Below are 57,671 nucleotides of genomic sequence, written 5' to 3' on the forward strand. Positions count from 1 at the left end.
AAAATCAATAGTACATATAGTGTACCAATCTTGGCTCATCAATTACTGACAAAAAATTTGCTCAAATAAACTTCGAGAAATTTCTACCAATTATCAATGATAATATATATCGATCAATCAACCAGTAAAAATCCACACAAGTTGTTCTTCACAATCTCTTAATGATCTTTCTAACATCTCGTCAATGCTAGAAGCTGGACTCGAAACACTCAACAACTCTGCAAGCTGCTTCGTTCGTTTCCGTGTATCTCGTCGGTATGGGGTGCATTCTATAGATTTTTTCTTCCCTTGCAACCCCTTATTTCACTTATTTTCAACGGGTGTTGCTTTTTTCGACTAAAAAGATGAAAAACATGAATTTTCACTCGTTTTTTAATCATTATTCATATTTATTTTCATCATTCATTTAAATTTTACGAATAATTTTCATTTTTATACACACTGGAGCTCATATATTTTGATGTTTTATTTTCCAAAATGTTTTTTTAGGCTACATTGAATAAAAATTAAGTTGAATTGCTCGCATGATGCGCTCCATTATTCTGATCTTTTCCTTTTTATGCGTTGCATATTTTGCTGTACAACGTTTTATTCATCCTCAATTAAATCACAATTCAACTTTAGATCGGCTTCAACACCCCATTGATCAACGCCTAAGATATCGTATTGGGTTTATTGACCCAAGATTTCAACTTGATACAGAGGCATTACGCCAAATAACTCAAGAGGCAGCGAATATCTGGGAAAATCAAACTCAACAAAAGTATTTCGTTTACGACCCCAATGCTCGTCTTACAATTAATCTCATTTTTGATGAACGTCAAAATGAATCCAATTATAGAAAGCATACGCTAAAGCAATTTGAAAATAGCAAATCATTAGCCGACCAAATGAGATTACAGCTAGAGCAAGAATCACAACAACTTGAATTTTTAAAACAGCAAATTGAACAGCAGCAACATAACTATAGTAGTGATCTAGATCAACATAATAATTTTGTCCACCATATTAATGGCTTAAACACATCTATTACAGATTCACAATTTCAGCAGATCAATACCTCTAAGACACGACTCACACAACAAAAGCTTGAGATTGAAAGCAATATTGAACGATTTAACACCTTACGAACAGAACTCAACGATAAAGTAGAAAAATTCAATCAATCCCAACACCAACAACGTAAAGCCATTGATGAATTCAACCAAGTTTTTCAAGCCAAAATGTTCCATAAAGGCGAGTTTAATGGTCGTGAAATCAATATTTATGAATTTCAATCTATAGATGAGCTTCGAATCACATTGGCTCACGAATTTGGTCATGCATTAGGTCTTCAGCATACTAATGACCCCAATGCCTTAATGTATCCAATTCTAGAAAAGCAGAATTTCTCCAATTTTAAATTGACTGCTGCTGATCTCGAACTACTCAAAAGTCGATAAAATCAGCATCACATCTCAATCCCATAATTAAATTAAGGATTTAATTGAATAGTTTTGAATTCGTGTTAAGGTATTTTAAAATTAATCAGAGGAGAGAGACGTGAGTTATTATCATATTATTCTTGAGGTAAATGATCATATCAGCACGATCGAGGAAACTCGTGATATTGAAATATTTGATATTGTCGAGCTTCAACCTTATCTCTACTCAATTTTACTGCCATATTTCAATAAACAACTCATCGAACTCGATGATGAGAACATTAAATTCGAAGACGTCTTACATATTCAAATTAAGCAAACATTATTACCTATTCAAGATTTAATTGAAGAGGAACAACGCCAGCTTCCAAGCGATACAGATGTCACCATTACAGCTTATGAAATTTTTAACGATCGAGAATTAAGTCAAGATGTAACCTTAGTCATTTTTGACTTACTCGATGCTGTTAAAATCGATCGCTCTATTATTTAGAAACATCATCAGAAAAAAGGTCAACCTATGTTGACCTTTTTTAATCCGGGAACCTATTTATTGCATCATCAGCTGAGCCTGCTCATTTCTAAATGCACTCAATATCTGCTGTCCCGCTCGACCTGTAGGATTTAAGCCCAATCGGGTTTGCTCTTGACGAATTGCCTGTCGAGTTTTATCCCCAATTAAACCATCAATCGCACCAATATCGTAACCGCGCTGGATTAAATAGCGTTGAATTTCTCGGCGTTCTGCTCTTGATGTACCAGGATCATCAGTCGGCCAAGCTTTTGCAATTTTAGCTTTTCCTTGCAATCGATCTGATAAATGTGCGATTGCCAACGCATAACTTTCTGCTGCGTTATAACTATATATAGCATCAAAATTTTTAAATACTAGAAAGACCGGCCCAGCACTGCCAGCAGGCGCAAGCAACCCAGCTTGAGAAGATGCTGAAAGATTACCCTGAATTAAAGGGGAGCCATCCACTCTATTCAATCCTTGATTGACCCAATAAGACAATGCTTTCTTATTACGTCGCCCCTCACCTACAACTGACATTCCTGCAGGAATCTGCACTTCAAATCCCCAAGATTGACCAGTTTGCCATCCTCTTTTCTTCAAAAAATTTGCTGTTGAAGCCAAAGCATCTGGAATACTCGAGACTAGATCACGTCGTCCATCACCATCAAAATCTACAGCAAGCTCATCATAGGTTGAAGGCATAAACTGAGTATGACCAAAAGCCCCTGCCCACGATCCTCTCAATTGTTCTTCCCGAACATCACCACGCTGTAAAAGTTTCATGGTGGTAAAAAATTCACCTCTAAAATACGATTGACGGCGCCCCTCACAGCTTAAAGTTCCCAAAGCTTGAAGCAATGGATAGCGTCCAGAAATATCACCATAATTACTCTCAACTCCCCAAACTGCAACCACCATTTCAGCTGGAATGCCATAAGCCACACTTACACGGTCAAGTGTTTCTCGATGCTGTTGAAGTTTCTGTTGCCCCAATTGAACACGTTCATCATCAACTAAACCTGACAAATAATCCCAAATTGGCGTCGAAAATTCAGGCTGATAATTTAAACGTTCAATCACAGAATAGTCAGGAGTTAAATTCTGCGTGTAACGATCATACGTCGCCGAGCTAACCCCTTTAGTAATCGCTTGTGATTTTAAATTCGAGATGCATTGCTGAAAATTAGGAGCGGATGACACAGTTGCCGTCATGGATGGCGAGGCTGTCACAGACTGACCATTAATAATCAACTCAGCATGAGTTTGAGACATCGCTAAAAAAAATGAACCTATCGTGAGTGCAAGCCGTTGCATAAGACCCTGTAATTCTAAAATGTTGGAATTATGTCTTTACCTTAACAGCTCACTCTAAAAATTAAAGCATCGAATCGTAAATTTAAATTCATACTTTCTACTTTTTTAAATTTATTTTGAAAATTTAAATTTAAAAACTTATCCACAACCTAGTTTTAAATTCATTTGTTATTGAATTTAAATTTAAACCGCCACACAATATTTAAATTCAAAAAAACTTATCCACAGTCATCCAATACCACAAATTAACATAAATCATTGAAAATTATAAATATTAAAATAATTTAATTTACTCAATAGATAAGAATTTAAATATAAATCTTTAAATACATTTTTGAATTCAAACCTCAATAGTAACTTTGAATTCAAAATATCCTGCAAGCCTATTATTTTAAATTTAAAAACTGCGTATGCATTTTATTTGAATTTAAAACCGCTTTGAATTCAAAGTTAAGATGGCTCACATAAGCCATAATCAAACTTATACACAGTTCAAAATATGTGTTCTAATCAGAACTAATAGTATAATTATTATGCAATTTTTTAAAATTTCATCCGACCAATGGCCAGTGATTTTTAAAGAGGCGCAATCATGCCTTAAACAAGATAAATAAAAAAGCGACCACTCGTGTGATCGCTTTTTTTATCAGCAACTTAAAGTTTAGATGGTCATATCTTCACTTAATGCTAATGGGTTTGGTAAAATTTTCGACAACTGACGACAGAGTGTAGTCAATTCTGAGCTATTGATTGGCATTAAGGTAATATGACCAATTTTACGACCTTCACGTTCTGACTTATTATAAAGGTGCAAATGAGCACCCTCTAAAGCCAATACATCTTCAGTCTTTGGATGCTCACCAATAATGTTCACCAATACCGTTGGACGAATTATCTCAGTTGAACCCAAAGGTAAGCCTGCAACAGCACGGATATGGTTTTCAAACTGAGAGCACACAGCACCTTCAATCGACCAATGACCTGAGTTGTGTACACGTGGCGCCATCTCATTAGCATATAAGCCTTTGTCCGTCACAAATAGCTCAAGCGTCAGCACACCGACATAGTTCAAATGGTTAAGCAAGCGAGTGACGTAATCTTGTGCTACAGGTTGTAGATCTACACTGTTCGGTGCAGGGACAATCGAGTGCGATAAGATACCATTGTGATGGTGGTTCTCAGCCAATGGCCATGTTTTCACATCACCATTCTGACCACGTACTGCAATGATTGACACTTCACGCGAGAAAGTCACAAAACTTTCAGCAATCAATTCACCCGCAGGACCAAGTTCCGCCCATGCTTGATCAATTTGATCCGCAGTGCGTAAGACAAACTGACCTTTACCATCATAACCACCACGTGAAGTTTTTAGTACGATTGGAAGACCAAGTTCAGCGACCGCGTTTTGTAAACTTTCTAGTGATGTCACCGCTTTGTAAGGTGCTACTGGAATATCTAACTCATCAAATAACGCTTTTTCAGACAAGCGATGTTGAGCAATCGCTAAAGCCTGACGCGGGGGATGCAGTTGCTTAGTTTCAGTTAATACGTCTACATCTGACAATGGCGTATTTTCAAATTCTAAAGAAAAGACTTCTGCACTATTAATGAAATCCTGTAAGCCATTTTCAGCTTGAGTTGAGATCACTGGACCCAAAGCAGCAGAAGGGCAGTCTGTACTTGCTTCAAAAAAAGTACATTGAATATTTAATGGAAGTGCCGCCTGCGCCATCATTCGACCCAATTGACCGCCACCAAAAATACCGATGGTTTTATCCATAAGATTTCTCTCGAATTAAGCTTGACCAGGAATATTTTTACTCGCAACTTTTTCAGTTTGCGCTAAACGAAAATCGGCTACATTCTTTGCAATATCAGGGCGAGTTAAACCTAAAATTTGTGCCGCCATAATCGCAGCATTGGTCGCACCTGCAGGACCAATTGCCAGAGTACCGACAGCAATACCTGCTGGCATTTGTACAATTGAAAGCAATGAATCAACACCATTCAAGATCGAAGATTTAACCGGTACACCTAGAACAGGAAGATCAGTCTTCGCTGCGCACATACCCGGTAAATGCGCTGCACCACCAGCACCCGCAATAATCACTTGGATACCACGATCACGAGCTTGCTCAGCATATTCAAACAAACGATCTGGCGTACGGTGTGCTGAAACAACTTCCGCTTCAAAAGGTACACCAAGCTGATTCAACATATTGGCAGTGTGTTCGAGTGTCGCCCAGTCTGACTGAGAGCCCATGATAATTCCAACGAGAGGAGTGTCTTGTGAAGCGGCCGCATTCATTGCAATGTTTCCAGAGATTAAAGTAAGAGAGATAAATCTCGACGAGAGCCAAGCTTTAATAAGAACTCACTATTATAGACTGAAAATGAATAGGTCTAAAGTTAAGCTGATAAAATAAGGATTAAAAATATATACTTGTTAATAGACATAAAAATGAATTTTATGATTGGTCATTGTTCGGCCTTAAACGTCTAGCTCATTTAAGACAAATTGAATTTACATAAAACTGAACTAAGCCATTCAAATTAAAAAATAAAAAGGAGAATATAGCATGTGGTTTAAACTGAAACTATGGTGGAATAACCCTGCAGAAAATTTATGGTTTACACCAGCACTTGGGGCTTTATTAGCGATTTTTTTCTCTCTATTTGCAACCGCAAGTCGTTATTTTATTCCATCACACGCGGTTCCAAATATCAGTATTGAAACACTAAGTAGCCTACTGGATATCATTGCTTCGAGTATGCTGGCGGTCACTACATTTTCACTTTCGATTATGGTCGCCGCATTTGCTTCAGCTTCCTCAAGTGGTACGCCACGTGCTTATAAGCTGATGATGAATGATGATAATACTCGTCTCGCAATTACCAGTTTTATTTCCGCATTTATCTATGCCGTCATCGCAAAAATCGCTTTGGGTTTACAATATTATGGCGTTTCGGGTCGTTTTGTCTTATTTGTAAGTACCATTTTGGTTCTCATTTATTTGATTGTGACACTGATTCGTTGGGTACAAACATTGTCTCAGCTTGGCACATTAACCAATGCTATTTCTAAAATTGAAACAGCAGCATCTCAAGCTTTAAGTACATTCCGTACACACCCCAACTTTGGCGCTTCAGGACAAAAACCATTGGGCGAAAGCCAACTCAAAATACACCCAAAACAGACAGGTTATTTTACTCATTTTGATATTGAGTCCTTAAATCTTCTTGCTCAAACTCACAATGCACATATTCATCTTGCTTTTCTTCCTGGGAAATTCGTAGACCCATCACTGGTTCTGATTGAAGTCTTTACGGAAAATCCAATAGATGACGAAGAATTAAAAAATTTAGAACATCAAATTCATGAATACGTGATTATCGAAACGAACCGAAGCTTTTTACAAGACCCAAGATTTGGTTTATTGGTCATGAGCGAGGTTGGACAAAAAGCGATGTCAGCTGCAATTAATGATGTGGGTTCAGCAATTAGTGCGATCAATGCCTTAACGCGGATTATTATTGATAGTCAGCCAGATCCAGAACAGAAAACTTTTAATTTCTCGAATATCAGTGTCGATATGTTTGATATTCGTGAGTTTATTAACAGTAGCTTTGCACCGATGGCACGGGACTGTATAAGTAATATCGAATTAAATCAAAGAATGATTAAATGCTTATCCATGATTGAAAAAAATGTATCTGAACCGGAACTACGGGAAGCTGCTCATGAAATGGCACATGAAATCTTGGCACGCTGCTTAAAACATTTTGAATTTGAGCCTGATCGTCAAAGATTAATTCGGGAATATGAAAATAACTTTAGTTAATCTTTATCCTTTTGAATCATGGTGTTCTAAACACAAAATACACACAACCACATAAGCAAAGTGCAGCCCATACATAATCCAATTTGAAAGGCTGTTTAAACATGAAAATCATGAAAGGAACAAATACCAATAGCGTAACAACTTCCTGAGTGATTTTCATTTGTCCCACAGCCCAGCCATTTTGAGCCAGCATCTTGGTTGCAGGAATCATCAAACTGTATTCGAATAATGCAATGATCCAACTAAATAGAATGGCTTGCCATAAAGGGGCATCATGCGGCAAAAATTTTAAATGACCATACCACGCCAAAGTCATAAAGCAATTTGCTAAAATCAGAAGCAATAAAGGTAAATAAATCATTTAAATCTCAAGTTAAATCGTCCGCGTTATTCTACGATTAAATCATTTCGTTTCATCAGACTAGATTAAAAATATTCATATATTTTAGTTCATAAATTTAAAAATTTATTTCTGCAAAATTTTACGGAAGGCCTTCTAATAATCACTATCTTTTCACCAAGAGCCTTGTTATCGTTGACATCAAATCAAATAACACATGACAACAGCACCAAAAAGATGTTTGTGTCGAAAAGAGTAGTGGAGTAAATCATCATGCATCTGCATATTTTGGGAATCTGTGGCACCTTTATGGGATCGTTAGCACTGTTAGCTCGAGACCTAGGGCACACAGTGACAGGCTCGGACCAAAATGTGTATCCACCTATGTCGACACAACTCGAAAATGCGGGTATTACCTTAATGCAAGGTTATGACCGTAGTCATTTGCAACCACACCCAGATTTAGTGATCGTTGGTAATGCCATGAAACGTGGAATTGATGCCGTTGAATACATGCTAAATCAGGGTTTACCCTATATCTCTGGACCACAGTTCCTTGCCGACCATGTGTTACAAGGTAAACATGTATTAGGGGTTGCTGGTACGCACGGAAAAACAACCACTACCACGATGTTAGCTTGGGTATTAGATCAAGCGGGCTTGGAACCGGGCTTTTTAATTGGTGGTGTACCACTTGGATTTAAAGAAAGTGCTCGTCTAGGCGGAGGTCAATATTTCTGTGTAGAAGCAGATGAATACGACTCTGCCTTCTTTGATAAACGATCTAAATTTGTTCATTACCATCCAAAGACAGCTATTCTGAATAATCTTGAATTTGATCATGCAGATATCTTTGATGATCTCGCTGCCATTCAAAAACAATTTCATCATTTGGTTCGTACTATTCCAAGTGAAGGCCGTATCATCGCACCAATCACTGAATCAAATATTGATGAAGTTTTGGCACAAGGCTGTTGGACACCGATCGTCCGTACATCGCTTGAATCTCATGATCAATCAACTATCTCTGCAAACCAACTTTCTGCAGATGGTACTCACTTTCAAGTCTTAAAAGACGGCGAAGTAAAAGGTACAGTCCAATGGTCGATGACAGGTCAACACTCCGTTGCAAATGCTTTAGCAACCATTGCAGCTGCAGAGCATGTAGGTGTTTCCATTGAAACTGCATGCGAAGCATTATCGAATTTTGGTGGTGTAAAACGCCGTATGGAGCTCCTCGATACCATTCGAGGTATTGAAGTTTTCGATGATTTTGCTCATCACCCAACAGCAATTGACACAACACTGGATGGTGCTCGTAAACGACTAGGCGAACGTAAACTATGGGCTATTATTGAGCCGCGCTCAAATACGATGCGAATGGGAAGCCACAAAGATGGTTTAGCATATTCTGCTCGATTGGCAGATGAGGTGATTTGGTATCAACCTGAGGGTTTAGATTGGGATCTACAACCTGTTGTTGAAGCTGCTCCGAATAAAGCTATGGTAGCGCGTACTATAGAAGAGATCATTCAAACTGTCGTGAATGATGCAGGCGAGGGGGATGCCGTTGTGATCATGTCAAATGGTGGTTTTGGTGGTTTGCATCAAAAACTCATTCAAGCACTCAAAGCAAAAGAATAAATAAAAAAGCCCGCTCTGCGGGCTTTTTTATATTTAAGCGGTAACATCATGATATTCATTATGAAAACGCTTAAACATGACAACCACATAAGAGCAAGTTGGAACAATTTTTAATTTTTCTGTACGAGCAAATTCTACAAGTCGATCTAACAATAACTTTGCAGTTCCTTGTCCACGTAAACGATCATCGACCCAAGTATGATCCGCTATAATGATCTGTGGAGTTTGGTAACGATAGCTGATTTCTGCAATTCTTGATTGATCTGCGTCCGTGAGATAAAACTCACCGCCTTTCACACTATCGATATGTTCAAACTGCATATGACCGCTCACTGTATGATTTTATTTAAACAGAACATCATGGATTGCTTCATCTTTGTTGAAAACAGATTTAGCAAATGGACAAAGCGGTAGGATTTTAACATTCTTTTGACGAGCTAATTCCACCGCACGGTCAACAAGTTGACGTCCCACGTTTTGCCCTCTTAATGAATCATCAACCCAAGTATGATCAATAATAAATTTATCTTCACCTGCCCATGAATAAGTCATTTCAGCTAAATGATGGCCATCTTCACCAATAAAAAACTCACCTTTTGATCCATTTTCTTGATGTTTAATTTCTAACATTATCATTATCCTATCATTCGTTATTAAATATAGATTAGAACGACATATTTACATAACACTATGAAAAAATGGGACAAACTTGTCTATCAATTACAAATTCAAAACTTTAATTTATTTTAAAAAAAAGAAATATTATAAAAAACAAAAATATATATTGTCAGTCATAATCATTAAATGTTATTTTTTTAATATATAAATGTATTATTATTGTTAAAACATTAATGAGTAAATGAAATGGATATCTATTTAATATCAATTGTAGTATTGATCATCATTGCAATAATCTTATTAATTTCAATTTTTAAAGACAAATTTAATAACCCATTTAAATAATTTGCACACAACTTATAAGTGTGTCATCCTTTGTGCACTCGAAATCAAATGAAACGATTTCAACGTAATTTATTATCAAATTTGAACAAGGGGAGTAGCCTCCTCCAACAGTACTTAAATACTGTGTCAGAATATCGTCATTACACTTTGAAAGAAGTCGGTATCTGAGCATCATTTCGATTATCTAAAATGCATAATCAAAATGGTGTAGGCAAGACCTTGATCATGTTGTTTCAGAATTATTATCTGGCAACTGGTCGAGGTTTTTTTATGCCAAAATCAATTGCCAGTATTGGAGATCACTATGGAAACCATAGGCAATATTTGGCTTTATGTCATTTTTTTTGGCATCGTCACGATTATGCTCTTAATTGACTTTCTAGGTTTTAAACAAAAAGAAGGTCAAGAAGTTAAAGTTAAAACTGCTGCTTATTGGAGTATTGCATGGGTCACTGTCGCAACACTTTTTGGTGGTGGACTATGGCTATATCTAGAAAATACCGCTGGTATAAACGTAGCCAATACGAAAGTTATGGAATATTTTGCCGGCTATTTACTGGAAAAGTCACTCGCAATTGATAACGTCTTTGTGTGGCTAATGATTTTTGCTGCATTCGCTATACCTCCTGCACTTCAACGTCAATTACTCCTTTATGGTGTATTGGGCGCTATTATTCTCAGAACAATTTTTATTTTTATCGGTGCGTGGTTCGTTCAGGAATTTTCGTGGATCCTCTATATCTTCGGTGCTTTCCTTGTATACACTGGATTTAAATTCCTTAAAGGACAAGAGGATGATCCAAATATTGAAGATATGGCCATTCTGAAATGGCTACGTAAACACATGCGAATTACTCCACAGTTGGAAGGAAATAAGTTTTTCGTAAGGCAAAATGGCGTTCTATGGGCAACCCCATTATTTTTAGTGCTAATTTTAGTCGAGGCATCTGATGTTATTTTTGCAGTCGATTCTATTCCAGCGATTTTTGCGGTCACCACTGATCCTTTTATCGTCCTTACAGCTAACTTGATGGCTATCCTCGGTCTACGGGCTATGTTTTTCTTACTGTCTGGAGCCGCTTCAAAAATGCATTATTTGCCTTATGGACTTGGGGCTATTTTAATTTTTATCGGTTTCAAAATGCTTATGCTTGACGTATTCCATATGCCAATTTGGATCTCATTAAGTTTTATCGTGATTGCCCTTTCAATTACAGCATGGCTTTCAATTCGTTATAGTAAAAAACATCATCAAATGACCTTATAAGGTCAAACTTTGTTGGATTCAATAAAGCCTTCATCTGAAGGCTTTATTTATATCATTAGATGAGCCATCTAATTCACAATGCTTAACTTAGGCCATCGTTCCAAAAAACATTTTGACTTAACCCTATGTTCAAAGACTCCACGTGAAACCAAACGATTATTCCACCTTAATTTTAAAGTAAATAAATCTTCAAGCCCCAAAGGGGCGAGGATTTCAATATGATTATTCTCCATTAATTTGATAGCGATTGCGGTTGCCGTTTCTGGCCAAAAACTCATAGCATGATGTACTGAAGTATATGGATCAATTTGAGCACCTTCATCAGTTCTGTACCAATGATGTACCAGAGCTTGATTTGTAATGTCCCAATGAATATTAGGATATCTATGTTGAAGTGCACCCTTTAAATAATTTCGTCTCTCATCCATTTTTTCTGAAGGATCAAAATAAATGACATCAATTTCAGTTTCAAAAATGGAATAATTTTGATTATGTAAATAAGACCAGATCCAATTTCGAATCAAGCCCGCACTAAAATAGGCCGCACTATCAATCTGCCGTAAACACTGTAAAAGTTCATAGATATCTGCATTAGATCGTATTAAATGGCTTAACTTCTCATATAAGTCCATGGGTGAATTCACTTTATATATTTTGATTAGAATTTAATATTTCCACTCAGCTCTCCAATTTTAAATGTTAAGAGACGGTTGGCAAAGATCTTGCATCATCTCCAAAGAAAAAAGCTCAGTAAATTTAGCGCAGCTCTTCGGAGCTCTTTTTTAGGAAATGACGATGAATATGATTCCCGCATTAAATCCACTCAGTGCACCTTGCCAATGTAGTTTCGACTTACAAGATTGGGAAATTCTCGCGCAATATTGGTATCCAGTGGCTCGTATTCAAGATGTTTCAACCACACCACATCAGGTCACTTTACTTGATGTAAAAATGGCGATTTACCAAACTGACAATGGGGAAATTCGATTAGTGCGTGATATCTGCCCTCATCGTGGTGTACCTCTAAGTAAAGGATGGGTAGAGGGTGAAGAAATTATTTGCCGATATCACGGTCTAAGATTCGACCTTGCAGGGAAGTGTACAAAAATTCCTGCTCAACCTGATTTAACTAAGATATCTGACCGTTTTAGTTTAACCCAATTTCCAGTAATTTTGAGATATGGACTGGTCTGGACTAGCTTGCATGGACGTGATTTTCAACACAATAATATTCCCCAACTTGACACTTGGGATCATCCTGATCATCAGTCTATTTTACCTCCATATGTTGATATTGCAGGCTCAGCAGGTCGTCAACTCGAAGGATTCATTGATGTAGCTCACTTTGCATGGGTGCATCAAGAAGCTTTTGCAGATCGAAACAACCCAGTTGTACCGAAATACCATACTGAGAGAACAGACTATGGTTTAAAAACAATTTATATTAGTGGTGTCAGTAATTACCCGCATGCTTTGAAACACCTAGAGCCAGAAGGTTTTGAGTGGAAAAGAACTTTTGATATTTACCCACCATTTTCAGCGATATTAACTGTAGATTTTCCAGACAATGGGATTTTAAAAATCTTGAATGCGTGTTGTCCTGTATCGGTCAATCAAACCAGATTATTTGTTCCTTTGACGCGTAATTTTGATCAGACTGGAGATTTACAAGCAGTCTATGATTTTAATGCCCAAATTTTTGCCGAAGACCAAGATATCGTAGAATCGCAAAAACCTGAAGAATTACCACTTGATTTAATGATGGAAGCGCATTTTGAGGCTGATCGATCTTCGACTACTTATCGTCGTATTCTCGCAGAGTGGGGGCTCAGCAAACGATATACAGTTTAATTAAGATAGATCAGTTACAATCAATCGAAAAAATTAAAAGTGTAGGTTTTAAATGTCTTCTGTAGTTGCATCGACGGCGATTCGCGGTCGCTTCCTAGATATTCAGAATACGGTTGCCCAAGCGCGTGAAATTCACGACCAAGTGCGTTACGTAGAAGATGGTTTATTGATTACTCAAGCGGGTAAAATTCAATGGTTTGGTCGTTGGGAAGATGGGCAACAACAGCTCCGTCAGCTTGAATCCTCTATCCAAGTTGAGCATTACCCAGATCAACTGATTGTTCCTGGTTTTATCGATACGCATATTCACTTTCCTCAAACTGAAATGGTAGGTGCGTATGGCGAACAATTACTCGAATGGCTGAACACTTATACCTTTCCTACAGAAATCCAATTTCAAGACAAAGCTTATGCAGACCAAATTGCACACTTTTTTGTCAATGAGCTGCTGAAAAATGGCACAACGACTGCATTGGTTTTTTGTACAGTTCATAAAGAATCTGTTGATGCACTATTTGAAGCGGCAGAACAATACCAGATGCGTTTGATTGCAGGCAAAGTATTGATGGATCGTCATGCACCTGAAACACTGATAGACACCGCTGAAAATGCTTATACAGATAGCAAAGAATTGATTGAGAAATGGCATGGTAAAGGTCGAAACCTTTATGCCATTACGCCTCGCTTTGCGCCTACCTCTACACCAGAACAATTAAAAAGAGCAGGGCAGTTAAAAACTGAATATCCTGATGTATATATTCATACTCATTTGAGTGAAAACACCAATGAAATCGCTTGGGTGAAAGAGCTTTTTCCTGAGCAAAATGGCTATTTAGATGTGTATCACCACTATGGATTAACAGGCAATAAATCTGTTTTCGCTCACTGCGTTCATTTAGAAGAGCATGAATGGGATTGTATGCATCAAACAAACTCTGCAATCGCCTTCTGCCCGACTTCAAACCTCTTTCTAGGAAGTGGATTGTTTCCATTGAAAAAAACCTGGGATAAACAAGTCAAAGTCGGTCTTGGCACAGACATCGGTGCGGGGACTTCATTTAATCAGCTTCAAACGTTGAATGAAGCCTATAAAGTTCAACAACTCCAAGGCGACAAATTATCTGCATTTGAATCGCTTTATCATGCGACCCTAGGTGGAGCAAAAGCATTAGCGCTCGAGGATAAACTTGGTAACTTTAATATTGGAAAAGAAGCGGATTTTGTTGTATTAAATTTGAATGCCACTGCATTACAAACATTAAGACAACAACGCGCTAAAAATATTGAAGATGCACTTTTCGCATTGTTTACCATGGGTGATGATCGAAATATTGAGGCGACTTATATTTATGGACAAAAAGCATATCAACAATCAGCATCCTAATGCTCAGACTCAACCACAACACCCAATTAAAAAATATGTGTTGATTGGTGCTGTATTCTTAGTTTGTGCTGTCGTGCTTAAACGTGATGCGCATTAATAAACCATTAGTTTACATTTCGTTTTTTTAAAAAGGGTGCAACATTCTGGGATATGTTTTAAAATTGAAGCATATTTCAGGTGTTGCAGGTCAACACCTTTTTTAATTTTAGAATTGTTGTTTTAGGTATCTACCCATGACCATTGACATGAAAGTGTTGATTTCCGCTGAAGAAATTCAAGCGAAAGTTAATGAACTTGGTAATCAAATTAATGCTCACTATGCAAATAGTGATCGAGAATTGGTTCTTGTAGGCTTACTTCGCGGTTCAGTGATTTTCATGGCAGACCTATGCCGCACCATTGAAAAACCACACGAACTCGACTTTATGACAGTTTCAAGTTACGGCAGTGGAACGACTTCTAGTCGTGATGTTAAAATTCTAAAAGACCTTGATGGTGAAATTCGTGGTAAAGATGTTCTTGTCGTAGAGGACATCATCGATTCAGGCAATACGCTGAGTAAAGTGGTAGAAATCCTTGAAACTCGTGAGCCAAACTCTATCAAACTTTGCACGCTGATCAGTAAGCCTTCTCGAAGAGAGATCGACTTGGAAGTAGAGTTTCTAGGATTTGAAGTTGAAGATAAATTTATCGTAGGTTATGGACTAGATTACGATCAAAAATACCGTCATATTCCATTCATTGGTGAAATCGGTCTGTAATGTTTTTTTAAGAAAGTGGCATATGCCACTTTTTTTATAAACAACAAAATAACAACAACATGTAGCGTGATTCTTCTTTTCAAACATCAATACATAATCAACTATATTTGAGCGACACAATAAAAATTCATGATAAAAAGGAGAACAAGTATGTTTTCACTTATTGGAGCTATTCTTATCGGTTTTATAGCAGGTTTAATTGCTCGCGCAATTCATCCTGGTGACGATAAAGCAGGTTTCATTGTCACGACGTTATTAGGTATTGCTGGTTCATTACTTGCTACATATGGTGGACGCCTTCTTAATATTTATCCCGAAGGTTCATCGGCAGGTTTTATTGCTTCAGTCATAGGCGCAATTATCGTTCTGTTTATTTATAACCTCGTTACCAAAAAATCTTAATCAAAAAAAGCACCTTGTTAAGGTGCTTTTTCATTCCTATGACCTAGATTTTACAAGTTCAGCTCTTTCCAAATTTTTTCAATTTCTGAAGCTGGATAAGCGCCTGTTACCCTAAATCCATTTTCAAAAATAATTGCTGGCGTTCCTTGAACACCTAGACGACGTCCAAGTTCCAAATTTCGTTCAATAGGGTTTGAACAATCAGCTTGGGCTGTTGGTTGTTGATTCTTTTGTAAAAGGGCATTCCATGCAAACTCACGGTTTGCGGAGCACCAAACTTGTTTAGAGGGCTGGATCGATTGAGATTTAATTGGATACATAAACGTATAAATTGTCACATCTTTTAACTGGCTTAAATTATTTTCAAGCGTCTTACAATATGGGCAATTTGGGTCAGAAAAGATCGCGAGCTGACGCTTACCATTCCCCCTTACAGTCTTAATGGAATCTTGAAGTGGAAGTTGTTTAAAGTCGACTGAATTATGTTTCAGCACCAAATCACGTGTTAGATTTTTTTGATCTTCGATACGAATCATTGACCCAAAGAATAAATGCTTAGCTTCTTCATCAATATAAATAATCTGATTGTCTAAAGATCCGCTATAGAAACCTTTCATGTCAGTTTTTTGTAAATTTTGAATATTCAATTTTGGATGTTGCGTTTTAATTTTCTGCTGAAGCAATTCAATATTCGCAAAGCTAGAACTTGTAGACAGTGCAAGTAAAGCACTGATTAAAATTTTTTTATACATAAGTTGAGCATATGTTTGATGGATATTATTGCTTATTCTAATCTTCTACTTTCTACAAAGATCAGTTTTTATGTAATTTTAAACCTCATAAATTGTTTCACGTGAAACCAAATATGACAGTTGAATTTTAACTGATTGAAGATAATTGACTCATGCTTAACAGCCGACATAGACTAATGAATCATCGTATCAGCACTGCTGTTCTATAAGACAAATAATGAATGAAAACCAATCGTGGCGAGATTTTATTCTCGTAAGTATCGCACTCTGTATCGGCACCATTGGAACAGCGCTTGCTAGCCCACTTTATCCAATTTACCAAGAATTATGGGGGTTAAACCCGAGCGATATCACCTTTATTTTCGTTTCCTACATGCTAGGGTGCCTGACCACCTTACTGTTTTTGGGCAGAACCAGTAATACCATTGGTTATGTAAAAACTATGCAACTTGGGCTCATTTTTATCACCATTGGCTTGTTAATGTCTATCTTTGCGAGCGATGTCATGTCTCTCTCATGGGGAAGATTTATCATTGGTATCGCATCTGGATTGATGACAACATCTGCTCTTATTGGGCTTATTCAAACTGTTCCAACTTCCCATAAACAAATTGCACCACAATTAAGCTCAATCATTACTGCTGTTGGATTTGGTTTAGGTCCTTTATTTGGGGGATTTTTTGCTGAATTTTTTGCATATCCTTTGGTAATACCTTATGTACCCATTGTGATAGGTTCAATATTTTGCTTCTTTAGTCTATTTACACTCAAACCTATACCTTTTGATGTGCAAAAATTTAATTTTGCTCCCAAATTATTAACACCACAATCACATGATCGCACTCAATTTTTTATACTGAGCTTGACTGCATTTGCTGTTTTTGCAGGATTTAGTTTATACGCCTCACTATCTCCTTCATTTGTTAAAGACATTTTGCCTTGGCACGGTCCACTGATTAGTGGTTCTGCCATTACTGTCATTTTACTGATTTCAGCTGCGACACAATTTTTTTCAAGATCAATCAAACCGCAATCCAGCCTATTACTCGGTATCATGACTTGCTTCATGAGCGTGATCGCTTTATTCCTCTGTATGGAGTTTAAAATTAGCTGGTTATTTTTCCTAAGCGATGGTCTGTTTGGGATTGGACATGGCTTAGCTTTACTTGGGGCTTTCGGACTTATTCATCACATGACCACACCTCACAATCGAGCCGCCGTCATGTCTACTTATCTCTTTATCGGCTATCTCGGAACGATTCTACCCATCCTAGCAGTAGGATATTTAGCTGACCATTTTGGGCTTACAAATGCAGTGATTTGGTTCTGTATTGCAATTTCAATCTTACTGATTGTTTTATTCATAAAGCAGATGAGGGTTAAGCCAAGCAAGTTACCTTTAGCCAATTAACCAAAAAGCCCATTACTGGGCTTTTTAAACCACAGATAAAAACTCGTTTACTTCCCGATACAGAATGTAATTCCAATTATATTTTTAATATAAATTAATAACTTATAAATTTAATTAAAACATAGTGACTAATAGGTGACTGATTGTGTCATCACTAGGCACTTTTTAAGCTGCTCCCCTTATTGGTGGCTCGGGTAGGATCAGATTTAGAATCCTATCCTTTGTGAGTGACTTTGAGGTACTCACTAACCATCTTTGAGCTGGTCAGTAGAATTTTAGATTTTAAATCCGCATTTCAAATGTCGAATTAAGTTAGCCGTCCAAGTGGCTGATTAAGTAGCTCGGTCGCGTTTCAAATGTGAGCAAGTTATAAAAATCACAAAATACTTTCGATTGTAGATACGTGCATCCAGGCGCGTGTGCATTGCCGAAGTTGAGGATTTTAGATGGTGGGGGGAGATTCTATCTTCAAGACATTCATAGCCGTGAACCGCTCCAATAATCACGCTGTAATTCTATTGGGATTTTAAGCCTTAAAACCACGTTTCCGCCCATCCCTCGCGCGCGCGCGTTTTTGTTGACTGAGTTACTTTAAGTTACTCACTTGGTCACATTTCAAATGTGACCAAGTTTGGGGATATCCCCCAATGGGGTGAATGCTCCTGATCCGCTACTACACTTTAAAGGCAGTTAAGAGATGCACTCAGATTTGAGCGTATCTTTGAGCTACTCACAAAAACTCATATTCAAAATGGAGATGCCCCCAAAGTTGGGGTTATCTTTGTGAGTACCTGATAGTCACGTGCAAAACTCAATTTTGAGGTCTGCCAATATTTGGACACACCCCTCAACGCAATTTTGCGCTCAGTGAATACCGTTGCTCACTTTTGAGCATCGCTTTTATGGAGTGGTCATTTTGACCATACCCATACTGGTGACTGTACGAAAGTTTCGTAGTTCATTAACCAACGCAATTTTTCGCTGGTCTACTATGGAAAACTCAGGTTTTGGAACAACTACGCGCGCGTGTAGGTGGACGCAATTTTGCGCTGTCATACTGTTAGTAAATGTTAGTTTTGCGGACTGCTTTAAAAGAGAATAGAACCTTATAAAACCTAATATCAGGACTTCAGAAAACTTCAGTTTTAAAAATACAAAACCTGATAAAACCTGAAATCATTACGGCATGTTTTTCTGCTGCACTGTTAAGAATTGATAAGGTTTGAACCTGACAAAACCTGACATTTAAAGATGCCATGCTGTTAACAATTGTTGACATTCAAAACGCTGCACCTGTTATCAATTGTTATGGTTTGGACTACTACAAAATACTACTTTCCACTGGCTGCTCGGACTTAGGATTGAACTTGTTAAAACTTGTTATTCAGGATATGCACAGAACCGCCCTGATTGCTCGATATAGCCATGTTTTAGAAATGATGTACCTTTCATCAAGTCTTAGCCTAAACCTCACAAAACCTCACATTTAGAACGCCGTAGCTGTAAGCAATAGTAAGTAGCTTTAACTTTATTTTAACTTTTAACTCAAACAGAATTTTTTTTGCTGGTGCGGTTGGGAGTGGTCTCCACTTTGGGCCAATCCATAAGATATGAAATCCCCCCCTTGCTATATAGTCGTATATACGATATATTGAATGAATAATTTACTAAGGGGTATACAATGACGAACAAGACTAAAACTTATGATGCTGGTGATATGCACGACCTGGCTTCATTAGCTGAATCAGATATGAACTGGATGTGTACAGCTATCAGCCATATCAGAAAAGAAGTAATGAAGTTAAACAAGCTGGCAGAAAGTGGAAAAGAAGTCAGCCAGTATCATTTTTCTGAAATTGTTACTCAACTAGATATGTATGAATATTTAGCAGAAGACCGCCACCGCAACCATGCTAAAGGGGCAGAAGCATATAAGGCTGAGTGGGAAGCTGCCAAACAAAAGGCCAGTGCATGAACAAGCCTAACGACACGCCCAAAACTCGCTATGAGAAAAAGCGCAAGCAAAAGCTAGTCAGCTTCAATACTGAGAATTCACACGATGCCGATCTATTGGCCCATGCTAATAAACTGGATGATTTTAGCGGATGGGTTAAAGAACAATTGAATGAAGATATGAAGAAAAAGAAAGGCTCACAATAGTGGGCTTTTTTAATGCCTTAAATACACATAGTCTTATGCCATGCTTTACGCCCTTAATAATTATTTAAACCTGATCAATCCGACTGAGATAACTCACTAAGAATATCGACATGAAGTTATATTTTTTATTTGGCCGAAACATCGCATAGGGCATATCGTTTTGATGTGGTAACAGGAAATCAGATATACAGGTTTTGATGTGGTAACAGCATTTTTTTGATGTAGTAACATAGTCCACGTATATAAAATGATCAAAAGTACGGACATGGGGTATATGGTCATAATTTTGGTATCCATCCATAAAAATAGAAATATCAACCTGACAAAACCTGACATTTGAACCCCATAAAACCTAACGATTAAACCTGTCAAAACCTGTTATTTGAAAGTAAGTGATAGTAAGTATTTGAACCTAACAAAACTTAACCTTTGAACCTGATAAAACTTGAAATTAGAACCCTATTTTCTGATGAAAATATCAGTATAAAAACGTATAAAAATCATGTCTAATTTGTACGTAAAAACTTACATAAATTATTGAATTATTAAATGAATTTAAATAATAGCATGGTAAAATTAAGAATAAATTTTTGGTAAAAAATAGCAGTCTATTAAGGCTAATTTACTAAAAATTTTGAATAGCTAAAAGAGGCTATTAATCACTAAAAAAGTAATTTTAAAAACAGGAGAATGCTTATGCCACTCGCAGCAGCAGCAGTAGGAACAAAACTTGCAGTAGGAGTAGTGGGTGCCAGTGTGGTTGGTGGTGCTTTATCATCCAGAGCACAAAGAAAATCAGCAAATGCAGCAGCAAACGCCCAGATCGAAGCCTCTGAAATGGGGATTGAAGAACAGCGCCGACAGTTTGATGAAATTCAAAAAATTTTAAAACCTTATGTAGATGCTGGTTTGGGTGGTCTAGCAGCTCAACAGGATCTACTCGGAATCAATGGAGCAGATAAGCAACAGACTGCTATTGATGGAATTAACAATAGCGCTGAAATGCAAACCTATTTGCAGCAAGGTGAAAACGCTATTTTGCAAAATGCATCAGCTACTGGCGGATTGCGCGGTGGCAACACTCAAGCCGCATTGGCTCAATTTAGACCACAATTGCTTAATCAGCTAATCAATCAGCGTTATCAAAACTTGGCAGGTATGACATCGCTTGGTCAGAACGCGGCAGCAGGGACAGGTAATGCTGGCATGCAAACAGCTAGCAATATTTCTAACCTGTATCAACAGTCTGGTGCAGCACAAGCGGGTGCGGCTTTAGCAAAAGGTCAGGCAAGTACCGATATGTGGAATGGTGTATCACAGGCAATCGGTCAAGTTAGCGGTATGAAGATGATGGGCCTATTTTGATTAAAGAGAGATGCCAATAAACCCCACTGTTGCCAAATACATGTGGGGTTCTTCTATACATCAGGAAAGCACTTAATAATGCTTTTTTTTAATTGTCCCAATTTTTTCCATTAGCACCACAGTTACGTTCGATAGAGTTCATGGCTTCTTCAGTTGTATATTGCTTAGAACGCCATCCATCAATATTTGCTTGTATAAGTGCTCGACAATTCTTAGGTAATCCATAATCGCCATAGGTAGGCTTACTATTAGGATTTCCGCAACCAATCAAGATTAATGGCAACGCTGAAATTAATATTATATTTTTCATAATCATACTCTTATTTAAATAATTAAGTTAATGATACAGAAGCTTTGCTAATCGTAAAACTCGCTTAACTTATCAAACCTGATAAAACCTGAAATTAGGGCGGCAAGATTACGGCATGTTTGAACCTAACAAAACCTGATATTTGTTATACGTAGTTATACAAGATAGGTATTCGTTAAAAACGGCGTAAACTTTGCTGTGACTGCATTTAAGCATGGTTTTATGGGTGTTTTGGCGGTGGTGCTGTAAAACAAGAAATTCTTTACGTAGCTATACAAAATCAAAGTTATTAAATCGCTATATGCCTTGCTGTAATCGGCATAGGTGGCATTTCTTACAAGTACCCTGTAAAGCAAAATTTAGCAGGACGTAGCAGGACAAAACTGTACTTCTTGTTTGACGTAGCTTGACGAACTACATATCCACTTAAAACGCCGTATGCCTTGTATAGCTTGGCTTTGAGTGCATTTTTATAGGTGATTTTATCAGCACCTTGTCAAACAAGTGCAAAAGGTCTGTCATGCAAGATTTAAGGCCATTTACTGATACGTACTGATACGGATTTTGCTAGACGTAGAACGACAAAACAGGGGGTAATTATTCCATTTATATCTTTTGCAAAACAATCCTATAAAAGAGGTGTTTTTATCTAATTAGACTGCACCGATCTAACACTATCTAAAACTGTTTATTTAATTATGAATTTTCGGAGTCCATAAAAAGCCCCAATCAAGGGGCTGAGTTTATTTTTTCCGTTGTTTAGCTATTTGTTTAACATCCTTGATAGCTTCCTGAAAATGCCTTTCTACTGGTGTTTGATAATCTATGTATTGTTGCTTGTATTTGGCATGTTCTAATTGTGCTTTCTGTTTAGCTTGAGCTTGGGATATTTTTCCAGCATGAGTCAAAATTTCACGATCAGAAGCCATTAAGAATTTGTCTAATTTCGCTATCCAATCTTTCATATACATGGGTGTGCCATTAATAGCTTGTAACTCTGCAAAATCTAGATACATAGTCACCAAGCGATTAAGAACGTCCATTTCTTTTTCATCAAGATAATTTTTCGCTACTGTAATATCCTTCGTTTTTGGATGTCCTTCACCTAAGAAGCTCGTCATACCCATATTAGGTTTACTTCCATCTACACGAGCATATACAACTTCAGCAGCAGTATGTCCATGCGCCGCCCAATGCATCTTATTTTGAACGGTTTGAAAGAATTTTTTAGACTCTGCCACTTTGGGGTCATAATCCACACTAGTTGCATATATCTCTAAAACCTTCTGATAAAAAAGCTTTTCAGATGCTCGGATATCTCTAATACGAGCTAGTAATTCATCAAAATAATTATTATTTCCGCCGTTTTTAAGTCTTGCATCATCCATTGCAAAACCTTTAACTATGTATTCACGCAGCACCTTCGTGGCCCATATACGGAATTGGGTTCCTCTCTGTGATTTAACTCGATAGCCCACAGAGATGATTACATCCAAATTATAATGCTGCACACTCCTTGTAACTTCTCGATTACCTTCTTGTTGAACTAGGAAGAATTCCTTCCTAGTTGAAAAATGATCAAGCTCACCTTCGTCATATACGTTTTGAATATGCATTCCAATATTTCGAGTAGTGGTTTGAAATAATGTAGCCATTTGATTTTGGGTGAGCCAAACTGTTTCATCTAATAGTCGAACATCGATTTTTAATTCGCCATCCTCAGATGCATATAAGATAAATTCACCAGTATTACTATCAGACATTCAACCGTCCTATTATTTGAAGTTTTTTAAATATATATCCAATAGAATATAACCACTTTAATCTCGTTCAACTAGTTCTTAAGTGCTGTGCTTGCATCTGTATGGTTAGATTGACCATACAACCAATAAAAAAGCTCCCCATATTTAGGGAGCTTTGATTAAAGCAATTGCAGTTCATCGGCTCGAATCTCGGTTACTTCCCGATCCGCTCCTTTACTGTCTTTCCACTTCCTTGTGCGTAGTGAGCCTTCGATATAAACCTTTCCGCCTTTCTTGAGGTACTTACTCGCAATCTCGGCTAATCGGTTGTTAGTGGTGATTCTGTGCCATTCTGTGGCCTGTTTACGTTCGCCAGTGGTCTTGTCCTTCCAATGCTCGGAAGTTGCAACGCTGAATGTTGTAACGCTGCCACCGTTGGGGAAATTCTTAGTTTCAGGGTCACGGCCCAATACACCCATCACAGTTACTTTGTTTACGTTTGGCATTGGCTTAAATCTCTCTAAATTTTCTCAGAATGTCTATTTTTCATGGGTAACGTAGGTAACATGGGTAACATCCTTGCTATGACAGCGTTTCAGGGTGTTACCTATATTTTTTTACTTGGGTAACGATGGGTAACATGGGTAACAAATGAGGGAAAATTTAGAACTTGTTACCTCTGTTACCTGTTACCATTTTCAATAGGTAACGCCTGTAAGCCTTTATTCATGCGGTTGTTACCTGTGTTACCTCTGTTACCTTCGTTTTTTACTATTCCCAGCTAAAAATAGCCTCTTTGACGGCGTAAACCTTCACTGCATTTTTCCGTGATGGGATTCTTGCTGTCTTGCTGGTCTTGCCTGTGTCATGCTCAAGTAGGTTGTAAGCTAGTAAGGCCCTTGCTGCTTTGCGACTGTCATAACCTTTGCAGACTTCATTTTTAAACTGCTCAGGCAATACATAAAATATCTTTTCGCCGTTCTCTATCTTCCAGTAGCCGACACGGTTATTGATACGCTCGATATGATCAGGATCGGGTGTAATGGCTTCAAAACGGCTTGATTCATTCGCCTCAAAGAATGCTTTAACATGGGTCACAATTTCCCGATTCTCATAATCTCCGACCTGCTCAAAACTGCCCAGCCATTGATTAAATACCTTTTGTACGGCGTTAAATGCTGTGCCTGTTTTCCAGCCTGTAATATTGGCCTTTGTTGCCAGCTCTCCAGCCGTTGCCACCAATGCAAAGTAATTAGCCACTCGGACAATATGCCCTTGCGACTGGTTCACGGTTAAGACTTGGCGATACTGGTCTAAAAGCTCTCTAGCTTCGTCCATGCGCTCGCCTTTGTTGCTGGTCAGATACTCAAGCCATGCAATGCCAGCCACGCCGTAGCAGTCTGCCATTCGTTTACTCAGTTCAATCGCTTGTTTTGGTGCATCCTCTGCAAAGTCTATACTGTCAAAAATACCGTACTCAGACTGATCTATATCAATATCAGCCAAGCGTATTTCTTGTCCCAGCTTAGTCTTTTGGCCTTGCTCGGTCATAATGTCTTTAAGGCTTTTTTCGCCACTGGATAGAAAAATAACTTTCCACTGGTGCATAGGTTTTGCTGTAATTTGCTTGGTCATTCGACCTTTACCTAAACCATTGGCAAGCATATAAACGACATTGCCTAGCTCTTTGGGGTTCGCTATCTCTCCGATTTCATCCAGCACTAAAAAACCATCATTGTGCATATAGGCTGTATTCTCTAAGGCGTTTCCTGTGGCTCTCCATGTTCTATAAAATTGCTTTGGATTGCCCCACACGGAACTCGCAAGGTTTAAGGCTGTGCTTTTCCCTTTGGATGAACCGCCTTTGATATGAAAACCACCGCCTTGTTGGTTAAGAGGGTCTAGCAATTGCCCAGCAAAGGCCGTACACAATGAAAAAGCCAATAAGCTATGATTCTCTGCCAATTGCGCTACATTACTTCGCCATTGCTCTAGTGTGCCTTTGCTTTGATAGCGGTTATCTAGGGCATTGTTAGCCTGATAAACAATTAAATCACTGCTGCTTTGTCCGATCTGCTTATGAGGTAGTACAAATACGTCATCATGCCAGCCGACCCGATCCACACATAAGGCATATTGACCTGTTTGATAACTCATTAAATAGCATTGAAAAAGGTTTCTTGCTCGTTGGTCAGGTGCAATCATTACACCCTGATAAGACAATGCTTTGCGTAGGTCTGCGCCGTCCGTCTGGAATAGCTCCATAGATAGGGCCTGTGTGTGTTCTACCTCGTTGTCATCCTTCCACTTGAGCAATACACCCCAGTTATTACTAGAATCATCTCTAGTCTTAGCAACAACCAATACAGGGCTTGAAATAAAACGCTTTTGGCTTATGCCGTTCTTATCTTCCTCAACAAAATATAAGCCTGCCTCTGTGATGTGGAAATGTCCGTTTTCCCATTTCATCGGTTTAGCCAGGTGGCCTTTGGGTAAAATACTTTTTACTGGTAAAGCCTCTATCGCTTCATCAATAAATGCCAGCACCTCACTTACGCTTTCATGCTGGGTCAATTCGATCTGAAATTCACTTACACCAATTTTTAAATACTGGCATAGCAGCCTAACTGCCGTGTTTTGCTCCAGCTTTTTAAATGGCTCAAGGTGCATTTGCTCAATTCTGACAGGTAAATAAAGCTGCTTATAGCCTGCCTGTGATAGCTGATTAATAACGAACTGTATTTGTTCAAAATCAAACGGCTTTAGTTCTGTTTTATGGTTGCTGCATAGGGTAGGCAATACGACCAATACAACGGCGTAGCCAGTCTGTGCGACTTTAAAGAATGCCTCTAGGCTGTACGTGATAATGACAGGTTGGGCATGGTCAAAATCGCCATACCTTGCAAAACCTCTAGCCAATCCATCAGGCATGACAGCCACACGCTGCCCATCTTGCATGACAGCACATTGAACAAGCTCCATTTGCCCATCATAGACAGGCACAATCAAAGGCTTTTCATAAGTAACGCCGTTTATATCCACATTACCATCATCAACATAGATCGGCTGCTCAGGACTGCCAAAACGCTGTATTAATGGATGTGATGAATAAGCATCATTAAACGATACAAGCTGCGTACATTCGTTTAAAATGGCTTCGGGTGTTATTAGTTCTTTGGGGTGGTCATAATCAAGCATTGTGACTGCCCCCTCAACAACATTAACCGCACTTTCTAATGATTCATTTTTCATTATTGGCCTCACTGCACACGGTTGATATGGATATTTGAATTAATCAAAACGCCGTCATTTGATAATCCGACTTGCTGGCGGTTATCCATCATCTGCAATAAACGCTGTTCTGCTTCTTCAAAGCTAATGCCGAAATGCTTTGCAATGTCCTCTAACTGGTACATAGGTTCGCCGTCATCCGTGTAACCGCTTGGCGGTGGCAATAGGTTCAACTCTTTTGCCTTTTGGTGCATCTCTGCTTTGATATGCTCAGGCGTGTAGTGCATTGTCAAAATAAGGGCCTGCTCAGTGATGGGGTGGTGTTCCCCATACTGCTCAAGCATTGCTTTGTAATGGTCAAAGGCTTTGAAAAATTCAGGGTTTACATGTTTATTCATGGCCTACCCCCTCAAAAGTTAGCTGTAAATTAGCTTTGCATGTTTCAATGCGGACGGCGTTTAAATGCTTTTCATGTTTACGGCGGTGCATACCCAGGCTATGAAATGTACCTTTATCCTTAGATACTTTTTCCTGCATACATAGGCGGTTCAGTTCTTCATAGGCTGTCTGCCGTGCTACATAACTCCCAGTCTTGCGGATGCTCGGCAATACCTCAGCAAATACCCAGTTTTGGAAATTCAACGCTTCTTTTTTATTAGATCGAAAAATAATGCGATAAAGGTTAGGCTCATTAATGAACTTGAGCTTTTGAGTACCGCCATTTGTAAGGATGTGGCAATCTGCCATACCCTTTGAATCTAATTCACGTAATAAGCGTGATGTTCTGCTTACCGACAGGACATTACATACGTCAGTCAAACAAAATAAAGGCTCGTTGGTATTGCTCAAGACAACACGAACGCCTTGTTCATTGAAATTAAAAATAGATGGGTTCATGCTGCCACCTCTTTAACAAGCTCATACCGTGCATGTCTGCCAATGCCTGACTTATTGCGCTCGTTATGGGTCACAATGTCATAGCCTGCATTGCGTAAACGCTGAATAATTGCGCTCAGGCGGTAGCAGTTGAAAAGGTCGATAGCCTCAGCCTGTGAAATGGTCTTGCCTTGCTTGAGGTGTGCTAGGACTTGTTTTAATTGGGTGTTGTTCATGTTCTTATGCTCCCATTCCTGACAGTGCATCGGTCAACTTGTGAATCGTTCCGATGTGGATTATCAGAACGTCCTTAACGCCTGATTTCTTCACCATGTCAGCATGTTCACTGAGTAGCTCTTTAATCGTTCCGTTAAAGCCTTTAACCTCTAAAAACTTCATAGCTTCATCATTTACGATTAAATCTGCTTCCTGATCCGCTTCGCCAGTCGGACAATATGAAGCAAGGGCATAGGCGTATAGATCGGCTGGGTCTGTAATACTCAAGGTTTCCAGTGCCAAGCGTAAAAAGGTATTTAGCTTGCTGGCCTCGGCTTTTAGGTAGTCATCAATTGAATAAGGCTTAGAAAATACCTCTGCACCTAATTCGGATGCTCGGATAGAAACATGGTCGAGTAGGTCGATAGCCTGTTCGATCTGTCTTGCATTGGCTTCGGTTTTATCTTCATCTGTGAAGTAATCAAGGGCCAAGCAAGTGAAGTCGGACACATCAATAAAAAGGTTTTTTATCTGCTCGCCGTTTACTTCATGGCTGATCTGCTCAAGTTTTCTTTGTGCCTGCTGGGTGATGCTAATTGCATCTTGTAGCGTGAACTCCATAGCTCAAGCCTCCATCGTTGCAATGGCTGCTTTGTGGCTTGCTATGCGTTCATTAATCCACTGGTCTACATCAGATTCAATCCAAGCGACACGGCGTTCGGAAATATTGACTGCTTTCGGGAACGTGCCTTGTTGCATCATTGCGTAAATTGACGATGCACCTAAGCCAGTTTTTGCCTGCACTTCTTTACGGCGGATTAAACGGATAGTTTCGTTTTGTTGCTTTTTAGATGTAGTCATCTAAACATTCTCCAATAGTGGAAATGCCTAGACACAAAATAGAAATAGGAATGTAATTTTTATAAAAAAACTAAGTTTTATTAATTAGATATAGCAATATATACCTATTCAATTAAGTCCAATGACTAACAACAAGCGCTTCCATTCGTAAACAAAATGTTGACTTATGTCATGTTTGAACTACTATAAAAGCGTTCATCAATGTTTATCATTGTTGATCAAAGTACAAAAACTTAGTTTTTAATCGTTTTACATTTCTAAGATTCCTTAGTTTTGTGTCCTGCCAGACGGCGGTTAAAAATTAATGGCGTTTAGTAATTGGCGTTACTAAAGCCATCTGTTCCATGAAAAGGGTCAAGCATTGGCGTGTTTGACCTTTTTCTTTCTTTCCTACACTCATTAGACATAAATGCTTCTTAATGAATGTATTAGATTTCTATGTTTTACTTTAAAAGAGTTATGCTTAAATGGCTACCTCTTTACCCAACAAGTGCGTTAATTGTTGTCGTGAAGCACCATCAACCTGCTGTTTACCGACCTTTTTAAGGCCATAAAAACGATAGCCATTTATAACCATTTATAACCTTTTATAATTATTTCTCATCATTGCTCACTATTTCTCAATAATTTAAAATATTCAGCAATTTACAATTAGATACAATTAGATACAATTAAGCGCCTTTAGCCTGATTAAAAAAGATCAAATTCGGTTCATAAATCACGCTAAAAATATGATTACTCCATTTCTGCATCATCTCTGTACGTTCTTTTTCATACTTGGCTTTGTTATATACACCCCTTACACCTTTGGCCGTATGGTTTAAACAAGCCTCGATTGCATCACTATTAAAGCCTTGCTCGTTTAAATGAGTGCTGGCCGTTCTTCTCAAGTCATGCACGGTAAACGGTGGTAAGTCTGTTAATGCCAGTGCTGCCTTTTGCGCCGTATTAAAAGCATTATGGCTGATATGAGTACCCGACTTTCTACCTACAAATACAAAAGGCTCATTGCCTGCAATCGCTTTGAGCTCCTTAAATATCTCCATCACCTGATCCGACATATAAACGACCATTTCACGGCTATGGCCTGTCGTGCTGTCTGCCTTTGTTTCAGGGATAAGCCATATACGACTATCAAAGTCGATATGCTCCCATTTAGCCCTCAATAGCTCTGACTTTCTAACCAATGTAAGCAATGACAACAAAAGACCCAGCTTTCTAGGTCTATAGATTCTCGAATTTAGTAAGGTGGTGTAATAGATGCGGATTTCATTTGTACTTAAATATCTATCTCTAGGTTTTGCCTTGTGTACGTGCCGTGATGGGATAGCCAAAACAGGGTTATAAGGTACAAGGCCCAAAGTCATTGCATAATCAAACATGCGCTTTAACAAGCCTCTGACTTGGTTAGCTGCTGCATCATATCCCTGTTCTTTTTTACGCCATATTGTACGGCGTATATCTTCAATACTGACCTGATCTAATGGGATGTGGCCCATCATTGGATAAATATCATTGCTCAGGCATAAAACCATGTTGTAAGGGTCTTTACGGTCTTTTTTAATGACTTCTTTTAAATAGCGTTCGCCGTAGTCCTTAAACAAAATGCCTTTAGGTTTTGCCTTATCTTGTTTAGGTGAAATACCTTTAGCCACCAATGAGGCGGATTCATCTCTGATCTGTCTAGCATCTTTAAGAGATAGATCAGGATAGCGACCTATAACAAGCCGTTCTTGCTTGCCTGCCAGTGAATAACGATAGTGCCACGACTTAACGCCTGATTCCTTAACCTCAATAAACAGCCCATTATTCAGCTTGTCTTTAACTGAATATCGCTTGTCCTGTGGTTTAAGGTTTTGAATCTCTCTATCAGTAGAGAAAAACAGGCCGTTTATCTTTGGCATGATTCTAGTCACTCAGGCATAAAAATAAGGTTTTATTGTCACGTAGCTAGTAGGTGACTAAAAAAATCATAGCACTAGATGAACGTATAGAACATATTGGAACAATAAAAAGGCATAAAAAAGCACTAAGCTATTAAAACTTAATGCTATTTAATTATCATTGGAACTTATTAGAATTTACTGGAATATAGGCTTAAATTGAAATTACTTTCCGATACAGAAAGAGCCAAAGATTTTTCCGAGTAAATCATCCGCACTAAAATCACCAGTAATTTCACCTAATGCATTCTGTGCGAGACGTAACGATTCTGCGACAAGCTCTCCTGCATGGTAAACAACAAGTTGTTCACGAGCTTCCGCAAGATAAGATTGAGTGCGCTTCATTGCGTCTAGGTGGCGTGTTCTTGCAATAAAGGTATCTTCTTCAGGCTGAAAGCCTGCATGTGCTGTAATCGCATCTACAAGCGATTGAACACCCATTTCTTGCTTGGCTGAGACCGTAATGTGTCTAAAGCCTTGGAGATCAGCAACTTTAGCTTCACTATCTACTAAATCACATTTGTTAGCGATTAAAATTAAGCGTTTAGGATCGATATAATTAGCAAAGTAAGTATCTGCCAAATGCATCGGATCTTCACCTTGACTCAAATCGTAAACCAAGAGTAGGAGATCAGCATTTTCTATTTCTTTAATCGCTCGACGAATACCTTCCTTCTCAACAATATCTCCCGTTTCACGCAGCCCTGCTGTATCCGTCAGGGTAATTGGCAAACCATTTAGGCTTATTTTCTCATGTAGTACATCACGCGTTGTACCTGCAATGTCCGTTACAATCGCGCGCTCAACACCAGCCAATGCATTCAATAAACTCGATTTACCTGCATTGGGTTTCCCTGCAATCACCACTTGTAAACCTTCACGCAGAAGTTGACCTTGGCGTGCTGATTGTTGTACTGCACCCACTGATGCTTGCACATCTTCCAATAACGCTAAAATTTTTCCATCTGCAAGAAAATCAATTTCCTCTTCAGGAAAATCAATCGCCGCCTCAACATGTAATCGTAAGTGAATGAGTTTTTCTAATACTGTATTTACTTTGGCCGAAAATGCGCCTTGCAATGAACGTACTGCAGAACGAGCAGCTGCTTGTGAAGTAGCATCAATTAAATCAGCAATTGATTCGGCTTGGACTAAATCCATTTTTCCATTTTCAAAAGCGCGCATTGAAAACTCACCCGCTTTTGCTGCAATTGCGCCTAACTCTAACAGTCGGCCCAATAATGTATTTTGAATCACCGGTCCACCATGACCTTGTAACTCAACTACATCTTCACCCGTAAAAGAATTCGGATTTGGAAAACAAATGACCAAACCCTCATCCATGACTTGCCCATTCGCATCAAGAAATTGACGAAATGCAGCATAACGAGCAGGACCGAGTGCCTTACCAGTTAAAGCCTCTGCTATGGCATATGCCTTAGGACCAGACAGTCGAATTACACCTACACCTCCACGACCTGGCGGTGTTGCAATCGCAGCAATAGTGGTTTGATGTTGTAGGTTCGTCATTGAAATGATCTCAAAGCAAGGCAAAAAAAATCCGCCTAAGGATATCACCTTAAGCGGATCGATTCAGCTACTAACAAAACTTAGTTCGTAGATGCTGTATCTTCTTTTGCTAAGCGAGCTTTCTCAACACTCTTATTAATCAGACCTTGCTGAAGAATCGTGATCAAGTTGTTGACAATCCAGTAAAGCACAAGTCCAGCAGGGAAGAACAATAAGAATACCGTGAAAATAATCGGCATAAACTTAAAGACTTTTGCTTGCATTGGATCTGTCGGCTGTGGGTTCAACATTTGTTGAACATACATCGTCACACCCATCAACAATGGTAGGATAAACCATGGGTCCATTGCAGATAAATCTTGAATCCAACCTAACCAAGGAGCGTGGCGTAACTCAACAGACTCCATGAGCACCCAATACAAAGCCAAGAAAATTGGCATTTGAAGAAGTAAAGGTAAACAACCAGATAATGGATTGACTTGTTCACGCTTATAAAGTGCCATCATTTCTTGTGAGAAACGCATACGGTCTTCGCCGAACTCTTCTTTCATGCGTTGCATTTCTGGTGCAATCACACGCATTTTTGCCATAGAGCGATAGCTCTTAGATGAAAGAGGCCAAAGAATAAGTTTCACAAGAATTGTCAATAGAATAATTGACCAACCCCAGTTTCCAACAATGCCATGGAAGAATTGCAAACCTAAGAATAGCAATTTCGCAATTGGCCATAACCAACCATAATCAACCGTTTGATTTAAACCAGTTGCCAAGTCTTTCAATTCAGATTGAATTTTTGGACCTGAGTAGAATGTTGCATCAACAGTCATTGTTTTGCCAGCTGGTACATTAATGGTAGGCGAAGTAAAGCCAATGATATTCATACCATCAGCAGATTTACGTGACTCCATTTTTGCAGAATACGGCTGGTTACCGAAGTTACCAGGCACCCAAGCACTTACAAAGTAATGCTGAACCATTGCAACCCAACCACCTTGAGCCTCAACACTTAACTTTTCTTCATTAAAATTATCAAATTTTAATTTGTTATAGTGCTCATCAGGTGTACCCCAAGCACCACCTAAATAAGTGCCCAGCGTAAAGATTCCTTGATCAGTTTTACCTGGATCTTCAGAGTTGTCACGTTTGATCTGACCAAACATTTGACCTTGCCAGTTTTGCTGACTACGGTTAATCACTTGATAACTTACGTTAACTGGATATGCACCTTCTTGGAAAGTGAACGTTTTGATGATTTCAACACCATCAGCCGTTTTTAATACCATTGGTACTTTTAACACTTTCTCAGCTTCACCATCTTTATTGGTGGTTGCTTGAGCATCAGCTAAAGTATAAGTCGACTTTTCAAACTCAAATGTTGGACGTCCACTACGGCTACTGTCAGGTCCATTTAAACCAATTAAACCTGATTGAGCGACATAAGTACGTTTCTCATCATTTTCAAGCATAACGAACGGTTGTTCACTATTTTTACTTTTATCATGATTGAGTAGTTCAACACGGACAATGTCCCCACCTTTAGGGTTAATCCAAAGATGATATAAATCAGTTTGAACAGCAACTAATTGTTGATTTGCTGTTGCAGGTGTAGTTGTGTCTTGTTGTTCAGCTGCAATATTTGCTTGCGGTATATCAGTTGAACCCGCTGTCGTTTGGCTCGTTGGCAGATCAGCAGAAACATCTTGGGCAACGACGGCAGCAGGTGCTGTCGCAGCAGTTGTTTCAGTTTGACCATAGTCTTTTTGCCAAGCAAGAATAAGCAAATATGCGGTGACAAACATGGCCCCGAGAATTGCAAACCTGGCCCATTGTTGCATATCGATTACCCCAATTGGTTAGAGTGATTTTTGGTTCAATAAACGCTCACGCAAGGGTACAGTAACGTGAGTCATTTGAGAATCTATTTGCTGAAATGAAATAAAACGAATTGCTTTTTTGGGAACAGGATCATATCCACTTCCACCCCACGGATGGCAACGACAAATCCGTCGCGTTGCATACCAGACACCTTTAATCGGGCCATGTATATGAATAGCTTCTAACGAGTATTGAGAACAAGTTGGGAAATAACGGCAACGAGGTCCAAGGAGCGGACTAATCGCAATTTGATAGAAACGAATCAACCAATGCAATATACGGACCATTGGCCACCTCTAACTTTGAGGAGAGGGAACTGATATTTTATGATGTTTTTTTACAAGACGCTGTAGCTTCTGCCATGCAAATTGTAATTGCTTATGCAATTCAGCATTCGGAATCGACTCAATACCTACCTTAGGCATGACCACAATATCCAATAAATCTATATCTTGCTGATTTAAGCGAAAACTTTCGCGAGCAATACGTTTTATTCGATTTCTTTCATGTGCACGGCGCACTTTCTTTTTAGCAACAACAATACCTAAACGGCTTTTAGGCTGTTTAGTTGGTGTAGCCAAAAATAAGAAATGGGGTTGATGCACTTTAAAAAGCGCACCATCAAATACACCTTTGTAATCTGCAGCACAGCGGATTCTCACCTCTGGACTGAAACTATAAAGTGTCATAACACCCAAATCGTCGATAAACTAAACTGGTATTAAACAGTTAAGCTGTGACGACCTTTTGCACGACGACGAGCTAATACTTGACGGCCAGCTTTAGTCGCCATACGAGCACGGAAACCATGAACGCGTTTACGCTTTAATTCAGATGGTTGGAAAGTACGTTTCATATCGAAACTCCAAAGTTGGTGTTCTATAAAGGTTCGCGATTGTATTGTGCATTGTTTGTTCTGTCAATATTAAACAGTATTGTGTAACACTTTTGATGAAAGTTGCTTGAGTCTGAGAAAGATACAAATTTGTTAAATAATCTATTTATACACAAAATAAATATATGTTTTTATTATAGTATTTAAGTTAACCACAGAAATATCCATAAACTTATACACAAGATGAAATTTAATCAAGGCTAATTTTAAATTTGAATTTAAATTTAAATACAAAGAACGATTATCCACAGAAAACCGAATCTTATTAAATAAATTCAAATTTATAAATTTAAATTTATTATTATTAGGGTTGTGATTTTCTATGGATAAGGCATTATTTTTTTTAAAATATATATACTTAGGTTGTTGATAACTATGTTTTCATATTTTTTATAGATTGTGGATAAGTTGTTGTTTTTATTTATCCACAGTTTGTGGAAAACCTTATCCACACCCTGTTTTAAATTTAAATTTAGACTTTTAAATTTGATTATTTGTGGTTAAAGTTCAAAATTACTCATGACATATGTGGATAACTTGGGTATGATTGCCTCCCCAATCTCATGGGGTTGTTTTTAAATTTAAATGGAATGAGGGGTTTCACATGCTGTGGACAGACTGCTTAAATCGCTTGCGACAAGAGCTCTCAGATAATGTCTTTGCAATGTGGATACGTCCATTGGTTGCCGAAGAGGTAGATGGTGTTTTAAAGCTTTATGCACCTAATCCTTACTGGACACGCTATATTCAAGAACATCATTTAGAATTAATTAGCATTCTTGCAGAACAAATGTCTGAAGGACGTGTTTGTAAAGTTGAAATTTTAGTCGACTCACGACCAGGCGCGATTTTATCTGCTTCAGAGCAACCAGCGACAACAACTGCAGCGCTTGAGTCTTCAGCAGCAGCACCTGTAGTCAGAGCAAAAAAAGAAAGCAATGACCAGCAAAATGCAAAAACATCAAAAAAACGATTATTAAATCCGCTGTTTAATTTTGCATTGTTCGTCGAAGGGCGTTCAAATCAGATGGCGGCAGAAACCTGCCGTAAAGTATTAACTCAGTTAGGCGAACCTCAACATAACCCGTTATTTTTGTACGGTCCGACCGGTTTAGGTAAAACACATTTGATGCAAGCAGTGGGTAATGCTTTATTACAAGCTAAACCAAATGCTCGTGTGATGTACATGACTGCTGAAAGTTTTGTTCAGGATTTTGTGAGCTCACTTCAACAAGGTAAAGTCGAAGAATTTAAAAAGAATTGCCGTTCATTAGACTTACTTTTAGTTGATGATATTCATTTACTTGCAGGTAAAGAAGCCAGCTTGGTTGAGTTTTTTTACACGTTTAATGCCTTATTAGATGAATCTAAACAAATTATTTTAACCTCAGATCGCTATCCTAAAGAGTTGACCGAGTTAGATCCTCGTTTGGTATCTCGCTTTTCATGGGGGTTATCGGTAGGTGTAGAACCGCCTGATATTGAAACTCGAATTGAGATTTTACTAAAAAAAGCTGAAAGTAATGGTATCGATTTGCCTCGTAACTGTGCGCTCTTTATTGCACAGCAGGTTGTGGCAAACGTACGTGAACTTGAAGGTGCATTAAATAAAGTCGTCGCGATTTCTCGTTTTAAAGGGACACCAATCGACTTAGATGTGGTGCGAGAATCACTGAAAGATGTTCTTGCGATTCGTGCTCGTACTATTAGCACCGAAAATATTCAGCGTGTAGTCAGTGAATATTTTCGTATCCCATTGAAAGAGTTGGTTGGACCTAAACGAACTCGTATTTATGCTCGACCACGTCAATTAGCAATGGGGCTTGCGAGAGAATTAACGGGTGACAGTTTTCCTGAAATTGGCATGGCATTTGGTGGTCGTGATCACAGTACAGTCATGCATGCCTGTGAAAAAGTGCAGAGTTTGTGTGCTGAAGATCCTATCTTTAATGAAGATTACAAAAATTTAATGCGCTTATTACAAAGCTAAATCTGTTTAAATTCTATTCTTGCAATGCGGCATATTCTGCCGCATAGTACATGATTAAAAGTGTTTTAGTCTGTCGTCGATATACTGTTTTTAGAGGAAATCCATCGTGCGTTTGAAGATCGCGAAAGAAAGCTTACTCAATGTTTTGTCTCATGTTGTAGGTGCTGTAGAACGTCGCCATACGTTAAATATTCTTTCAAACGTCAAAGTTCAGGTTACTCAAGATGCACTGACGATTACAGGTTCCGATCTTGAAGTTGAACTTGTTGCGAGTACAACGCTTTTAGAGGGAGCATGTTTACAAGCAGGTCAAACCACAGTACCCGCACGTAAATTGATGGATATCTGTAAATCTTTACCGACAGCAGCACTGATTGATTTACAAATCACAGAAGACCAGCGTTGTATTTTGAAATCTGGTAATAGCCGCTTTGTATTAGGAACATTATCTGCTGAGGATTACCCTTTATTAACGACTGAAAATAGTCAAGGGACTCAAGTTCAGGTCACTGAACGTGAACTAAAACGTTTATTTGAAAAAACCTCTTTTGCGATGGCTGTTCAGGATGTCCGTTTTTATCTTACAGGTACTTTACTTGAAATTGATGAAAATCAGCTTCGTGCAGTGACGACAGATGGACATCGTCTTGCTCTTTGTGAAACATTGGCAAGTTCAAATGCTTCGCAGTTAGTGCAAGCAATTGTGCCTCGTAAAGCGGTCGGTGAATTACAGCGTCTATTGAGTATCGAAGATAATCAACTCTCGCTGTTAATTGGTCGTGAGCTCCTGAATGTTACTTTGACAATTCCAAGCCGTGATAAAGAGCAGGGTGATATTACTGTTCGTATTACTACAAAATTAATTGATGGTAAATTCCCTGATTATCGACGTGTTATTCCTCGTGGCGGTGATAAAACAGTTACGATTGCACATGATATTTTCAAACAATCATTACAGCGAGTTGCTATCCTGAGTAATGAAAAATTACGTGGAGTATTTTTAAACTTCAATCCAGATTCACTACAACTTCGTGCCAATAATCCAGAGCAAGATGAGGCAGTTGAAGATCTTGCGATTCAATACAATAATGCACCTATGGAAATGTCATTCAACGCACAATACATTTTGGATGTATTGAATGTGCTGGATGGTGATGATGTATTAATGACGATGACTGAGGCAAACCAATCTGTATTGGTTCAAGATCCAGCACATCAAGATCAAACCTATGTCGTCATGCCGATGCGTGTTTAATGTTGTTTTTGATTTAGTTTAATCTGGTCATGTTCATTACGCGTTTAAATATCCAGCGTGTGAGAAATTTAAAAGCGGTTGCACTCCAAGAGTTGCAACCGTTTAATGTTTTTTATGGACAAAATGGTTCAGGAAAAACGTCTATATTAGAAGCAATTCACTTATTAGCCACTGGTCGATCTTTTCGTACACATATTCCTAAACATTACATTCAAAATCAAATGCAGGATGCGATTGTATTTGCACAGTCTGCTACTGAAAAGATTGGTATGCAAAAGCTCATTACAGGTGAGCAAAATATTAAAGTGAATGGGGATAGTATTGCCACGCAAGGACAGCTAGCCAAAATTTTACCATTACAGCTTATTGACCCTCTGAGTACAGATATTATTGATCACGGAGCTAAACCAAGACGACAATTGCTAGATTGGTTAATGTTTCACGTGGAACCAGATTTTTACTATGCATGGCAATTTTATTCTAGAGCTTTAAAACAACGAAACAGCTTATTAAAATCAAAACGTAATCTGACGCTGCAAGATTTAGAAGCATGGAACAAAATGCTTAGTGAGTACGGTGAAATATTACATTTACAACGTCAGTCCATTGTTGAACAGTGGCAGATATTTTTTCAGCAAGATCTTAAAACACTATTACCAGATATCGAGATCCATATGGAGTATGCAGCAGGCTTTCATGTGGAACATGGCTTGGCTGAAGACTTGATTTTGTATCATCAAAAAGACTGCGAAAGACGCTATACAGAATATGGTCCACACCGGGCAGATTTAAAGTTAAAAACCCCAACAGGAGATGCAGATGCCGTACTGTCACGGGGGCAAAAAAAATTATTAATCATGGCTTTAAAATTGTCACAGATCGCAATGTTGCATGCGTCTAATAAGGAAACTGTGGTATTATTAGATGATGTGACAGCAGAATTAGATATAACCGCACAACAACGTTTAATTGAGCGATTGAGCCAACTTGGTAGTCAAGTTTTCATTACCACTTTAGACCATGAATCTGTACAAAAGCATTTACATGATTTGTCTATTTCCTATCAATTATTCAATGTTGAAAACGGTTCTGTTCAAGTTGTTGTGCAATAATTTTTTGAAGTTTTCTCCATCTTTGGATAGACCTTTTTTTCACTAGGGAGTAACCATGAGTTCAGAAGATCAAGCTGCTTCTCAAACAGAACAAACCATTGAAAAGGCTTATGATTCCTCTAGCATCAAGGTATTACGTGGTTTAGACGCAGTACGTAAGCGTCCAGGCATGTATATTGGTGATACGGATGATGGTACTGGTTTACACCATATGGTGTTTGAAGTGGTGGACAACTCGATTGATGAAGCCCTTGCTGGTCACTGTGATGAAATTCTGGTTACCATTCACGAAGACGAATCTGTTTCTGTCGCAGATAACGGTCGTGGTATTCCCACAGATATTCACCCTGAAGAAGGTGTATCTGCTGCTGAAGTCATCTTAACGATTCTTCATGCGGGTGGTAAGTTTGATGACAACAGCTATAAGGTTTCTGGTGGCTTACACGGTGTAGGTGTTTCAGTTGTAAACGCTTTGTCTAGTAAACTGGAACTCACAATTCATCGTGCTGGTAAAATTCATGAACAAGAATACCGCCATGGTGACCCTCAATACCCTTTAAAGGTGGTGGGCGATACAGATCGTTCAGGTACTCGTGTACGTTTTTATCCAAGTGCTGAAACATTCAGTCAGACCATTTTCAATGTCGATATTTTAGCTCGTCGTTTACGTGAACTGTCATTTTTAAATGCGGGCGTCCGAATTGTTCTACGTGACGAACGTGTTGGTTTAGAACATGTATTTGATTATGAGGGTGGTTTATCAGAATTCGTTAAATACATTAACGAAGGAAAAACGCATCTTAACGATATTTTTCACTTTACCACGCAAGCTGATAATGGCATTGGTGTTGAAGTTGCATTGCAATGGAATGATACGTACCAAGAAAACGTACGTTGCTTTACCAATAACATTCCTCAAAAAGATGGTGGTACTCACTTAGCTGGTTTCCGAGCTGCTTTAACTCGTGGCCTTAATAACTACATGGAAAACGAAAACTTACTCAAAAAAGAGAAGGTTGCAGTTTCTGGTGATGATGCACGTGAAGGTTTAACAGCAATTGTTTCAGTGAAAGTTCCTGATCCAAAATTCTCTTCTCAAACCAAAGAAAAATTGGTATCGAGTGAAGTAAAACCTGCTGTTGAACAAGCAATGAATAAAGCTTTTTCAGAGTATCTTCTTGAAAATCCAGCTGCAGCTAAATCAATTGCGGGTAAAATTATTGATGCCGCACGTGCACGCGATGCGGCGCGTAAAGCACGTGAAATGACTCGCCGTAAGAGTGCGCTTGATATAGCAGGTCTTCCAGGTAAATTGGCGGACTGCCAAGAAAAAGATCCAGCTTTATCTGAACTATATCTTGTCGAGGGTGATTCAGCAGGTGGTTCAGCGAAACAAGGTCGTAACCGTAAAATGCAAGCGATTTTACCGCTCAAAGGTAAAATCTTAAACGTGGAACGTGCTCGTTTTGACAAGATGATTTCTTCTGCTGAAGTCGGAACACTGATTACAGCATTAGGTTGTGGTATCGGTCGTGAAGAATATAATCCAGACAAATTACGTTACCACAAAATTATTATTATGACCGATGCGGACGTGGATGGTTCACATATTCGTACGCTGTTATTAACGTTCTTCTTCCGTCAAATGCCGGAATTAGTGGAACGTGGTCATATTTATATTGCTCAGCCACCACTTTATAAATTAAAGAAAGGTAAGCAAGAGCAGTATATTAAAGATAATGATGCGCTTGAAACATATTTAATTTCGAATGCAATTGATGAGTTGGCATTACATATCAGTGCTGACGCACCTGCGATTCGTGGTGAAGCGCTTGCAAAAGTCATTGCTGATTATCAGACATCACAAAAAAGCTTACAGCGATTAACGATTCGTTATCCTGCAACTTTGTTAGATGCTTTACTTGGTTTAGATGCATTTAAATTAGATCAAAATCAAGATGAAGCTTATGTGACGTCTTGGGCTGAGCAATTGCGTCAAGCAATTGAAACACAACAGCCAAGCTTAAGACCTGAATTCACGCTCGAAGCATTCGAAAAAGAACTCGCAGATGGTTCACGTGAAACACATTATTGGCCACGTTTAACAGTGTATGTACACAACCTTCCTCATCACTATTTATTAGATGCTGGTTTATTGGGTTCAGGTGAATATAAACGTTTACTTCAAAACTCAAAGAGTTGGTTTACGTTACTTGAAGACGGGGCTTATTTGCAAAAAGGTGAGCGTAAAGTCAATGTTGCTAACTTCCATCAAGTATGGCAACAAGTATTGGCAGATTCACGCCGTGGCATGATGATCCAACGCTATAAAGGCTTGGGCGAGATGAATGCAGAGCAGCTTTGGGAGACCACGATGGATCCTGAAAATCGTAATATGCTTCAAGTGACGATTGATGATGCAATTGAAGCAGATCGCATGTTCTCTTGTCTCATGGGTGATGATGTTGAACCACGTCGTGCATTTATTGAAGAGAATGCATTGAATGCAGATATTGATGCTTAATGCTATAAGTTAAAAAAAGCACTCTTAGGAGTGCTTTTTTTGTATCAATCTAAAATCTTAAGTCATTTTTTTGGAATTAATTTCAATAAAATGATGTGCTTGAAGTCACATATTTTATTTATTATATGAAATATAAAGATAATTAAATAAGCGTTTACGAAATTAATAAATAATTAAAATTATAAAATTCAACAACTTATAATTGAATAATAAAAAATAGAGCAATAGCTCTATTTTTTTAAATAGAGAGTGATTAAAATTTTTGTCATGGAAAAGAATCCATTTAAATGCTTAAAAGGAACTAAGAATGAAAAAAACAACTCTGGCTTTATTGGCGGCTTCAACCATGGGTATGGTTTCAACTGCTCAAGCAAAGGTTGATGTGTGTGTATTTGATTTACTCGGTAAGTCTGGTGAATCGTTCCAAATGGCTCAGGAATGGGCATTGGCAGCAAAGGGTTGGGGGGCAGATATCAATCTGATTCCACGTCAAGATGAGGCTGTAGCCGATAATGATTTTAAAGCAGGTAAGTGTGATGCTGTTTTCTTAACAGCGATGCGTTCTCGTCAATATAACAAGTTTGTGGGTTCGATTGACTCTTTAGGTGGCGCACCATCAAATGCAATTGCACAACGTGCGATTACTTTTGCTTTAGACAAACGTAATGCTGCAAAGATGGTCACAAATCTCGGTGGGAAAAAATATGAAGTTGCTGGTATTGCACCACTAGGCGCGGCATATATTTTCGTGCGTGATAAAAAAATTGATTCTATTGAAAAAGCCGCTGGTAAGAAATTCGCAGTATTAAGCTATGACCCAGCACAAAAAATTATGGTGCAACGTGTCGGTGCTCAAGCAGTCGGATCTGATGTTTCGAACTTTGTTGCGAAGTTCAATAATGGTCAAGTGGATATGGTGGGTGCACCAGCATATGCCTATAAGCCTCTTGAAATTTATAAAGGTTTAGGCAATACAGGGGCAATGTTTGATTTCCCTGTAGTACACATTACAGCAAACTTTGTGATGAAGCCTGAAAAATTCCCTGAAGGGTTTGGTCAAAAATCACGTGATTGGTTTGTTAAAAACTTGCCGAAAAGCTACGCAATGATCAAGCGTTTAGAGAGTGAAATTCCTGCTAAGTACAAAATGCAATTCTCAGCTGAAGAAAAGCTGAAATATCAAAAACTACTTCGTGATGGTCGTATGGATCTCACTAAACAAGGTATTTATGACAAAGAGATGATGTCTGTTCTTAAGAAAGCACGTTGCTCTGTCGATAAATCCAACTTCGAATGTTCACTTGGTGGTGAATAATTCTGATTTCTAAAGAAAAAATCCTAGACCTGGTCTAGGATTTTTTTATTCATTTTATGTCATTTTTGCCAATGCACATTTATAAGAAAAAAGTATGCTTTAATCACAATAAGTACTATTTAAATGATCTGTATCTAAAAACCATATACATACAGCATCTCAGGATCAGTATCTACACAATTGGATCGTGTAATCTCATTTTAGTTCAACACACTGACACTGAAGTTTAAGGTGTTTGATATGGGATATTCGAGAATATAAGAAAGAAGGAATAGGAAACAATAAAATGAATTTAACCAAAACATTATTGCTATCAGCAGGTTTAATGACTGCTGCAACGGCTTCACAAGCAAAGCAAGTCGTCTGCGTGTTTGATCTCGTCGGGAAAAACGGCGATGTCTATGCGTTAATGAAAGATTATCAACTTGCTGCTAAGCAGTGGGGAGCTGATATTGAGCTTAAAGTCGGACAAAATGAAGGCGTAATTGCTGAAGATTTCAAAGCAGGTAAATGTGACGGTGTAAGTATCACAGGGATGCGCGGTCGTCAGTTTAATAATTTCACTGGCTCTTTAGATGCCATTGGTGCGATTACTAATCTCAATTTAGCTGTTAAAGTCATGCAAGGTTTAGCAAGTCCAACCTTTGCAAAACATATGAAAAATGGCAACTATGAAGTTGCAGGTGTGATTCCTGTTGGCGATGCTTATTTAATGGTGCGTGATCGTAGTATTAATACGGTTGCTAAAGCTGCGGGTAAAAAGATCGCCGTACTTGATTATGATCAGGCACAAAAAATTATGGTACAGCAAATTGGTGCGCAAGCAGTGAGTTCTGATGTCACTAATTTTGGTAGTAAATTCAATAATGGCCAAGTTGATATTATTGGTGCACCAGCAGCGGTATTCCGTCCTTTAGAACTTCATAAAGGGCTAGGAACGAAAGGTGCAATTGTGAATTATCCAATTCTTCAAGTGACCGGTAATATCATCATTCGTCATGATAAATTCCCTGAAGGTTTCGGACAGAAATCGCGTGATTGGGTGAAAACACAGTTACCACGTGCGAATCAAATTTTAGGCAAAATGAAAGCGGATATTCCGGCTAAATATTGGATGAATGTTCCAGCTGGAGATAAACCTGGTTACCAAAAATTGATGCGTGAATCTCGTATTGCACTTACTAAACAAGGTGTTTACAACAAACAAATGATGAAACTACTTTGGCAGTTCCGTTGTAAGAATGAACCGACAAACTTTGAATGTAGCTTGCAGGATGAGAACTACAAATAAGTTCATAGGACGTTACATTTAAATCCGATAAATTTACTTTGAATAAACTTTAAAGTTCGAGTTATGACCATATATTGAGTATGTTATACTTGATATATGGTCTTTTAATTTCAAAGCCTATTTAATTTTTTGAGGAATCCATCATGACTGCCCAAGCACTTGAGCTGACTGACAATGCTGCGAATAAAGTTCGTCAACTTCGTGAGAGCGAAGGAAATCAAGATTTGATGTTACGTGTATATGTGACAGGTGGTGGTTGCTCTGGTTTTTCTTACGGATTCAATTTTGCTGAATCTCAAAATGAAGACGATGCTGAATTTGTGAATGGTGATGTGAAGATGCTTGTTGACTCACTGAGTTATCAATATCTCGTTGGTTCAGTTGTTGATTATGTCGAAGGTTTGGAAGGATCTCGCTTTATCGTGCAAAATCCTAATGCGACAACGACATGTGGTTGTGGATCTTCATTCTCAATTTAATATGCAGCAAAAAAAGCCCGCTAAGCGGGCTTTTTTTATGATAATTTTTGCTGTTCTTTCAGAATTAAATCAGTCAGCTCATGATAATTTTGAACTGGAATCCAATGATTCGCCTCTAAATGAATTTCCGTATATGGACCTTCAACATAATTTTGATTGAACTGAACCCCTTTAGCATCAATTGCAACGTCATCTTTGCCCCAAATAAATAAAGTGGGAACTTTGACTTTATTGAATAGCGTTTTATTAGAGCTAAAAGGTAAACCTCGATACCAATTGAGTGATGGGCTGAGCCGTTTTTCTATAATCATTTCTTGTTTAAAGTCATTTAATTGTTCAACTGTCATTCCAGAATTTTTTAATAAAGCCTCGCCAATTTGAGGTGTTTTATTAAAGAGCAACTCAGGTATCCATGGAAGCTGAAATAGTCCCATATAATAGGATTTAAAAAGTTGTGTACTGCTGTAAAAAGCCCGCATAAATGCTGCTTTGTGAGGGACGGAGATCGCGGTCAAATGTTTAATTTTATTAGGATAACGTAGAGCAACTTCCCAAGCAACGACTGCGCCCCAGTCGTGTCCTACGATATATGAAGGCTCTCCAATTAAGTCGAGTAGAACATTTACATCATCTGCTAAATGTTGAATGGCATAATCTGCGCGTTTTTTCGGTTGAGCCCTTAAGCTATATCCACGTTGGTTTAACGCATAGGTGCGAAAACCATGTTGGTTTAGTATTTCGGCACTATGCTGCCAAATTTTTGATGTTTCAGGAAAACCATGTAATAGCACAATTGGACTGCCATCGATTGGACCGCTATCTATTACATCAAAAATAAGATTACCTTTTTGAAACTCAGTGATTCGTTGTTGTTTTTCCATGATCTATATCCTCTTTCCTTTACATATCTTTATCAAATTTGGATGATAGAACTAGGGCTGAACGGGTCAGTTCTAGGTGAAAGAAGGTCGTTCATTGTCTGACAATATTATGGGTTGATTAAACGGTGTATTTGTATTGGGATTTGTTTTTGTAAGAACGTTAAGCAAAGTCTCAAAGCTAAGGTCCGATAGCTTAAGCTCGGAGTAACCAAGTGGACATCTTCAGGGATTAGAGACCATTCAGGTAAAATATGAATTAACGTTGAGTTGACTAATTGATGGGCCACTTGGATTTCTGCAACGGCGGCAATACCTAAATGTGCTTCTACAGCAGCAAGTCCATGTTCGGATGGTGTCACCATCAGATGTGTATAAATTTTAAATTTTTTTATCGTACCGTTTTTGAAAAGTGTGATTTTGGACAGCTCGCGGTTATGCGAGATAAAATGATGATCACACAGTTGCTCTGGGTGTTCAGGAATGCCACAATGCATTTGATAGGTCGGACTGGCACATAAAATTCTTCGAACTTGTCCAACCTTTTGAGCATGGAGTGTAGAGTCTGCTAAATCACCAAGTCTGATGGCTAAGTCATATCCTCCAGAAATTAAATCAACTTTGCTGTCATTCAAATCAATTTCAATATCAATGTGTGGGTATTCAATTAAAAATTGAGAGATTAAAGGCAATACCACCAATTTTCCAAAAGTTCCCGAAGCAGCTATTCGAATTCGACCTTTGGGTTGTATTTCTAATTGTGTGAGATCGTTCGTCAGCGATTCAATTTGATGAAATAGGGGGGAGATTTCTTTTAAGAAAATCTTCCCAGCATCAGTTAGTGAGCTTGAATTGGTATTTCGATTTAATAATCTAATATTTAAGGATTCTTCAAGTCTTGAAAGTCGATTGGATAACGTGGATTTAGCAATATCATAACGTCTTGCTGCCGCGGATAAACTTCCAGCATCTGCAATCAGTACGAACCAATATAGGTCATCGATTGAGTAGGGTAAGCTGTTCATAAAATCGAACACCACCTTTCATTTTTATTGTCTATTCACATCATTATATAACCGCTAAGTTAAGTCAATTGATCCGATGTAGCAAATGATCTGATTTAGCAAATTGAGGACATAGCAATGACAATGAATTGTGATTTAGAAACTGGTACTTGTTCAGTAGCCGAATTGGAAAAAGGCCAAAATGCAGTGGTCAATGTAGCATCTGACCTCAGCCTGATTTATGTGGGTGACCCAATGTGCTCATGGTGTTGGGGAAGTTCAAATATCATTAAACAAGCGAGTGAATATGCAATTCAGCATGGTGTTGGCTTTCAAGTGATTAGCGGTGGTTTAAGACCTGGTGGAGGTGATGCTTGGACCGATACTTTCAAGAATTTTTTACGCACCGAATGGAAAAATATTCAGAGACTGACTAAACAACCTTTCACTGAAAAATTGTTAGAAAGAGCACATTTTAACTATGATACCGAGCCTTCAGCACGTGCTGTTTACGTTGCTCGACAACTTTGGCAAGACCATGATCATCATGATGAAAAACTTTTGGCATTTTTTTCAGCAATCCAATATAAATTTTATGTGGATGGTGAAGATCCGAACGAGCTTGAATATTATCGAAGTATATGTGAAACGTTTGAGCTGGATTTTGACGTATTCTCAACGTTGTTTGAATTACCTGAGACCCAAGCAGCGACCTATGAAGAGTTCAAGCTTAATCGAAGTTGGGGCATAAAAGGGTTCCCAAGTTTTGCGATACGTCATGGAGACAATGTCAAAATCATAGGCTCTGGTCATGTGGCATTGGAAAAATTAACACAAGCTATTGATGACTTAATCAAAGATGCGCGTATATAAGGAAAAGTTGAATGGCGATTATTCTACAAATTGATTTTCCCTATGATGGACCTTGGGGTCATGAAATGTTTGAAAGTTTCAAAACACTCGCGGATTCAATAGCAAATGAGAAAGGCTTGATTTGGAAAATTTGGACTGAAAATGAAGTATCCAAAGAAGCAGGTGGAATTTACTTATTTGAAAGCCAAGCAGATGCAGAGGACTATCTAAATATGCATCTTCAGCGTTTAAGGGAAAATGGCTTTACTGAATGTAGATATCGGATCTTTGCTGTTAACTCGGCACTTTCAAAATTGAATTTTGCACCTGTTTAAGTTAATCGATGTATCAACTCAGGATAGTGGATACACCGATTCTTCATTTAAACCGCAGTGATCGTTCCTAAAACTCGATCTCCTTGAGCTCCTGTCACTTCAGGTAAATTACCAGCAAGTTGGTTTACAAATCGCATAGCCAACCACGCAAAAGCGGTCGCCTCCACCCAAGTCGGTGCTAATCCCAAATCTGCTGTGGTTTGAACACTCCACTCATGTTTACGTAAACGCCAACGTAATTGTTCTAATAATTGTGAGTTGTATGCACCACCTCCACAGACATAAACTTCACCTGTGTCCATAGGGGAACGATAAATGGCTTTTTTAATGGCACGTGTCGTGAGTTTCATCAGCGTTGCTTGAACATTTTCAGGCGTATCTTCAAGTTCATCGTATTCAACATCGCTACGCCAATCGGCAATTTGTTCATCTAACCATTCCAAGTTAAAGTCTTCACGACCGGTACTTTTTGGCGGCTCTTTCGAGAAAAAGTCATGTGATTGCAAACGATCAAGCAAAGCGCGAATAGGCGTACCATAAGCAGCCCAATTGCCATTTTCATCATAAGGCTGACCTGTGTAACGTTCACACCAAGCATCCATCAAAATATTGGCTGGTCCAGTATCGAAGCCATATACGCCTTTAGGATCACCCGCAGGTAACATACTGACATTGGCAATTCCACCGAGATTTAAGATCACACGGTGTATCGTCGGATGCTGAAATAAGGCTTGATGGAATGCTGGCACTAGAGGTGCACCTTGACCACCAGCAGCCATATCACGGCGTCTAAAATCTGATACCACAGGAATTTGAGTGATTTCAGTAATAATGTTGGGATCACCAATTTGAAGGGTAAATCCATGTTCGGGACGATGACGAATCGTTTGACCATGAGATCCAATGGCTTTTATTTGAGTTCTATCGAGATTATTTTCTTGTATAAGTTGATTGATTCCATGACCGATCATCTGTGCTAAAGCGACATCAGCTTTACCCATGCGGTCAATTTCATTATCGTCTGGCAAAGTAAGTGCCATCAGTTCATCACGTAAATCTGGATCAAAGGCTAATGTCAGCGTTGCATGGATCTGTAATGGATCAAAAGAAGCGGCTACAAAATCGACGCCGTCCATACTCGTGCCAGTCATTACACCAATGTAGATTGTGGTCATGATTATTCTTAAGCCTGCATTGTGCTGAAAAAGTGTTAGTATATCGCACAAATTGAACAACAGATGTATTTGGGTTTTGTGATGTCAAATTTCCTGCCTGCTGAAGAACAACTTGCCCTCATTCAACGAGGCACACATGAAATTATTTCAGAAGAAGATCTTCTGAAGAAATTAAAATTGAATCGTCCTTTGAAAATTAAGGCGGGTTTTGATCCTACAGCACCAGACTTACACTTAGGTCATACGGTATTAATTAACAAGCTTAAAGTGTTCCAAGACTTAGGTCATGAAGTATTCTTCTTGATTGGTGATTACACTGCGATGATTGGTGACCCAACAGGTAAAAGTGCAACTCGTCCACCATTGTCACGTGAGCAAGTCTTAGAAAACGCGAAAACCTATCAGGAACAAGTGTTCAAAATTCTTGATCCAAATAAAACTAAGGTGGTGTTTAACTCAGAATGGTTTGCTCAAAAAACTGCTGCTGATCTGATCCAATTGGCTTCACAGCAAACGGTTGCACGTATGCTTGAACGTGATGACTTTACTAAACGCTATAACAACCAACAGCCGATTGCGATTCACGAGTTTTTGTATCCATTGGTGCAAGGCTATGACTCTATCGCGCTTGAGGCAGATGTTGAGTTAGGTGGTACAGATCAAACCTTTAACTTGCTGATGGGGCGTACTTTACAAGGTCGTTATAATCAAGAGCCACAAGTGTGTATCACTGTACCAATTCTTGAAGGTTTAGATGGCGTCAACAAAATGTCTAAATCTTTAGGTAACTACATTGGTGTATTTGATGCACCTGGTGTGATGTACCAAAAAGTACTTTCGATGCCAGACAGCTTAATTGAGCGATATTTCGAACTGCTGAGCTTCAAGTCAATGGAAGAGATCGAAGGCTTATTGAAAGAAATGGCTGAAGGTCGTAACCCTCAAGAAATTAAACGTATCTTAGCGCTCGAGTTAGTGGAGCGTTTCCATGGAAGCGAAGCTGCTGCGAATGCACATAAAGGTGCAGGGAATATCATCACAGAGGGTGAGCTTCCTGAAGGAACGCCAGAAGTGACGATTTCACGTGGTGAATTCGGTGGTGAAATGTTTATTGCTTCTATTGTTCGTGCAGCAGGTTTAACCAAAAATGCAGCGCAAGCCAAAGATGCTGTTTCACGTGGAGCCGTAAAAGTTGATTGGGAAGTGGTGGATGCATCATTCTCAATTAACGAAAACAAAACAGTGATTGTTCAAGCAGGTAAAAAGGCCATTGCTAAAGTAACTTTTACTGACTAAATCATTAAGTTTTGCATGATTAAAAAGCCATCCCAAGTGATGGCTTTTTTATGTCAAGAATGAAATGAAGATGAAAGATGGATTAATTTTTGGTTGTTCTGGTTGAAATCCATTAAAATGTGCCATCCAATACTTATTTGTTTGAATATCTATGATTCAGTTAGACCAACTTACCATTCGCCGCGGCGGTCGCATTTTATTTGAAAAAGCGTCTATGCAACTTCACCCTGGTTGGAAGATTGGTTTAACAGGTGTCAATGGTGCAGGAAAATCGACGTTGTTTTCAGCATTACTTGGGGGCATGGAATCAGATGGTGGCTCATTGACACGACCATCGGTTTGGACAGTGGCACATATGGCGCAAGAGATTAAAGCGCTGGATATGAAAGCGATTGATTTCGTTCTATCCGGTGATGAAGAGTATTGGGATATCCAACACAAACTTGAGCATCCTGACGGATTGTCTGATCAAGATTTGGCAAATTTATATGGTCGTTTTGATGAAATTAGTGGCTATTCAGCGCCGTCTAAAGCATCACAACTGATGGCTGGCCTAGGCTTCTTTGAACATCAGTCAGAACTTAGTGTAAAAAGTTTCTCTGGTGGATGGCGTATGCGTTTAAATCTTGCGCGTACTTTGATGAGTCGTTCAGATTTACTCTTACTTGATGAACCGACGAATCATTTAGATTTAGACGCTATTTTATGGTTAGAAGACTGGTTAAAAGCATATGAAGGCACATTGGTACTGATTTCGCATGACCGTGATTTCTTGGATGCCATTACCGACCATATTTTACATATCGAAAACCAAGAACTAACGCTTTATACCGGCAACTATTCAACCTTTGAACGTACTCGAAGTGAACGTTTAGCTCAACAACAACAAGCCTATGAGAAACAGCTTGAGCTACGTGCACATCTGCAAAAATATATCGATCGTTTTAAAGCTAAGGCAACCAAAGCAAAACAGGCACAAAGCCGTATTAAACAGCTCGAACGAATGCAAGAGCTTTCTGCTGCGCATGTCGATACGCCTTTTACCTTTAGCTTCCGTGAACCGACCAAAATGAGTTCTCCGTTGTTACAACTGGATAGTGCTGATATTGGTTATGGTAAAAAACTGATTGTGACCAATGTGAAACTACAAATCACGCCAACCAGCCGTATCGGTTTACTGGGAATGAATGGTGCAGGTAAGTCCACATTAATTAAATCATTGGTGGGTGATTTACCTTTAATTCAAGGTCAACGCAAAGCATCCGAATTACTTAATATTGGTTATTTCGCCCAACATCAAATGGATGCGTTAGATGGTAATGCGAGTCCAATGTTGCAGTTATCTCGTATTGCAGATAAAAAGATTAGTGAAGCGACTTTACGTGCCTTCTTAGGGAGTTTTGGTTTCTCTGGTGAGCGTATGGATACGCCGTGTGAAAGCTTCTCTGGGGGTGAGCGTGCACGTTTAGCATTGGCTTTGATTGTCTGGCAGCGTCCAAATGTTTTAATTTTAGATGAACCGACCAACCATTTAGACTTGGATATGCGTCATGCATTAACTATGGCACTACAAGACTTTGAGGGGGCAGTGGTGTTGGTCTCACATGAACGCCAATTAATTGCAAGTGTCTGTGATGAATTACTCCTAGTGCATAACGGTAAATGTCGTGAGTTTGAAGGTGATCTGGTCGCTTACGCAGACTGGTTACGTCAAGCACGTGCAGAGTTGATGAAGCAAGGGCAGCAAGCACCTGAGCCAGTAAAATCTCAAGTGATCGATAAGCCTGTAGTTTCTAAAGTAGATAAAGAAGCACAGCGTAAAGAAGCTGCGCGTCGCCGTGAAATGAGCCGCCCAATTCGTAAAAATATTGAAAAATTGGAAGCTGAGATTGCGAAAATCCAACCACGTTTAGGTCAAATTGAGGATGCTTTAGGGGATGCATCACTTTATGATGCGTCTCGGAAAGATGATCTTTTAAAATTGATGAATGAACAAACGGAACTAAAAGGAAAATTAGCACAAGCAGAAGAAAAAATGCTTGAACTGATGATGGAACTTGAAGAGTTAGAAAGTTCATTCGAAGATTAATGAATAATTTCTAAATAAAAAAAGCCCAATGAAAATTGGGCTTTTTTTATAAAATATTGAGTTATATAATTTTATTTATGTGATTAAATATTGAAAATATTAATAATTTTTTGAGTTTTATAATGGGTGACATAATTCAATTTAAAAAGAAAAGAATTACTAAAGGTTTAATAATTTCAGGAATGGGTGGTGTTTCGAATGAAAATGGACTTGTTGCTAAAGATTTAACACATGCAGATTTAATGTTTTATGGGCTTTATTGGGATAATATAATAGTCACACAAATTCCAATGTTTCATTTTACTAATGATGTAATTGAAGAATTTAGAAGTAATGGTGTCATTGAGTTTTATTCTAATGCACCCCCACAGTCAATGCATTCATCAGAAATGCAAAGAATGGCATTAGAATCATTATTAGCATGTCAAAGTGTAAGAAGACAAAATAAAGATGCAGATTGGATAATTTATAATAATGTTGCTGAGGGATTTAATAGTATTGAATCTGAAAGTTTAATTGAACAGGATTCTATTCGAGTTGAAATTTCAAAATGTTTACCTTATCCAAGTACGTATGTTCCGATTGATACATTAAGAAAATTTAGAGAAGATTATTTGGATGAATTAGATAGATTACATTTTGCTAAATATAAATTATTTGAAAAGATTAGTTCTCATGAGAATTTAGCACGTAGAGATTTAGCAAAATGTTATGAGCTGGAAGAGTTTGAAAGAGCGATTCGAGATTATGAGCACGCTTTTTCATGTAGGTTTAGATATTACTCTATGAAATCTTTAATTAGTGATATTCGGCATAATAAGTCAGAACTTTTAGAAGTTGGTTTAGCTGCAGGTGATTTAGTTCTTGGTGGATTTAATCTTTCAGGAACATATAATTTTGGAAAAACATTTTTTAATTTATTTAGTTCTAAACAAAAAATTCATGAAGCAAAGCAGAATTCCCCTGAATTTCAATTCATATCCTCAGCAATAAGTAATGGAATAATTCTGCAAAAGTTTAATAACCAAAATTAAAAAACCGCGCTTTCGCGCGGTCTTTTATTTAAAGTGACAAATTATTTTTTGTCATCTTTAACTTCAGTGAACTCAGCATCTACAACACCGTCGTCCGCTTTTTGTTGTTGACCAGCAGCATCACCTTGGAATGCATTTGGATCAAAACCTTGCGCACCACCTTGAGCACCCTGCGCAGCTTCATAAGCACGTTGAGTGATCGGCATGATGATGTTTTGAAGTGCTTCAGTTTTCGCTTTGATCGCATCAACATCATTTTCTTTGGTTGCAGCTTCAAGTTCTGAAACAGCAGTTTCAACCGCAGTTTTTTCATCAGCAGTTACTTGTTCGCCAAGGTCTTTTACTGCTTTTTGAGCAGAAGAAACTAATGCATCAGCTTCGTTACGTGCTTTAGCAAGTTCTTCAAACTTACGATCTTCTTCAGCATTCGCTTCAGCATCTTTGATCATCGCTTCAATTTCAGCATCGCTCAAACCTGAGTTTGCTTTAATTTGAATTGATTGCTCTTTACCAGTGCTCTTGTCTTTCGCAGATACTTTCAAGATACCATCAGCGTTGATGTCGAACGATACTTCAATTTGCGGCACGCCACGTGGAGCAGGTGGGATATCGCCCAATTGGAAGTTACCCAACAATTTGTTTTGTTGAGCCATTTTACGTTCACCTTGGTAAACCGAAATGTCTACTGCAGGCTGGTTATCAGCAGCTGTAGAGAACACTTGTGATTTTTTCGCAGGGATTGTTGTGTTTTTCTCGATGATTGGAGTTAACACGCCACCCATTGTTTCAATACCAAGTGTCAACGGTGTTACGTCAAGTAATAGAACGTCGTTCTTATCACCTGAAAGTACAGCACCTTGGATCGCAGCACCCATTGCCACAGCTTCGTCAGGGTTCACGTCTTTACGTGGCTCTTTACCAAAGAACTCTTGTACTTTTTGTTGTACAAGTGGCATACGAGACTGACCACCAACCAAGATCACGTCAGAGATATCAGAAGTTGATAGACCTGCATCTTTAAGTGCAATCTTACATGGCTCGATTGTACGAGCAACTAAGTCAGCAACAAGACCTTCTAATTTCGCACGTGTTACGTTGATCACTAAGTGTTTAGGACCAGTCGCATCAGCCGTGATATATGGAAGGTTAATTTCAGTTGCATTAGAAGAAGACAATTCAATCTTCGCTTTCTCAGCAGCTTCTTTCAAACGTTGTAACGCAAGTGGATCATTTTTCAGATTCACATTTTGTTCTTTCTTAAACTCTTCAACCAAGTAATCGATTAACGCGTTATCAAAGTCTTCACCACCAAGGAATGTGTCACCATTAGTAGACAACACTTCGATTTGTTGGTCGCCATCAAGGTCAGCGATTTCAATGATTGATACGTCGAAAGTACCACCACCTAAGTCGTAAACTGCGATTTTACGGTCGCCTTCTTTCTTGTCCATACCGAACGCAAGCGCTGCAGCTGTTGGTTCGTTGATGATACGTTTAACATCTAAACCAGCAATTTTACCAGCATCTTTCGTTGCTTGACGTTGAGCATCGTTGAAGTATGCAGGAACAGTAACTACCGCTTCAGTAACTGTTTCACCTAAGTAATCTTCCGCAGTTTTCTTCATTTTCTTAAGAACTTCTGCAGAGATTTGTTGTGGTGCTAGTTTCTTGTCGTTTACATCAACCCAAGCATCGCCATTGTCAGCTTTGATGATTTTGTAAGGTACAAGACCAATATCTTTTTGAACTGCTTGATCTTCGTAACGACGACCGATCAAACGTTTGATCGCGAATAATGTATTTTTCGGGTTTGTTACCGCTTGACGTTTAGCTGATTGACCAACAAGGATCTCGCCATCTTTATACGCAATAATAGACGGAGTTGTACGAGCGCCTTCAGCGTTGTCGATTACTTTAACTTTATCGCCTTCAAGTACTGCAACACATGAGTTTGTAGTACCTAAGTCAATACCAATAATTTTAGCCATTGATGTGTTCCTCGAAAATTTTGTTGTGATCTTTCACTTGTTATCCGATATGAGAGCCATTCATTATTTTTCAAGTTAAAAACTTAAAAAATTTTTACAAACTCCCGTATTTCTTGACTTATTGGCCTACCATGACCATTGCAGGACGAAGTAAACGGCCAGAAAGGGTGTAACCTTTTTGAAGTACCGTACCAATCTCACCCGCTTTTGCATCTGGAGCAATACCTACTGCTTGATGCAAATCAGCATTAAAACCATTTTCAGTGTCAACTGCCACAACACCAAATTTTTCTAATGTTGCTAATAATGACTTCAGTGTGAGTTCTACACCTTCTGATAAAGGAGTTTTTTCATCACCTGCAGCAGCAATTGCACGTTCAAGGTTGTCAACTGAATCCAATAATTCTTTTGCAAATTTCTCTAAAGCAAATTTTTTCGCAGTATCCGCTTCACGCTCTAAACGTTCTTTGGTTTTTTCTGCTTCATACTTCGCATTTGCAGCAACTGCTTTTTCATATTTTAAGTTTTCAGTCAGCGTTGCGATTTGCGCTTGAAGGTCTTCTACAGAAACTTCAACTTCAGCTTGTTGATTTTCAACTTGCTGTTCAGTTTGTTCCGTTTGAACGTCCTGAGTTTGTTCGTTTTGCTCATTTGCCATGGAAGATCTCCGCTTAAATGGGTTTTTAAACATGTACAGTCCTTTGGCATCAGTGTTAACTGCGTTAATCTGAACTGCCATGCGTGTGTAATTCATCAATACAAAGGTAATGTGGGCGACTATAAATAATTCAAGCTTAAACGATGTTTATTTCTACTAAATTCATCTTTACAACAAGGAATGAAAATTTTTCGATCCATTTAGAGAAATCTAAAGTCTAGAATAAGAAGAGGAGATGAGCTGAAGAAAGATTATAAAAATATGATTTAGTGTATATTTTATATATAAAAAATATAGATTCAGATAAAACAAGTCTTTCCTTTTAAATAATCAAAACTGTATTATCTTTAACCAGATACTAACGCTGTAGTTTCTATTTATTTTGTTTTTGCTTTTTAATAGCTCATCCAACCTCCTTGGATGAGTTTTTTTTTGCTTGTCGAGATCTGAGTAACAATGTTAAGCAACCGATATACCGTGTAGCCACACTGTGATTCAGTCACCTTCAAAAAGGGCTTATATCGCACCACATATTCACTAAAAAATAAATTAAATAAATGGCTTAGGAGATATATTCAACTATAAAAGTTGAATTGCATTTTCTTTACACTTTTTTCATAAGTTCAACCTGAAGTCATCGAAACTTGAACCAAGAACTGACGCATGAAATAAAAAAGTCAGGAATGATAAGCCTTCAAAGTTAACTCTGACTTTGAATGTTTCAAGTAAGGAATTAAACAATGAAAAAATTAGGTCTCATTTCCCTGGCATTTGCAGCTATTGGTTTTGCTACTGTAGGTTGTACTTCAAACCAATCTGCTGAAACTGCTCAAGCGACTCAGCCGACCACACAAACAGATGCTTCTATAGCGCAAGCGGCAACTACTGAAATGGATACCCAAAATGGTGTGGCTGTACAAGCTGACCCAAGTGTAGAGTCTGCTGAACCGATTCAAGCTGTCCCAGCTGAAGGTGCAGAAGCCCCTCAAGTTGTTGAGTAAAATGCAATGAAATTTAATTCATTTAAACTGCTTATAATGGATTAAATTTTATGAAAAAGCAGAGAATAGAGAGTAAATAGGATGCCTTTACTGTCTATTTTTAGAATCACAGCACTTAAAAAAACCTAACATTCAAATGTGAATGTTAGGTTTGTGAGGTAACTTTAAATCAATTGTCTTGAGTCCAAGAAAGCTTAACGATCTCGGCGATCGTGTTGACGTTCCTGTTCTCGCTTCTTGCGGTCCTGTTCTAAGCGCTTACGTTGTTCTTCAATCGCTTTTTTACGATTATCTTGATTCCAACGATTACGTTCAGCTTGACGTTGTTTTAGAATTTCCTTTTGACGTTGTTCAATCTGTTTACGACGATCATGCTCAGCACGTTCTTTATTACGTCGATCTGCTAATTCACGTTGTTGGCGTTGACGTTCATATTCACGTTTGCGCTTTTCTTGTTCAAGGCGCTGTTGATGTAAACGTTGTGCGCGTTCTCTCTCCCAACGTTGACGGTCATAG

The 57,671-nt window shown here is 38.5% G+C and carries 55 protein-coding genes and 1 pseudogene (1 of these 56 running past the window's edge); 27 read left to right on the top strand and 29 right to left on the bottom strand.

Features of this window, described 5'->3' with window-relative positions:
- Positions 1–524: 524 nt before the first annotated feature.
- A complete protein-coding gene (locus tag AC1M9I_RS12700; protein ID WP_180028797.1) occupies positions 525–1,442 on the top strand; it encodes a matrixin family metalloprotease in 918 nt (305 codons plus the stop codon).
- A 100-nt stretch (positions 1,443–1,542) separates the two neighbouring features.
- Positions 1,543–1,917: a hypothetical protein gene (locus tag AC1M9I_RS12705; protein ID WP_035270344.1), complete on the top strand. Its 375-nt coding sequence runs from the start codon at positions 1,543–1,545 to the stop codon at positions 1,915–1,917.
- Positions 1,918–1,974: 57 nt separating this feature from the next.
- Here AC1M9I_RS12705 and AC1M9I_RS12710 read toward each other — a convergent pair whose 3' ends face one another.
- From AC1M9I_RS12710 to purE, 3 genes are all read right to left on the bottom strand, one after another.
- Positions 1,975–3,255: a lytic murein transglycosylase gene (locus AC1M9I_RS12710; protein ID WP_481611130.1), complete on the bottom strand. Its 1,281-nt coding sequence runs from the start codon at positions 3,253–3,255 to the stop codon at positions 1,975–1,977.
- Between the two features lie 661 nt (positions 3,256–3,916).
- A complete protein-coding gene (locus tag AC1M9I_RS12715) occupies positions 3,917–5,038 on the bottom strand; it encodes a 5-(carboxyamino)imidazole ribonucleotide synthase (protein WP_481593973.1) in 1,122 nt (373 codons plus the stop codon).
- Between the two features lie 15 nt (positions 5,039–5,053).
- Positions 5,054–5,566, bottom strand: a complete 513-nt coding sequence (gene purE, locus AC1M9I_RS12720) for a 5-(carboxyamino)imidazole ribonucleotide mutase (RefSeq protein ID WP_035270333.1) — start codon at positions 5,564–5,566, stop codon at positions 5,054–5,056.
- Positions 5,567–5,837: 271 nt separating this feature from the next.
- On the opposite strand from purE, the gene AC1M9I_RS12725 reads away from it, so the two are divergent.
- Positions 5,838–7,100 carry a DUF2254 domain-containing protein gene (locus AC1M9I_RS12725; RefSeq protein WP_092768740.1) on the top strand — a complete coding sequence of 421 codons (1,263 nt, stop codon included), beginning with the start codon at positions 5,838–5,840 and terminating at the stop codon, positions 7,098–7,100.
- A 16-nt stretch (positions 7,101–7,116) separates the two neighbouring features.
- On the opposite strand, the gene AC1M9I_RS12730 is transcribed toward AC1M9I_RS12725, so the two are convergent.
- Entirely contained in the window at positions 7,117–7,461 is a 345-nt protein-coding gene (locus AC1M9I_RS12730) for a DMT family protein (RefSeq protein WP_035270328.1), read from the bottom strand.
- Between the two features lie 252 nt (positions 7,462–7,713).
- Between AC1M9I_RS12730 and mpl the strand changes: the two genes are divergently transcribed.
- On the top strand, positions 7,714–9,084 hold the full coding sequence (gene mpl / locus AC1M9I_RS12735; protein ID WP_481593975.1) for a UDP-N-acetylmuramate:L-alanyl-gamma-D-glutamyl-meso-diaminopimelate ligase: 1,371 nt from the start codon (positions 7,714–7,716) through the stop codon (positions 9,082–9,084).
- 33 nt (positions 9,085–9,117) lie between these two features.
- Here the strand turns inward: mpl and AC1M9I_RS12740 are convergent, their stop codons facing one another.
- Both AC1M9I_RS12740 and AC1M9I_RS12745 read right to left on the bottom strand, forming a co-directional pair.
- Positions 9,118–9,405 (bottom strand): GNAT family N-acetyltransferase, encoded by a 288-nt coding sequence (locus tag AC1M9I_RS12740; RefSeq protein ID WP_481593976.1) that lies wholly within the window; start codon positions 9,403–9,405, stop codon positions 9,118–9,120.
- Between the two features lie 21 nt (positions 9,406–9,426).
- Positions 9,427–9,714, bottom strand: coding sequence for a GNAT family N-acetyltransferase (locus AC1M9I_RS12745; RefSeq protein ID WP_035268578.1), 288 nt, complete (start codon positions 9,712–9,714; stop codon positions 9,427–9,429).
- 637 nt (positions 9,715–10,351) lie between these two features.
- On the opposite strand from AC1M9I_RS12745, the gene AC1M9I_RS12750 reads away from it, so the two are divergent.
- A complete protein-coding gene (locus AC1M9I_RS12750; RefSeq protein WP_481611131.1) occupies positions 10,352–11,314 on the top strand; it encodes a TerC family protein in 963 nt (320 codons plus the stop codon).
- A 68-nt stretch (positions 11,315–11,382) separates the two neighbouring features.
- Here AC1M9I_RS12750 and AC1M9I_RS12755 read toward each other — a convergent pair whose 3' ends face one another.
- Entirely contained in the window at positions 11,383–11,946 is a 564-nt protein-coding gene (locus AC1M9I_RS12755; protein ID WP_180028803.1) for a nucleotidyltransferase family protein, read from the bottom strand.
- Positions 11,947–12,109: 163 nt separating this feature from the next.
- Here AC1M9I_RS12755 and AC1M9I_RS12760 point away from each other — a divergent pair, with 163 nt between their 5' ends.
- The 5 genes from AC1M9I_RS12760 (at position 12,110) to AC1M9I_RS12780 (ending at position 15,712) form a co-directional block, all read left to right on the top strand.
- The gene (locus AC1M9I_RS12760) at positions 12,110–13,165 is read left to right on the top strand and encodes a Rieske 2Fe-2S domain-containing protein (protein WP_481611132.1); all 1,056 of its coding nucleotides are present in this window, start codon (positions 12,110–12,112) and stop codon (positions 13,163–13,165) included.
- Positions 13,166–13,217: 52 nt separating this feature from the next.
- Positions 13,218–14,549, top strand: a complete 1,332-nt coding sequence (gene guaD, locus AC1M9I_RS12765) for a guanine deaminase (protein WP_481593978.1) — start codon at positions 13,218–13,220, stop codon at positions 14,547–14,549.
- The gene (locus AC1M9I_RS12770; protein ID WP_257219949.1) at positions 14,515–14,646 is read left to right on the top strand and encodes a hypothetical protein; all 132 of its coding nucleotides are present in this window, start codon (positions 14,515–14,517) and stop codon (positions 14,644–14,646) included. The genes guaD and AC1M9I_RS12770 overlap by 35 nt, the downstream gene beginning before the upstream one ends.
- Before the next feature lie 136 nt (positions 14,647–14,782).
- On the top strand, positions 14,783–15,310 hold the full coding sequence (hpt, locus tag AC1M9I_RS12775) for a hypoxanthine phosphoribosyltransferase (protein WP_035268589.1): 528 nt from the start codon (positions 14,783–14,785) through the stop codon (positions 15,308–15,310).
- 150 nt (positions 15,311–15,460) lie between these two features.
- Positions 15,461–15,712: a GlsB/YeaQ/YmgE family stress response membrane protein gene (locus AC1M9I_RS12780; RefSeq protein ID WP_035268591.1), complete on the top strand. Its 252-nt coding sequence runs from the start codon at positions 15,461–15,463 to the stop codon at positions 15,710–15,712.
- Between the two features lie 50 nt (positions 15,713–15,762).
- On the opposite strand, the gene AC1M9I_RS12785 is transcribed toward AC1M9I_RS12780, so the two are convergent.
- Positions 15,763–16,464, bottom strand: a complete 702-nt coding sequence (locus AC1M9I_RS12785) for a DsbC family protein (RefSeq protein ID WP_481593979.1) — start codon at positions 16,462–16,464, stop codon at positions 15,763–15,765.
- A 217-nt stretch (positions 16,465–16,681) separates the two neighbouring features.
- On the opposite strand from AC1M9I_RS12785, the gene AC1M9I_RS12790 reads away from it, so the two are divergent.
- The 4 genes from AC1M9I_RS12790 (at position 16,682) to AC1M9I_RS12805 (ending at position 21,400) form a co-directional block, all read left to right on the top strand.
- Positions 16,682–17,875: an MFS transporter gene (locus AC1M9I_RS12790; RefSeq protein WP_481589596.1), complete on the top strand. Its 1,194-nt coding sequence runs from the start codon at positions 16,682–16,684 to the stop codon at positions 17,873–17,875.
- Positions 17,876–19,556: 1,681 nt separating this feature from the next.
- A complete protein-coding gene (locus AC1M9I_RS12795) occupies positions 19,557–19,850 on the top strand; it encodes a hypothetical protein (protein WP_180139149.1) in 294 nt (97 codons plus the stop codon).
- A complete protein-coding gene (locus AC1M9I_RS12800; protein WP_180081633.1) occupies positions 19,847–20,035 on the top strand; it encodes a hypothetical protein in 189 nt (62 codons plus the stop codon). Before AC1M9I_RS12795 ends, AC1M9I_RS12800 begins: the two co-directional genes overlap by 4 nt.
- Positions 20,036–20,731: 696 nt before the next feature.
- Entirely contained in the window at positions 20,732–21,400 is a 669-nt protein-coding gene (locus AC1M9I_RS12805) for a hypothetical protein (RefSeq protein ID WP_481611133.1), read from the top strand.
- Positions 21,401–21,488: 88 nt separating this feature from the next.
- Here AC1M9I_RS12805 and AC1M9I_RS12810 read toward each other — a convergent pair whose 3' ends face one another.
- The 15 genes and pseudogenes from AC1M9I_RS12810 to rpmH form a co-directional block, all read right to left on the bottom strand.
- Complete coding sequence (locus AC1M9I_RS12810) at positions 21,489–21,710, bottom strand: kynureninase (protein ID WP_104426503.1); 222 nt, start codon at positions 21,708–21,710, stop codon at positions 21,489–21,491.
- A gap of 743 nt (positions 21,711–22,453) precedes the next feature.
- A complete protein-coding gene (locus tag AC1M9I_RS12815; protein ID WP_162282108.1) occupies positions 22,454–23,473 on the bottom strand; it encodes a virulence RhuM family protein in 1,020 nt (339 codons plus the stop codon).
- A 158-nt stretch (positions 23,474–23,631) separates the two neighbouring features.
- Positions 23,632–23,958, bottom strand: coding sequence for a single-stranded DNA-binding protein (gene ssb / locus AC1M9I_RS12820; RefSeq protein ID WP_481611134.1), 327 nt, complete (start codon positions 23,956–23,958; stop codon positions 23,632–23,634).
- Positions 23,959–24,223: 265 nt separating this feature from the next.
- Positions 24,224–26,650: a DUF927 domain-containing protein gene (locus AC1M9I_RS12825; RefSeq protein ID WP_481611138.1), complete on the bottom strand. Its 2,427-nt coding sequence runs from the start codon at positions 26,648–26,650 to the stop codon at positions 24,224–24,226.
- Positions 26,651–26,712: 62 nt separating this feature from the next.
- Complete coding sequence (locus tag AC1M9I_RS12830; protein ID WP_180028814.1) at positions 26,713–27,081, bottom strand: hypothetical protein; 369 nt, start codon at positions 27,079–27,081, stop codon at positions 26,713–26,715.
- Entirely contained in the window at positions 27,074–27,580 is a 507-nt protein-coding gene (locus AC1M9I_RS12835) for a BRO-N domain-containing protein (RefSeq protein WP_180028815.1), read from the bottom strand. The genes AC1M9I_RS12830 and AC1M9I_RS12835 overlap by 8 nt, the downstream gene beginning before the upstream one ends.
- The gene (locus AC1M9I_RS12840; RefSeq protein WP_151862552.1) at positions 27,577–27,795 is read right to left on the bottom strand and encodes a helix-turn-helix domain-containing protein; all 219 of its coding nucleotides are present in this window, start codon (positions 27,793–27,795) and stop codon (positions 27,577–27,579) included. Before AC1M9I_RS12840 ends, AC1M9I_RS12835 begins: the two co-directional genes overlap by 4 nt.
- Positions 27,796–27,799: 4 nt before the next feature.
- Positions 27,800–28,396, bottom strand: coding sequence for a hypothetical protein (locus AC1M9I_RS12845; protein ID WP_481611135.1), 597 nt, complete (start codon positions 28,394–28,396; stop codon positions 27,800–27,802).
- Positions 28,397–28,399: 3 nt separating this feature from the next.
- Positions 28,400–28,636: a helix-turn-helix transcriptional regulator gene (locus AC1M9I_RS12850; RefSeq protein WP_180028817.1), complete on the bottom strand. Its 237-nt coding sequence runs from the start codon at positions 28,634–28,636 to the stop codon at positions 28,400–28,402.
- A gap of 671 nt (positions 28,637–29,307) precedes the next feature.
- The gene (locus AC1M9I_RS12855; protein WP_481611136.1) at positions 29,308–30,540 is read right to left on the bottom strand and encodes a tyrosine-type recombinase/integrase; all 1,233 of its coding nucleotides are present in this window, start codon (positions 30,538–30,540) and stop codon (positions 29,308–29,310) included.
- 204 nt (positions 30,541–30,744) lie between these two features.
- Complete coding sequence (gene mnmE, locus AC1M9I_RS12860) at positions 30,745–32,109, bottom strand: tRNA uridine-5-carboxymethylaminomethyl(34) synthesis GTPase MnmE (protein WP_481590912.1); 1,365 nt, start codon at positions 32,107–32,109, stop codon at positions 30,745–30,747.
- 80 nt (positions 32,110–32,189) lie between these two features.
- Positions 32,190–33,944 carry a membrane protein insertase YidC gene (gene yidC, locus AC1M9I_RS12865; RefSeq protein WP_481593989.1) on the bottom strand — a complete coding sequence of 585 codons (1,755 nt, stop codon included), beginning with the start codon at positions 33,942–33,944 and terminating at the stop codon, positions 32,190–32,192.
- 5 nt (positions 33,945–33,949) lie between these two features.
- Positions 33,950–34,271, bottom strand: a pseudogene (gene yidD, locus AC1M9I_RS12870) (membrane protein insertion efficiency factor YidD).
- A 9-nt stretch (positions 34,272–34,280) separates the two neighbouring features.
- Positions 34,281–34,673, bottom strand: a complete 393-nt coding sequence (gene rnpA, locus AC1M9I_RS12875) for a ribonuclease P protein component (RefSeq protein WP_035268604.1) — start codon at positions 34,671–34,673, stop codon at positions 34,281–34,283.
- A 32-nt stretch (positions 34,674–34,705) separates the two neighbouring features.
- Positions 34,706–34,840 (bottom strand): 50S ribosomal protein L34, encoded by a 135-nt coding sequence (gene rpmH, locus AC1M9I_RS12880; RefSeq protein WP_000831329.1) that lies wholly within the window; start codon positions 34,838–34,840, stop codon positions 34,706–34,708.
- A gap of 643 nt (positions 34,841–35,483) precedes the next feature.
- Here rpmH and dnaA point away from each other — a divergent pair.
- The 7 genes from dnaA to erpA all read left to right on the top strand — a co-directional run bounded on the left by dnaA (position 35,484) and on the right by erpA (position 44,845).
- Entirely contained in the window at positions 35,484–36,869 is a 1,386-nt protein-coding gene (dnaA, locus tag AC1M9I_RS12885) for a chromosomal replication initiator protein DnaA (protein WP_481611137.1), read from the top strand.
- Positions 36,870–36,975: 106 nt separating this feature from the next.
- Entirely contained in the window at positions 36,976–38,124 is a 1,149-nt protein-coding gene (gene dnaN, locus AC1M9I_RS12890) for a DNA polymerase III subunit beta (RefSeq protein WP_180028822.1), read from the top strand.
- 29 nt (positions 38,125–38,153) lie between these two features.
- Positions 38,154–39,236, top strand: coding sequence for a DNA replication/repair protein RecF (gene recF, locus AC1M9I_RS12895; RefSeq protein ID WP_481589591.1), 1,083 nt, complete (start codon positions 38,154–38,156; stop codon positions 39,234–39,236).
- 55 nt (positions 39,237–39,291) lie between these two features.
- Positions 39,292–41,760, top strand: coding sequence for a DNA topoisomerase (ATP-hydrolyzing) subunit B (gene gyrB / locus AC1M9I_RS12900; protein WP_035268615.1), 2,469 nt, complete (start codon positions 39,292–39,294; stop codon positions 41,758–41,760).
- Positions 41,761–42,067: 307 nt separating this feature from the next.
- On the top strand, positions 42,068–43,075 hold the full coding sequence (locus tag AC1M9I_RS12905; RefSeq protein ID WP_092768702.1) for a putative solute-binding protein: 1,008 nt from the start codon (positions 42,068–42,070) through the stop codon (positions 43,073–43,075).
- A 286-nt stretch (positions 43,076–43,361) separates the two neighbouring features.
- A complete protein-coding gene (locus AC1M9I_RS12910; protein ID WP_035268621.1) occupies positions 43,362–44,366 on the top strand; it encodes a putative solute-binding protein in 1,005 nt (334 codons plus the stop codon).
- A gap of 143 nt (positions 44,367–44,509) precedes the next feature.
- Complete coding sequence (gene erpA / locus AC1M9I_RS12915; protein WP_035268624.1) at positions 44,510–44,845, top strand: iron-sulfur cluster insertion protein ErpA; 336 nt, start codon at positions 44,510–44,512, stop codon at positions 44,843–44,845.
- A 35-nt stretch (positions 44,846–44,880) separates the two neighbouring features.
- Here erpA and AC1M9I_RS12920 read toward each other — a convergent pair whose 3' ends face one another.
- Positions 44,881–45,726 (bottom strand): alpha/beta fold hydrolase, encoded by an 846-nt coding sequence (locus AC1M9I_RS12920; RefSeq protein WP_092768699.1) that lies wholly within the window; start codon positions 45,724–45,726, stop codon positions 44,881–44,883.
- Between the two features lie 107 nt (positions 45,727–45,833).
- A complete protein-coding gene (locus tag AC1M9I_RS12925) occupies positions 45,834–46,748 on the bottom strand; it encodes a LysR family transcriptional regulator (protein ID WP_481595157.1) in 915 nt (304 codons plus the stop codon).
- A 117-nt stretch (positions 46,749–46,865) separates the two neighbouring features.
- Here AC1M9I_RS12925 and AC1M9I_RS12930 point away from each other — a divergent pair, with 117 nt between their 5' ends.
- A complete protein-coding gene (locus AC1M9I_RS12930) occupies positions 46,866–47,600 on the top strand; it encodes a DsbA family protein (protein ID WP_481595158.1) in 735 nt (244 codons plus the stop codon).
- An 11-nt stretch (positions 47,601–47,611) separates the two neighbouring features.
- The gene (locus AC1M9I_RS12935; protein ID WP_481595159.1) at positions 47,612–47,914 is read left to right on the top strand and encodes a monooxygenase; all 303 of its coding nucleotides are present in this window, start codon (positions 47,612–47,614) and stop codon (positions 47,912–47,914) included.
- Between the two features lie 47 nt (positions 47,915–47,961).
- On the opposite strand, the gene AC1M9I_RS12940 is transcribed toward AC1M9I_RS12935, so the two are convergent.
- Positions 47,962–49,089 carry an anhydro-N-acetylmuramic acid kinase gene (locus AC1M9I_RS12940; RefSeq protein ID WP_035269457.1) on the bottom strand — a complete coding sequence of 376 codons (1,128 nt, stop codon included), beginning with the start codon at positions 49,087–49,089 and terminating at the stop codon, positions 47,962–47,964.
- Between the two features lie 63 nt (positions 49,090–49,152).
- On the opposite strand from AC1M9I_RS12940, the gene tyrS reads away from it, so the two are divergent.
- The 3 genes from tyrS (at position 49,153) to AC1M9I_RS12955 (ending at position 53,508) form a co-directional block, all read left to right on the top strand.
- Positions 49,153–50,385: a tyrosine--tRNA ligase gene (gene tyrS, locus AC1M9I_RS12945; protein WP_481595160.1), complete on the top strand. Its 1,233-nt coding sequence runs from the start codon at positions 49,153–49,155 to the stop codon at positions 50,383–50,385.
- Between the two features lie 151 nt (positions 50,386–50,536).
- On the top strand, positions 50,537–52,474 hold the full coding sequence (locus AC1M9I_RS12950; protein WP_481595161.1) for an ATP-binding cassette domain-containing protein: 1,938 nt from the start codon (positions 50,537–50,539) through the stop codon (positions 52,472–52,474).
- A gap of 122 nt (positions 52,475–52,596) precedes the next feature.
- Positions 52,597–53,508: a DUF6236 family protein gene (locus AC1M9I_RS12955; RefSeq protein WP_481590919.1), complete on the top strand. Its 912-nt coding sequence runs from the start codon at positions 52,597–52,599 to the stop codon at positions 53,506–53,508.
- A 41-nt stretch (positions 53,509–53,549) separates the two neighbouring features.
- Here AC1M9I_RS12955 and dnaK read toward each other — a convergent pair whose 3' ends face one another.
- Entirely contained in the window at positions 53,550–55,496 is a 1,947-nt protein-coding gene (dnaK, locus tag AC1M9I_RS12960) for a molecular chaperone DnaK (protein WP_481592405.1), read from the bottom strand.
- A gap of 118 nt (positions 55,497–55,614) precedes the next feature.
- Positions 55,615–56,187, bottom strand: coding sequence for a nucleotide exchange factor GrpE (grpE, locus tag AC1M9I_RS12965; RefSeq protein ID WP_257219952.1), 573 nt, complete (start codon positions 56,185–56,187; stop codon positions 55,615–55,617).
- 707 nt (positions 56,188–56,894) lie between these two features.
- On the opposite strand from grpE, the gene AC1M9I_RS12970 reads away from it, so the two are divergent.
- Complete coding sequence (locus tag AC1M9I_RS12970; protein ID WP_180029016.1) at positions 56,895–57,155, top strand: molybdenum ABC transporter substrate-binding protein; 261 nt, start codon at positions 56,895–56,897, stop codon at positions 57,153–57,155.
- Between the two features lie 194 nt (positions 57,156–57,349).
- Here AC1M9I_RS12970 and AC1M9I_RS12975 read toward each other — a convergent pair whose 3' ends face one another.
- Positions 57,350–57,671: the 3' portion of a cell envelope integrity TolA family protein gene (locus AC1M9I_RS12975; RefSeq protein WP_092768671.1), read on the bottom strand. Its footprint extends 131 nt past the window's final position; 322 of the gene's 453 nt are visible here — the last part of the coding sequence; its start codon lies off the right edge, out of view; the stop codon is at positions 57,350–57,352.

The sequence above is a fragment of the Acinetobacter sp. ANC_7553 genome, assembly GCF_056779895.1.

What these genes read in the sequence shown, in the direction of transcription:
- AC1M9I_RS12700 (WP_180028797.1), top strand. Translation starts at nt 525, where the DNA reads ATGATGCGCTCCATTATTCTGATCTTTTCCTTTTTATGCGTTGCATAT.
- AC1M9I_RS12710 (WP_481611130.1), bottom strand. Translation starts at nt 3,255, where the DNA reads ATGCAACGGCTTGCACTCACGATAGGTTCATTTTTTTTAGCGATGTCT.
- AC1M9I_RS12715 (WP_481593973.1), bottom strand. Translation starts at nt 5,038, where the DNA reads ATGGATAAAACCATCGGTATTTTTGGTGGCGGTCAATTGGGTCGAATG.
- purE (WP_035270333.1), bottom strand. Translation starts at nt 5,566, where the DNA reads ATGAATGCGGCCGCTTCACAAGACACTCCTCTCGTTGGAATTATCATG.
- AC1M9I_RS12725 (WP_092768740.1), top strand. Translation starts at nt 5,838, where the DNA reads ATGTGGTTTAAACTGAAACTATGGTGGAATAACCCTGCAGAAAATTTA.
- AC1M9I_RS12730 (WP_035270328.1), bottom strand. Translation starts at nt 7,461, where the DNA reads ATGATTTATTTACCTTTATTGCTTCTGATTTTAGCAAATTGCTTTATG.
- mpl (WP_481593975.1), top strand. Translation starts at nt 7,714, where the DNA reads ATGCATCTGCATATTTTGGGAATCTGTGGCACCTTTATGGGATCGTTA.
- AC1M9I_RS12740 (WP_481593976.1), bottom strand. Translation starts at nt 9,405, where the DNA reads ATGCAGTTTGAACATATCGATAGTGTGAAAGGCGGTGAGTTTTATCTC.
- AC1M9I_RS12745 (WP_035268578.1), bottom strand. Translation starts at nt 9,714, where the DNA reads ATGTTAGAAATTAAACATCAAGAAAATGGATCAAAAGGTGAGTTTTTT.
- AC1M9I_RS12750 (WP_481611131.1), top strand. Translation starts at nt 10,352, where the DNA reads ATGGAAACCATAGGCAATATTTGGCTTTATGTCATTTTTTTTGGCATC.
- AC1M9I_RS12755 (WP_180028803.1), bottom strand. Translation starts at nt 11,946, where the DNA reads ATGGACTTATATGAGAAGTTAAGCCATTTAATACGATCTAATGCAGAT.
- AC1M9I_RS12760 (WP_481611132.1), top strand. Translation starts at nt 12,110, where the DNA reads ATGAATATGATTCCCGCATTAAATCCACTCAGTGCACCTTGCCAATGT.
- guaD (WP_481593978.1), top strand. Translation starts at nt 13,218, where the DNA reads ATGTCTTCTGTAGTTGCATCGACGGCGATTCGCGGTCGCTTCCTAGAT.
- AC1M9I_RS12770 (WP_257219949.1), top strand. Translation starts at nt 14,515, where the DNA reads ATGGACAAAAAGCATATCAACAATCAGCATCCTAATGCTCAGACTCAA.
- hpt (WP_035268589.1), top strand. Translation starts at nt 14,783, where the DNA reads ATGACCATTGACATGAAAGTGTTGATTTCCGCTGAAGAAATTCAAGCG.
- AC1M9I_RS12780 (WP_035268591.1), top strand. Translation starts at nt 15,461, where the DNA reads ATGTTTTCACTTATTGGAGCTATTCTTATCGGTTTTATAGCAGGTTTA.
- AC1M9I_RS12785 (WP_481593979.1), bottom strand. Translation starts at nt 16,464, where the DNA reads ATGTATAAAAAAATTTTAATCAGTGCTTTACTTGCACTGTCTACAAGT.
- AC1M9I_RS12790 (WP_481589596.1), top strand. Translation starts at nt 16,682, where the DNA reads ATGAATGAAAACCAATCGTGGCGAGATTTTATTCTCGTAAGTATCGCA.
- AC1M9I_RS12795 (WP_180139149.1), top strand. Translation starts at nt 19,557, where the DNA reads ATGACGAACAAGACTAAAACTTATGATGCTGGTGATATGCACGACCTG.
- AC1M9I_RS12800 (WP_180081633.1), top strand. Translation starts at nt 19,847, where the DNA reads ATGAACAAGCCTAACGACACGCCCAAAACTCGCTATGAGAAAAAGCGC.
- AC1M9I_RS12805 (WP_481611133.1), top strand. Translation starts at nt 20,732, where the DNA reads ATGCCACTCGCAGCAGCAGCAGTAGGAACAAAACTTGCAGTAGGAGTA.
- AC1M9I_RS12810 (WP_104426503.1), bottom strand. Translation starts at nt 21,710, where the DNA reads ATGAAAAATATAATATTAATTTCAGCGTTGCCATTAATCTTGATTGGT.
- AC1M9I_RS12815 (WP_162282108.1), bottom strand. Translation starts at nt 23,473, where the DNA reads ATGTCTGATAGTAATACTGGTGAATTTATCTTATATGCATCTGAGGAT.
- ssb (WP_481611134.1), bottom strand. Translation starts at nt 23,958, where the DNA reads ATGCCAAACGTAAACAAAGTAACTGTGATGGGTGTATTGGGCCGTGAC.
- AC1M9I_RS12825 (WP_481611138.1), bottom strand. Translation starts at nt 26,650, where the DNA reads ATGCTTGATTATGACCACCCCAAAGAACTAATAACACCCGAAGCCATT.
- AC1M9I_RS12830 (WP_180028814.1), bottom strand. Translation starts at nt 27,081, where the DNA reads ATGAATAAACATGTAAACCCTGAATTTTTCAAAGCCTTTGACCATTAC.
- AC1M9I_RS12835 (WP_180028815.1), bottom strand. Translation starts at nt 27,580, where the DNA reads ATGAACCCATCTATTTTTAATTTCAATGAACAAGGCGTTCGTGTTGTC.
- AC1M9I_RS12840 (WP_151862552.1), bottom strand. Translation starts at nt 27,795, where the DNA reads ATGAACAACACCCAATTAAAACAAGTCCTAGCACACCTCAAGCAAGGC.
- AC1M9I_RS12845 (WP_481611135.1), bottom strand. Translation starts at nt 28,396, where the DNA reads ATGGAGTTCACGCTACAAGATGCAATTAGCATCACCCAGCAGGCACAA.
- AC1M9I_RS12850 (WP_180028817.1), bottom strand. Translation starts at nt 28,636, where the DNA reads ATGACTACATCTAAAAAGCAACAAAACGAAACTATCCGTTTAATCCGC.
- AC1M9I_RS12855 (WP_481611136.1), bottom strand. Translation starts at nt 30,540, where the DNA reads ATGCCAAAGATAAACGGCCTGTTTTTCTCTACTGATAGAGAGATTCAA.
- mnmE (WP_481590912.1), bottom strand. Translation starts at nt 32,109, where the DNA reads ATGACGAACCTACAACATCAAACCACTATTGCTGCGATTGCAACACCG.
- yidC (WP_481593989.1), bottom strand. Translation starts at nt 33,944, where the DNA reads ATGCAACAATGGGCCAGGTTTGCAATTCTCGGGGCCATGTTTGTCACC.
- rnpA (WP_035268604.1), bottom strand. Translation starts at nt 34,673, where the DNA reads ATGACACTTTATAGTTTCAGTCCAGAGGTGAGAATCCGCTGTGCTGCA.
- rpmH (WP_000831329.1), bottom strand. Translation starts at nt 34,840, where the DNA reads ATGAAACGTACTTTCCAACCATCTGAATTAAAGCGTAAACGCGTTCAT.
- dnaA (WP_481611137.1), top strand. Translation starts at nt 35,484, where the DNA reads ATGCTGTGGACAGACTGCTTAAATCGCTTGCGACAAGAGCTCTCAGAT.
- recF (WP_481589591.1), top strand. Translation starts at nt 38,154, where the DNA reads ATGTTCATTACGCGTTTAAATATCCAGCGTGTGAGAAATTTAAAAGCG.
- gyrB (WP_035268615.1), top strand. Translation starts at nt 39,292, where the DNA reads ATGAGTTCAGAAGATCAAGCTGCTTCTCAAACAGAACAAACCATTGAA.
- AC1M9I_RS12905 (WP_092768702.1), top strand. Translation starts at nt 42,068, where the DNA reads ATGAAAAAAACAACTCTGGCTTTATTGGCGGCTTCAACCATGGGTATG.
- AC1M9I_RS12910 (WP_035268621.1), top strand. Translation starts at nt 43,362, where the DNA reads ATGAATTTAACCAAAACATTATTGCTATCAGCAGGTTTAATGACTGCT.
- erpA (WP_035268624.1), top strand. Translation starts at nt 44,510, where the DNA reads ATGACTGCCCAAGCACTTGAGCTGACTGACAATGCTGCGAATAAAGTT.
- AC1M9I_RS12920 (WP_092768699.1), bottom strand. Translation starts at nt 45,726, where the DNA reads ATGGAAAAACAACAACGAATCACTGAGTTTCAAAAAGGTAATCTTATT.
- AC1M9I_RS12925 (WP_481595157.1), bottom strand. Translation starts at nt 46,748, where the DNA reads ATGAACAGCTTACCCTACTCAATCGATGACCTATATTGGTTCGTACTG.
- AC1M9I_RS12930 (WP_481595158.1), top strand. Translation starts at nt 46,866, where the DNA reads ATGACAATGAATTGTGATTTAGAAACTGGTACTTGTTCAGTAGCCGAA.
- AC1M9I_RS12935 (WP_481595159.1), top strand. Translation starts at nt 47,612, where the DNA reads ATGGCGATTATTCTACAAATTGATTTTCCCTATGATGGACCTTGGGGT.
- AC1M9I_RS12940 (WP_035269457.1), bottom strand. Translation starts at nt 49,089, where the DNA reads ATGACCACAATCTACATTGGTGTAATGACTGGCACGAGTATGGACGGC.
- tyrS (WP_481595160.1), top strand. Translation starts at nt 49,153, where the DNA reads ATGTATTTGGGTTTTGTGATGTCAAATTTCCTGCCTGCTGAAGAACAA.
- AC1M9I_RS12950 (WP_481595161.1), top strand. Translation starts at nt 50,537, where the DNA reads ATGATTCAGTTAGACCAACTTACCATTCGCCGCGGCGGTCGCATTTTA.
- AC1M9I_RS12955 (WP_481590919.1), top strand. Translation starts at nt 52,597, where the DNA reads ATGGGTGACATAATTCAATTTAAAAAGAAAAGAATTACTAAAGGTTTA.
- dnaK (WP_481592405.1), bottom strand. Translation starts at nt 55,496, where the DNA reads ATGGCTAAAATTATTGGTATTGACTTAGGTACTACAAACTCATGTGTT.
- grpE (WP_257219952.1), bottom strand. Translation starts at nt 56,187, where the DNA reads ATGTTTAAAAACCCATTTAAGCGGAGATCTTCCATGGCAAATGAGCAA.
- AC1M9I_RS12970 (WP_180029016.1), top strand. Translation starts at nt 56,895, where the DNA reads ATGAAAAAATTAGGTCTCATTTCCCTGGCATTTGCAGCTATTGGTTTT.